The sequence below is a fragment of the Janthinobacterium sp. HH106 genome, assembly GCF_001758725.1.
GTDB lineage: Bacteria > Pseudomonadota > Gammaproteobacteria > Burkholderiales > Burkholderiaceae_D > Janthinobacterium.
This window is the reverse complement of record NZ_LRIC01000011.1, coordinates 1-57671: the sequence shown is the minus strand read 5'-3', so window position 1 is coordinate 57671 and position 57671 is coordinate 1. Positions and strand designations below refer to the sequence as shown.

Genomic DNA, 57671 nt, shown 5'->3' with positions numbered 1-57671 from the left:
CACAGCGAATCGAGGCGGCGCGCGAACGAACGCGTAAAGCCTTCCGGCATGTGCTGCGTGATCAGGATGCCGGGACAATCGGACGGCATCTGCATGAGAAATTCGCGGATCGCTTCCGTGCCGCCCGTCGAGGCGCCCACGATGATCAGCTTTTCGCTCGACGTCAATGGGCTGCGCAGCGCAGGCAGCGGCGCGGCCACCTTGTCGCCGGCCGACGGCAGGGTGCGCGCGCGGATGCGCGCCTTCGAGGCGGCGCGGATCTTGTCGGCGATCATGTCCGTGTACTCGCGCATGCCGCTCTGGATGGAAATCTTCGGCTTGGTGACGAAATCGACGGCGCCCAGTTCCAGCGCGCGCATGGTGATTTCCGAACCGCGCTCGGTCAGCGACGACACCATCAGCACCGGCATCGGGCGCAAGCGCATCAGCTTTTCCAGGAAGTCCAGGCCGTCCATCTTCGGCATCTCGACATCGAGGGTCAGCACGTCGGGGTTGGTCTGCTTGATCATCTCGCGCGCCACCAGCGGATCGGGCGCCGCGCCCACCACTTCCATGTCGGGCTGGCTGTTTACGATTTCCGTCATGACGCTGCGAATCAGCGCCGAATCATCCACGATCAATACTTTGATCTTCATAGTTATCCTTCCAGGCCTTGCGGCCCTTGTTTCTTATTAAATTAGTACCCGGACCACACTGCCGCAAGCCGCACAACGCGGTGCGCAGCAGGTTTGGTCCGATATGTATCAGAACAGCTCGACCTCGCCGCCCACCGGCGCGACCTTGAGGCGGCTGGCGTAATCGAGTTCGCGGCGTACCAGCGTATCGTTATGCGTCTGCATCAGCTTTTTCACCAGCACCTTGCCGCTGCGGGGGAAAAAATACACCTTGCGCGGGTGGATGTCGTTGAGGTCTTCCGCCACCACGCGCATCTTTTCCGCCTTCAGATAATTGATGACGAAAGCCGCGTTGCGCTCACCGACGTTGATCGCCGTGAAGCCGCGCAGCACGGCGCCGCCGCCGAACACTTTCGCTTCCATGTTCTCGCGCCGCGCGCCCGCCTTCAGCAAATCGTTGATCAGGATTTCCATGGCGTAGGTGCCATAGCGCATCGACGCGGAAATCGGGCTGTTCGGATCGCTGCCGCCATCGGGCAGCATGAAGTGGTTCATGCCTCCCAGGCCCGTGACACGGTCGCGGATGCAGGCCGAGACGCAGGAGCCGAGCACGGTGACGATCAGCATGTCCTTGTTGGTAAAGTAATACTCACCAGGCAAGATCTTGGCGGCGTCACAGTTGAACGTCCTGTCGTAATAGACGTTAGTGGCGAATTGCTCTTTGGATTCCAGGCTCATATTTCACTCTCATGTACGATGCGACGGTGCCTTGGGCGCGGCGCCCCGAGGCTGGTCGAGCTCATAGACTGTTTTACCGCGCAGCTTCAGTGAATCCGACACGTACAGAAAATTCTCCGAATGGCCCGCGAACAGCAGGGCATCGGGTTTCATCAACGGCACAAAGCGCGACAGGATCTTGCGCTGCGTCGCCTTGTCAAAATAAATCATCACGTTACGGCAAAAGATGACGTCGAACTGGCCCGTCAATGGCCAGCCGTCGGCCAGCAGGTTGAGCGGCTTGAAGGTGATCATCTGGCGCAGTTCAGGACGCACCCGCACCTGCCCTTCGCGGTCGCCCTTGCCGCGCAAGAAAAAGCGCCGCGCACGGTCGGCCGGCATCTTGTCGAGCCGGTCCAGGTTGTAGACGCCATTGGCAGCCGTGGCCAGCACATTCGTGTCGATGTCCGTGGCGATGATGGTGACGGGCGGCGTGAGCGTATTGAACGCCTCGCACACCGTCATGGCGATCGAATACGGCTCCTCGCCGGTGGAACTGGCCGAACACCAGATGGTGATCGGCCCGCTCAGTTTTTTCACATGCTCGGCCAGCAGCGGGAAGTGATGCGCCTCGCGGAAGAACGACGTCAGGTTGGTCGTCAGCGCATTCGTGAACGCTTCCCACTCGTCGCCCATGCGGCCCGCTTCCAGGTCGTCCAGGTAGCGGACGAACGAGGAGATGCCGGTCGCGCGCAGCCGCCTGGCCAGGCGGCTGTAGACCATCTCCTGCTTGCTGTCGGCCAGCGCGATGCCGGCCCGCTTGTAAATCATGGCGCGGACCCGTTCGAAGTCCTTGCCAGTGAAATCAAATTCCTTGACCGAATCCGTTTTAGTTTGCGGCATTTTGTTTTTACCTCTCTATGACTACTCTGACCAATGCCTTTGCAAGTATAACTAGCGGGACCGGGTTGGCGTCAGAACTCTTCCCAATCGTCGCCGCCGGCCGCCGCCAACTTTTTCGCGGGCGGTGGCGTGCCGGCCTGCGCCGCCGTTGCCACCCGCCGTGCAGTTGCCGCCACACCCGGTACCGGCCGTGCCGCCGCCTTGACCACGGGCGCGGACGCGGGCATGGCTGCCTGCGCCGCGCTCTCGCCGTCCAGCTTGAAGATGCTGACGGCGTCGGCCAGTTTCTGCGCCTGGTCCTGCATGCTTTCGGCGGCCGCCGCCGCTTCCTCGACCAGCGCCGCATTTTGCTGCGTCATCTGGTCCATCTGCGCGATGGCCTGGTTCACTTCCTCGATGCCGTGGCTCTGCTCCTGCGTCGCCGCCGTGATCTCGCCCATGATGTCGGCCACCTGCCGGATCGACGTGACGATCAGACCCATGGTCTGCCCCGCCTCGTCCACCAGACGGCTGCCGGCATCGACCTTGTCGACCGAGTCGCCGATCAAGCCCTTGATTTCCTTCGCCGCGCCGGCCGATCGTTGCGCCAGATTGCGCACTTCCGACGCCACCACCGCAAAACCGCGTCCCTGCTCGCCTGCGCGCGCCGCTTCGACGGCCGCATTCAGCGCCAGGATATTCGTCTGGAACGCAATGCCGTCGATGACGCCGATGATGTCGACGATCTTGCGCGAACTGTCCTTGATGGAACCCATGGTGTCGACCACTTGCGACACCACCTTGCCGCCCTGCTCCGCCACCGACGACGCCGACACTGCCAGCTGGTTGGCCTGGCGCGCGTTGTCCGCGTTCTGCTTCACGGTCGACGTCAGCTCTTCCATCGACGACGCCGTCTCTTCGAGCGAACTGGCCTGCGTTTCCGTGCGCGCCGACAGGTCCGCATTGCCGCTGGCGATCTCGCGCGACGCCACGGTGATGGTGTCCGTCCCGGTGCGCACGTCGCTGACCGTCTGCACCAGGCTCTCGTTCATGTCCTTGAGCGCCTGCTGCAGCGCGCTCGTTTCATCCTTGCCTTCGACCACCACGCGCGAGGTCAGCTCGCCGGCCGCCACCTTCTGCGCCACGGCCACTGCGCCGGACAATGGCACCGTGATCGAGCGCGTGATGAAGATGGCGCACCAGGCGCCGATCGCCACGGCCGCGCCGCCCAGGATGAACAGTACCATCATCAGGCGCGCATCGGCCGCCAGCGAGTCGTCCATGAAGCTTTGCTGCGCCACGTGCTGCAAATCGAGCAGCTTGTTGATATCGGCCAGGGTCGTCTTGTTCAAGGGATCGATGCGGGTGGCGATCACCTTCGCCGCGCCCTCGCTGTTAAACGCCAGCACCTGTCCCATCGCTTCCTTGAAGGCGGCATCGACTTCGCCGTCGACCTTGGCGATATTGGCCAGCAGCGCCTTCTCGCCATCGGACAGGCCCAAGGTGGCCAGCTTGCCGCGGGCGCCGTCGTACAGCTTGCGCTGCTCGCGCACCTTGCCCTCTTCCGCCTGCATCAGGCTCACATCGCCCTGCAGGCCGATATTGCGCATGGCGATACCGGTTTCCAGCATCGCGCTTTTCATCTGCGACGCCTGCGTATTCTTTTCGCTTGCCAGTTCCAGCCCCGTGAGCAGCTGGGCCTTGTTACGGTAATTCAGTGCATTCGCCGAAACGATCACCACCACCAGGATGGCGAGGATGCTGCCAAAACCTATCCCCAGCCGGGTGCCTATCTTGAAATCGCGCAAACTCATTACAGTCTCCAATATTTATGTGAACGGCGCCCGTTCAACCGGACGGCGCCGTGTTGTGGCCGGGTCTCTGTCGGACCTTGCAGCCTGCCGGCGCGCCTCTGGCAAGTAACCCCCAATAAATTATTATGATTTCTGACTTCCATAACCGGCGCTGTGCGGTGTTGCCCGCAGCTGGCAGTGCTCGCACTGCGTCGCAGCGGGCGCCTTGCACAGCATCCGGTTCTGTTCGTCATAAATTCACAATAATTTCCCGAGGATTACTTTCCCGCGCCGGTACATGCATATCTGTAGTGATTCTTTGCGTGGTAAAACTGCCGCTTAAGCCGCCAGCTTGTCGATCAGGCCCATCTCGCTGCTCGACATCAGCTTGTCGATGTCGACCAGGATCAGCATGCGCTCGTCGATGGTGCCCAGGCCGATCATGTAGTCGGTCGAGAAGGCTGTGCCCATTTCCGGCGCCGGCTTGACCTGCTCCGGCGTCAGGGTGGTGACGTCGGAAACGCTATCGACCACCATGCCGACGATACGGCCGCCGATGTTCAGGATGATCACCACCGTGAACTGGTCGTACACGGGCGTGCCCAGGTTGAACTTGATGCGCATGTCGACCACCGGGATGATGATGCCGCGCAGGTTGATCACGCCCTTGATGAATTCAGGCGCGTTGGCGATGCGGGTGACCGCTTCGTAACCACGAATCTCCTGGACCTTCAGGATATCGATGCCGTACTCTTCGGAGCCCAGGGTGAAGGCCAGGAATTCACGGCCGGCGATGTCCTTGCCGTCGCCCGCATTGCTTCCGGATGTTTGTTGAGTATCTGACATGGTGCGTTTTCCTATCTTTATCTATCGGTATTACGAAAAAATGGACTCGTCGGCCAGCTGGCGAGAGGAACGGATGAGGGCGGCGACATCGAGAATCAGCGACACGCCGCCATCACCCAGGATGGTGGCGCCGGAAATGCCCACCACCTTGCGGTAATTCGATTCGAGGTTTTTCACCACGACCTGCTGCTGCCCCACCAGGTCGTCGACAAACAGGGCCGCCTTGCGCCCTTCCGTCTCGAGGATCACGCAGATGCCTTCCGAGGGACTGGTAAAGCGCGGCGCGATGTCGAACATCTGGTACAGCGGAATCAAGGGCAGATATTCGCCGCGCACTTTCACCACCTGCCCCTTGCCGCTGATGTCCTTGATGTCCTCAACGGCTGGCTGCAGCGATTCGATGACAAAGCCCAGCGGTAAAATATACACCTCGTCGCCAACGCGGATCGACATGCCGTCCAGGATGGCCAGGGTCAGCGGCAGCGAAATGGAAATCGTCGTGCCGAAACCCTTGGCCGAACGGATGTCGACGACGCCGCCCATGGCGCTGATATTGCGCTTGACGACATCCATGCCCACGCCGCGGCCCGACACGTCGGTGACCGCTTCGGCGGTGGAAAAGCCGGGTGCGAAAATCAGCTGCCACACGTCGGCGTCGCTCATCGACTCGGACACGTCCAGGCCCTGCTGCGCAGCCTTGGCCAGGATGCGCTCGCGGTTCAATCCCGCGCCGTCATCGGATACCTCGATGATGATGTTGCCGCCCTGGTGGCTGGCCGAGAGGAACAGACGTCCCGCCTCGGTCTTGCCGGCGGCCACGCGGGCGGCCGGCATTTCCACGCCATGGTCGATACTGTTGCGCACCAGGTGCGTGAGCGGATCGACGATGCGCTCGATGAGGCCCTTGTCCAGTTCCGTGGCGGCGCCATTGGTGATGAAGTCGACCTTCTTGCCCAGTTTCGTCGCCAGGTCGCGCACCATGCGCGGGAAGCGCGAGAAGACGAAATCCATCGGCATCATGCGGATCGACATCACCGCTTCCTGCAAGTCGCGCGTGTTGCGCGTCAGGTGGCTGACGCTGTCGAGCAGTTTTTCATGCAGCATCGGATCGAGCGCGCTGGCGCGCTGCTCGATCATCGCCTGCGTGATCACCAGTTCGCCCACCAGGTTGATCAGCTGGTCGACTTTTTCGATCGAGACGCGGATCGACGACGATTCGGCGCCGGCCTTGTCGCCCTCTTTCTTGGCCGGTTTCTTTTCCTGCTCCGCTTCGGCCACGGCGCTCGCCACGGCCGGCGCGGCGGCAGCGCTGGCGTTGCCCGCCTTGGCCGCGTCTGCGCGAATCTGTTCGAGGGGCTGGAAGAATCCGTAACCCTGTTCGGCGTCGCTCTGCACGCCGGCGGCGGCGCGGATATCCTCGATCGGCTGGAAGAAGCCGTAACCGGGATCGGCCGCGCCCGGCGCGCCAGGAGTGCCTGGCAGCGGGTCGAAGAAACCGTAGCCTTGCGCCTTTTCCTGCGCCGCGCGGGCCGCTTCGGCCTCGCCTGGCGCCAGTGGCGGCGCCTGCGTGATCACCATGTCGTCGGGATTGAGCACGAACGAGCAGATGGCCAGGATATCGTCCAGGCTTTCATGCGTCGTCACTTCCAGCACCTTGCGCGCGTCGGGCAGGCTCGATACGGCGACGTCGCCCAGCAAGCCCAGTTCGGCCGCCAGCGCATCGACTTCGCGCGGCTCCATGGCCGGCAGTTCCAGGCGGATGCGGTGGCCGCCGGCATGGCTGACGGCGGCCTTTTCCGCCGTGTGGAAGGCCGGCGCGACGGGCGTGAGCGCGGCCACGGGCACGTCCTGCGAGAACGACTGCAGCATCATGCGCACGTTGGCCACGGCATCCTGGTCGACGGCGCTGCCCAGGCGATGGCCGTCGAGCTGCATCTTGAGGATGTCCTTGGCCGCCAAAAAGGCGTCGACGTGTTCCGCCGTCAGGGCCATCTGGCCCTGGCGGATGCGGTCGAGCAGCGACTCGAGGATGTGCGTCACCTCGCTCATGTCGGAGAGGCCGAACGTCGATGCGCCGCCCTTGATCGAGTGGGCGGTGCGGAAAATGGCATTCAGATCTTCGGCGTCGGGCGCCGCAATATCAACGGCCAGCAGCAGCCGTTCTTTTTCAGCCAGCAGTTCTTCGGCCTCATCGAAAAAGACCTGAAAAAACTGGCTAATATCGATGGTCATAGGGTGACTCCGTCAATTGCATCATTGCGCTGCGCGGCTGGCATCAGCCGATCACCTTCTTGACCACTTCGATCAGGCGTTGCGGATCGAACGGCTTGACCAGCCAGCCATTGGCGCCGGCGGCACGGCCTTTCGATTTCATCTCGTCCGACGACTCCGTCGTCAGCATCAGGATGGGCACCTTCTGGTAGGTCGGCAATTCACGCAGCAGCTTGATCAGTTCCAGGCCATCCATGCGCGGCATGTTCTGGTCCGTCAATACCAGGTCTACGGTTTGCAGCTTGGCTTTTTCCAGTCCGTCCTGGCCGTCCACGGCCTCCACCACCTGGTAACCGGCGGCTTTCAGGCTGAACGCCACCATCTGGCGCAATGAGCTGGAATCGTCCACTGCAAGTATCGTTTTGGCCATCTTTGCTCCCACTTATTCCGGGCATCCTGCCCGAGTATTTGATTAATCAATCCATGCGACCACAAGCGCTCCGCACTGGCATGCTAGAACAGCTCGATGTCGCCGCTTTCCAAATGCTGTTGACTGACAGCCTTGCGCAGCACGCTGCGCAACTCCAGGCTTTGAATCGCCAGCGCCATGCTGACCCGACCCAGCAAGGCGACAATTTCTTCATTGTCGCTCTCCGGCAACATCTCCGCGCCATGCTCGCCCAGGGTCCCGAGGAACTCGCGCAAGCCCGTCACGCGCTTCAGGGTGCGCTCGATCAGCTGGCTGGTCATGTCCTGAAACTGCATGCTGGTGATGGCGGCATTCACATAGCCCCCCACCTCATCCTGCAACGCCAGCAGTTTTTCGCGCTGCTGCTCGGCCGGAATACCGCCGTCGAGCAGCAGCGCGATAGTGTCTTGCTGCGCAGCGACGGCTGCGTGTATCGCCATGAAATTGAAGGACAGCTTCTCGATCGCCTCTTCCAGCAAGATGCCGGTCTGCACCAGGTCGGTTTCCACCTCCGTCAAGTGCTTGCGGCCATGGTCCGACACGCCAGACAGCAGGCGTTTTACATGCGAGCCAAGTATTTTCTTTCTTGTCATAAAGGTCTCATTGTTTCAATACACCACGCGTCGACAGCCTTGCGTGTTATTTTTTCGCCGCTGCCGGGGCCGGGACTGGCGCCGCCGCGGGCGGCGCACCGGCAGCCAGCCCTGAAGCGACAGCGGCGGAAGCGGCATCGGTCACCGGCAGCTCGATCGCCGAACCATCGCGCAAGACATTTTCTTCCGTGCGCTTGTTCATGACGATGATGCTGATGCGCCGGTTGATCGGATTGAAGGGATCGAGCTTGTCCAGGTGGGCGGCCGAGCCCAGTCCCACCACGCGCAAGACTTTTTCTTCCTTCATGCCGCCGATCACCAGTTCGCGCCGCGACGCATTCGCGCGGTCGGCCGACAATTCCCAGTTGCTGTAGCCTGCATCGCTCATATAGGGCGTCGAATCCGTATGGCCGGACAGGCCGATGCGGTTCGGCACTTCATTGAGCACGGAGCCGATGGCGTGCAGGATTTCCTTGGTGTACGGTTGCAGGTTCGCATTGGCGAGCGCAAACATCGGACGGTTCTGCTCGTCGACGATCTGGATGCGCAAGCCTTCGCTGGTAATATCGAGCAGCAGCTGGTTCTTGTATTTTTTCAGCAGGGGATTGGCGTCGATGGTCGCTTCGATGCGCGCCTTGAGCGCCTGCAGGCGCTTGCCTTCCTCGCGTTCGAGCGCCGCCTTGGCGGAATTGAGGTCGAACGATTTGCGCTGCTGCTCTTCCTGCGCCTTGCGCACCTGCCCATCCTGGCGCGACAGGTCCTGGCCGCCGCCCTGGATCACGGAATTGCTTTCGCCGCTGCCGGAGCCGCCCGCCATGGCCACTTTCAACGGCGTCTTGAAGAATTCGGAAATGCCGTTCAAGTCGCCCTTCGAGGTGGAGCCGAGCAGCCACATCAGCAGGAAGAAGGCCATCATGGCCGTGACAAAGTCGGCGTAGGCGATTTTCCACGCCCCGCCATGGTGTCCGCCAGCCGTCTTCTTGATACGTTTGACGATAATCGGGCGCATGCCTTCATCGGCCATGGCGTCCCCCTTCCGTGTGCTGCAAATGACTCATGGTGTCCAGGCGTATATTCACTGCTTACTTCGTTTTCGATTTCTTGATGTGGTCTTCCAGCTCATTGAACGTCGGGCGCTCGGTCGAGAACAGCACCTTGCGGCCGAACTCCACGGCCAGCGCCGGCGCATAGCCGTTCAGGCTGGCCAGCAGCGTCACTTTCACGCACTGGAACATCTTGCTCGACTCTTCCAGCTTCTGCTCCAGCAGGCTGGCCAGCGGGCCGACGAAACCATAGGCCAGCAAGATGCCGAGGAAGGTGCCGACCAGCGCGTGCGCGATCAGCATGCCCAGCTCGGCCGGCGGTATGCCCACCGACTCCATCGTGTGCACCACGCCCATCACGGCGGCGACGATACCGAACGCGGGCAAGCCGTCGCCCACCTTGGCGATCACGTGGGCCGGCACGGCGCCTTCGTGATGGTGCGTCTCGATTTCGTTGTCCATCAGGTTTTCAATCTGGAAGGCATCCATATTGCCCGATACCATCAGGCGCAGGTAATCGGTCATGAATTCGACGATGTGGTGGTCGGCCAGCACCGCCGGATACTTGGAAAACAGCGGGCTCTCTTCCGGCTTGTCGATATCGCCTTCGATCGACATCAAGCCTTCCTTGCGCACCTTGCTGAGCACTTCAAACAACAGCGACATCAGTTCCATGTACAGGTCTTTGGTATAGCGCGATCCCTTGAACAGGCTGGGCAAGGCGGCGATCGTTGCCTTGATGGCCTTGTTATTGTTACCAACAAGGAAGGCGCCCAGGGCGGCGCCGCCGATCATCAGCAACTCCAGCGGCTGGAACAGCGCCGCCAGATGGCCGCCGGCCATTGCGAAGCCGCCAAAGACCGAGGCGCAGACGATGATGTATCCGATTATGACTAACAAGTGCCCTGACTCCCAATAATGGCCGCGGCTGTATGCACGGCATGTTCAAACCTGTTCCTGTCTTTTGGCGGCTGCGCCGACGGTAAAGACTGCGGCAAAAAAGCAACCGGAAGTTAATTGAAATGTGCTGCTTTTCAATGCAAATCCGAGAAAATGCCGTGTGGAACTACAATAACGTGAGATTGCCCCACGGGCAAGCAAATAACGCAGACAATTGCTTAAAAGCACCATATGTAAAGCAAAGGACCACCCTCTGTGGCGGCGATGGTCTTATCGGGCTCGCGTGCCGCAATCCGGAATTCGTAACTAAGAAGCATGCTACCGGGCAACATTTCCTTTTCCGCCTTATTCCACAGGGCCGCCATCGCCGCCGGCGACAGGTAGGCAAACACGGCATCGTAGCGGCCGAAGTCGAGCGCTTCGTAATCGCCGCGCAGGAAGCGCGCGCGGCTGCCCGCCATCCGCGCGCGCAAGCGGCTGGCCAGCCAGGGCAGCGGCGCCAGCTCGATGCCGGAAAACTGCCCGTCGGGCCGGCGCCGCGCCAGGTCCAGCACCAGGCCGCCCAGGCCGCTGCCGATATCGACCAGGCGCACGCCGGGACGGTCCGCGATCAGCTCGGCCACGGCCTGCCACACCTTCGGCCCCGACGGATAAAACGGCACTTGCGTGCGGAACGTGGACCAGTACAGGCTCAACAGGAAAACAAAGGCCGCCAGGAACACGGCCGGAGGCCAGTCAAGCAGGCTGGCGCCCAGCAAGGCGGGCGCAAACAGCAGGCCGATGGCGCACCACCAGCGGGCCAGCCCCGCGCGCCAGGTAATAAGCGCCGCCAGCACGCCCTGCACAAGCGCCACGGCCGGCAGCGACATGGCCACGCCCGCGCGCGCCAGGCCATATACCAATAGCAACATCAAGGGAAAGGCCAGCACCTGGATCAGGATGGCCTTGAGCGCGGGCGCGCGCAGGATTTGTTGCAGCATGGGGTAGTCAGAGAAGGAAAACGCCAGTGTAAGCGATGACGACATGAAAAAGCCGGAGTGCGGTCAGGCGACCGGCTCCGGCTTATTTACTGTCTTATGCAGGGCTCAGGCAGCCGCGCCCGGCGCAACAGCGGCCGCTTCATCGCGCGCCTTCTTGGTCTTGCCGGCGCGCGAAGGCATGTGGCACAGGCCGCACACATAATCGGCGTTCAGGTCGAGGCAATTGACGACAAACTTGCCGCCGCACTTGCCGCAGGGCGCCATGTCCAGCATCTTGCTGCTGAAAAAGCGCACCAGGGTCCAGGCCCGCGTCAGCGACAGCAGGGGCTCTTCGCCCGCTTCGGGCGGCATCTGTTCCAGATACAGCTTATACGCCTTCATCACGGCTTCGATGCCCGTGGCACCCGCGTGGTCGACGAGGAATTTATGGATGTTGATGAACAGCGAGGAATGGATATTCGGTTGCCAGGTGAGGAACCAGTCGGTGGAAAACGGCAGCATGCCCTTGGGCGGCGAGACGCCCTTCAATTCCTTGTACAGATTCAGCAGGCGCTCGCGCGACAGCGAGACTTCCGTCTCCAGCAGTTGCAGGCGTGCGCCCAGCTGTATCAATTCGATGGCCAGCTGGATTTCCTGCGCTTCCGATACGACACTTTTCTTGGCCATGCTGTGTACTCCGCGACTGACTGATACTGACTAACTGATACTGACTGATAAGGTTGCCGGCAAAATGTTCAGGGCAATGCAACGCCGCCATGGACGTTTGATGGCAACCTTAAGCGATTTCTTCGACGCCTTGGCCGGCCATGAGGATGGCAGCGTGCGACTGGGCCAGCGAGCGGTCTTTATTGTAGTTCGTCAGCATGCCCAGGATGGCGCTGTCGTCGAAGCGGAAGCGGGCCAGCATCATGTTGCCGCCAGCGAGCTTGAGGATCTGCGCATTGCTCATGCCTTCGATCAGTTCGGCGATGTCGGCGGCGATGCCCAAACGGAAGATGGCCGTTACCTTGTCCGCACGAATCATTTGCTGGGCCAGCATCAGGTAGCTCAGGTTAGCGTCGCGAATCTCAGCCATCATGTCGTTAGCAGTCATTTCCATCTCCTCAATCCGTTGAATTCAGCTGGCGTTGTGTGTTGCCAGTGAGATACATTCTGCAGGAGCAACATTAAATGCAACAGAGGCGCAGCGCTGTATTTTTGGTCGGGCAATAGCGGATGGGATCGTAGGTGTTTGTCTGACAAACACTGCTCGATCATGGTCGCACGCCAGCAACGGCGCGGATGTGGGAGGTTGGCTCTGCGGCGGGTTTACCCGACTTTGGGCCTGTAAAAAATATCACTTTTTTACAACAACTTGATCGGAATCAAGCCTGTCTACCTAGATAACGGCCGCCTTGGCAGGAACTTTAGGGCTTTTTCGAAAAATATTTCAAAGACCCGCATTCTTTTTTGGCCGGTTTGACGCCGTTCATGTAATCGTTGACGGCGGCGTCTGGCGAAACTTTAGGGTGATTTGAAAATATTTTTAAAAATCGTGATTTTTTTCGTTGACGCCCCGCAGGCAGGCTCTTTTCACGCTGCAGCCAGGGTGGAAATTCCGCTTTCCGGCGCGGATTTGCTACACTGCCTGCTCCCGCACAATACTTTAAGCTTCAAACAATATTGCGCCATTGAGACAAGTATCAACATGAAAGCCACCATGATTTCTCGACATGACTGCAGCGCGCGCGACCTCGACGATCCCCTGGCGCCCCTGCGCCAGCAATTCGACTTGCCGCAAGGCGTGATTTACCTCGACGGCAATTCCCTGGGCGCGCGGCCGAAAGCGGCGCTGGCCCGCGCCCAGCACGTCATCACGGCCGAATGGGGCACGGACCTGATCCGCAGCTGGAATACGGCCGGCTGGTTCGACCTGCCCAAGCGCCTGGGCGACCGCCTGGCCCCGCTGCTCGGCGCGCAGACTGGCGAAGTGGTGATCACCGATACCACCTCCGTCAACTTGTTCAAGGCCCTGGCCGCCGCCCTGCAGATGCAGGCCAGCGACCCCGCGCAGGCCGCGCGGCGTATCATCGTCAGCGAACGCAGCAACTTCCCCACCGACCTGTACATGGCGCAAGGCCTGGCCGCCTGGCTCGACCGCGGCTACCAGCTGCGCCTGGTCGACAGTCCGGATGAACTGGGGCAAGCCATCGATGCCGATTGCGCCGTCGCCATGCTCACGCACGTCAATTACCGCACCGGCTACCAGCACGACATGGCCGCCATCAGCAGCCATTGCCACGCGCAAGGCGCGCTGGCGCTGTGGGACCTGGCCCATTCGGCCGGCGCTGTGCCGCTGGACCTGAACGGCGCCGGCGCCGACCTGGCCGTCGGCTGCACCTATAAATACCTGAACGGCGGCCCCGGCTCGCCCGCCTTCATCTGGGTGCCGGCAAAACACCAGGCGCGCTTCCGCCAGCCCTTGTCCGGCTGGTGGGGCCACGCCACGCCGTTTGCCATGGACCCGGGCTACACGCCGGCCGACGGCATCGCGCGCGCCCTGTGCGGCACGCAGCCGATTGTCTCGCTGGCACTCGTCGAATGCGGCCTCGATATCTTTGCGCAAACGAGCATGGAAGCCATCCGCCGCAAGTCGCTGGCCCTGACGGATGTGTTCATCGCGCTGGTGGAACAGCGCTGCGCCAGCCATCCGCTGGGCCTCGTCACGCCGCGCGAGCATGCACGGCGCGGCAGCCAGGTCAGCTTCACGCACCCGCACGGCTATGCCGTGATGCAGGCGCTGATCGCGCGCGGCGTAATCGGCGACTACCGCGAGCCGGCCATCATGCGCTTCGGCTTCACGCCCCTGTACACGAGCTTTGCCGACGTGTGGGACGCAGTGGAAATCCTGCGCGACATCCTCGACACCCAATCCTACGACATCGCCGCCAAGCGCGATGCCGTCACCTGAACCATCCCATGAGCGACGACAAGAATATGAACAAGGAAAACACCAGCGGCTGCCCCATGCATGCCGGCGGTCAGGAGGCGCAGTGGCATGGCGCGCAGATGGATTTCAGCGAATCGATGAGCTACGGTAACTATCTGGCGCTGGACCGCATCCTGACGGCCCAGCATCCGCTGTCGCCGAACCACAACGAAATGCTGTTCATCGTGCAGCACCAGACCAGCGAATTGTGGATGAAACTGATGCTGCACGAAATGCACGCCGTGCGCGCCAACCTGCAAAGCGGCGACCTGGCGCCCGCGTTTAAAATGCTGGCCCGCGTGGCGCGCATCATGGACCAGCTGGTCCATGCCTGGGACGTGCTGGCCACCATGACGCCGCCCGAATACACGGCGATCCGGCCCTACCTGGGCGCCTCGTCCGGCTTCCAGTCCTTCCAGTACCGCGAAATCGAATTCATTTTGGGGAACAAGAACGCCGCCCTGCTCAACGTGCACACGACGGCGCCCGATACCTACACGGTGCTCGACGCCGCCCTGCGCACGCCGTCCGTCTACGACGAAGCCATCAAGCTGCTGGCGCGCAGCGGCTTGCATATCGCTCCCGAGCGCCTGGACGCCGACTGGACCCTTCCCACCGCCTCCGACGCCTCGGTCAAGGCGGCGTGGCTGGAAGTCTACCGCGACCCGTCGAAACACTGGGCCCTGTACGAACTGGCCGAAAAGCTGGTCGACCTGGAAACGGCCTTCCGCTTCTGGCGCTTCCGCCACGTGACGACGGTCGAGCGCATCATCGGCTTCAAGACGGGCACGGGCGGCACGGCGGGCGTGAGCTATTTGCGCAAGATGCTCGACGTGGTATTGTTCCCGGAACTATTCGCCCTGCGCACTGAGTTATAACTTAAGGAGCCTCGATGTCGCCTCTCGTCCTGACCCTGGCCGGCCTGTGGAATTCCGGGCCGCAGCACTGGCAAACCCATTGGGAAGCGCGCCACCCGCAATGGTCGCGCGTGCCGCACCGGGAATGGCAGACGCCGGACAAGGACGAATGGGTGGCGGAGCTCGACCGCGCCATCGCCGCCTGCGAGCGGGCGCCCGTGCTGGCCGCGCACAGCCTGGCCTGCACGCTGGTGGCCCATTGGGCGGCCAGCGGCTCGCCGCACAGGATCGCCGGCGCCTTCCTGGTCGCCCCCAGCGATGTGGAAGCGCCGTCCTACCCGTCCGGCACCACGGGTTTCTCTCCCATGCCGCTGCAAGCCTTGCCGTTTCCCAGCCTGGTAGTGGCCAGCGGCGATGATCCCTACGTCAGCTTCGCGCGGGCACGCGCGTTTGCCGCCGCCTGGGGCAGCGACTTCACCATGATCGGCGACGCCGGCCATATCAATGGCGACGCCGGCTACGGCCCCTGGCCGGACGGCGAACAGCTGCTGCTGGACTTCTGCGCCGCGCACCAGCCCTGAACCGGGGCACGCACGCGCGCACGATAGACGCGCCCGCATTTGCCCACAAGTAAGAACGCAGGCAGAATCGTGGCCTTTCCATTGCGGCGCCCCGGCGCCAGCCTCACGATGAAACGTCTGCTCTTGCCAGTTCTCCTGCCCTTGCTGCTTTGCTCCGCCCTCGCCCACGGCGCGCCCTTCTACGAAGGCAAGACCCTCGCCCATCCCGCCATCACGGCATCGCAGGACAGCGGCCTCGACATCGCTTTTCTCAAGGAAAAAGAGGGCGTCAACGGCTATTACTGCGAGTGCACGAACAGCGCTTCGAAAACCTTCCTGCTCGACCAGTTCGGCAACGCCGTCATCCGCTCCGTCTTCTATGCATCGCTGGACAAGGAATCGGACACCAGCGTGCAAACCATGCTGGTGCTGTTCCGCCAGGACGGCAAGAACGGCCTGCGCGCCTACCGCTACCACCGCAGCTCCGGCAAGTACCGGCGCCTCGACGGCTTGCAGCCGGCCCTGAACCGCATCGTGGCGCAAAGCGCCGCTCCCAACGCGGGCCAGGTCAAGGCAGCGCTGGCCAAGCTGGCGCCGATGGACTACAGCGTCGCGCGCGGCAAGAGCGGCAATGCGGACTTCGACGCCATCGACCATACGCAAGGCACCATCGTCGGCTACTACAGCGATGACGGCAAGCCCGTGGCGCCCGGCGGCAAGGATGCCATCACCTACAAGAAAACCTTCCTGAAAAAAGGCGAGCGTTTTCTCACGGCCAGCTACACGCTGTACAGCGACGCGGGCGCCGGCATCCTGCCCAATTACCGCCTCTGGCAAGTGACGTGGGAGACGGCGCCGCAGCAGTTCACGGGCAGCGAAGACGGTCCGTCCGTCATCTACAGCCTGGCCTGGGACGACGGCTCGGTGGTGGAGCGGGGCCAGTACGCGAAGGGCAAGCGCCAGGGACTGTGGGTGCGCGAAGGCATGCACGAAGGCAGCGAAAAAGGCCATTTCGTCAACGGGCTGCAGGAAGGCATGTGGTACTTCACTTATCCCAAACAGAGCGAGAGCGGCATGTACCGGGCCGGCAAGCGCGAAGGCCGCTGGACGGTCGTCAACTATGCCGATGAAGAGGAAGTGACGGGCTTCGATACCTACGCGGACGGCCAGCTGAACGGCCCGCACGAACGCCGCATGGGCGGCAAAGTGCGCACGCGCGGCAACTACGTCAACGGCGCGCGCCACGGCGCGTGGATCACGGAAGACGGCGACGGCAGCTTTATCGACGGCTTGCGCGACGGGCCGTGGAAGCTCAAGCTCAAGGACGGTGTCACGCAAAGCGTCACTTTCGTGAAAGGCAAAAAACAGGGCGAAGCCATCGACACGGATGCGCAAGGCGCGCTGCGCGTGCGCGACCATTACCAGGCCGGCGTGCTCGATGGCAGCCGCACGCGCTACCTGGGTCCGGCCGGCAAGGAATACGTGGTCTACACGGCCACCTACCGCAACGGCCAGCTGGACGGGCGCGAACAGGCGTTCGACGACAGCGGCAAGATCCTGCGCCTCGATACGCTGTGGGACAACGGCAAGAAGCAGGGCCTCGATGCGCGCTACTACCCGAACGGCAAGCCGGAACGCCTGGCCGTCATCGACCAGGGACGCCTGCTCACGCACCTGCGCGAATACTATGAAGACGGCCAGCTGCTCAACGACATCCACCGCTGCACCTTCAAGGAGTACGGCAGCACGCGCGACGACGTGTGCGAGTACCACCACATGTACTACCCGGACGGCAAGCCGCAGTACTACTATGCCTTCCAGTACGGCCAGCGCCAGGAAGGCTATTCGAACTACCCGAACGGCAAGCGCAAGGATGAACTGCTGGTCGACCGCGCCGCCGACACCTCCGTCGTCAACGCATACTATGAAAGCGGCCAGCTCAAATGCACGGAGCCGCGCAGCGGCCACAGCACGCGCACGGTCAACGGCCAGACCATGATCAGCTACGCTTCTGCCGACCGCGATGGCGACAATATCTGCTACCACCCGAACGGCAAGGTGGCCAGCATCTACACCTTCCGCAAGCGCGTGCTCGTCGAGTGCGGCAAGCGCTACGACGACACGGGCAAGCAGACGTTCCCGGGACCGGAAGGCTGCCCTCCTCCCAGGAAAGTCGACTACCCGATAGGACTGTGACGATGACGCAAGCAAGACAGCCGCAGCGCATCCAGAATCCCGAGCGCATCGATGCCGGGGCGATCCGCGCCGCTATCGCGGGCGGCCAAGAGGTGCTGGTGCAGTTCAATACCCTGGCCGAGCCAGCGCCGCTGCTGGCCGACCTCGACGCCCTGGCCGCCACTTGCGGCACGGCGCTGACCATCCGCATCTACGGCTACGACCCGAGGGTGTTCGATGCCCGCATCCTGCGCGCGCTGCCGCATGTGGCCAGCCTGTCCATCGATTGCCACCGGCAAGCCATCCATCTGGAAGCGCTGGGCGAACTGCGGCACCTGAAGCGTCTGAGCCTGGGCGTGTACGAGCTGGCGCAAGGCGACATCCTGCAACTGGACAATTTGCGCGCCCTCGAATACCTGAACCTGGGCGAATCGGCCAGGAACAATATCGACCTGGCGCCCCTGCGCCAGTATGCGCACCTGGCCAGCCTCGTCATCGAAGGCCACAGCCAGCATATCGAGACCCTGGCCAGCCTGCCGGCGCTGCATGACCTGTCGCTGTACCGCATCAAGAACACCGTGCCGCTGGATTTCATCTCGGAGATGAGCCGCCTGGACAGGCTGCTGCTGCAACTGGGCGGCCGCGAATCGCTCGCACACATCGAGGCGCCGCTGTTGAGGAAACTGGAAGTGATACGCGTGCGCGGTCTGGAAACGCTGGGCGATATCGGCCGTTTCCCGCTGCTGCAGGCGCTATGGGTGGAAGACCAGATCAAGCTGCGGCAGATCGCGCTGGGGCCCAATCCCTTGCTCGAACGCCTGAACCTGCACACCTGCAAGACGCTCGACAGCCTGCCCGGCCTCGCCGCCTTGCCCGCCCTGCGCCAGTTGTCGGCATCCGGGACCATGCTCGACATCGACGCATTGCTGGCGCATGGCTTGCCCGCGTCCCTGACGCATGCGCGCCTGCGCACCGGCAGGAAAACACGCGACGACGCCATCGCCGCGCGGTTGGCGGAGCTAGGCTACACCTCAGCACCCTAAAAGCGGCGCTGAAATCAGCGGCTGGCCGCCAGCCTGCGCTGCCACAGCGCCACGTCGATCATCACGCCGTCCGCGCCCGTATTGCGGATGTAGACGCGGTAGCTGCCCTGCCCCATGTCGCCATCGAGGTAGGCCGTGCGCTCGTTGCGCTGCAGCCTGGCGCCCTTGGCCAGCTGGCGGTAGCGCTCGACCACCGTGTCGAAACTGGCATAGCTGCGCAGCGCCACTTCCAGGTCGCGCGGCGGGCGGCCTTCCGCATGGTCCAGCACATTGTTCTGTTTCTTGCCCTTGAGCGTGAGCGGATAGGCAAACACGCCGGCGCCGGCCGACGTCAGCACCGTGGATTTATCGAGCAGCAGCGGCAGCAGCGCCGGCGGATACGCGGGCGGCAGCTGGGCGCGGTTCCAGCCCGGCAGGGCCGGCTGCGCCAGCACGTATTCGACGCTGGCGATCTTCTGCCCATCGGCGCCCGCTTCCTTGTCGCCCGCGATCAGCGCCAGCATGGGCGGCAATTGCCGGGCCCAGGCCAGCAGGGGTGCAGCATCCCCGACCAGCATGCCCTTGCGGTGGAATACCGTCAGCACGGCATTCGGATCGGGATTGCAGACTTTCGCCAGCGGCTGCCCCTCCAGGCGGCAATGTCCGTTCACCAGGCCAAAGGCGATGATGACGCCGCGCTTGTCAAGCAGCATGGCGCCCCGTTCGCGGCCCTGCTTGCGGTCGTTCATCGACGCCAGCAACTGGCGGCCATCGGCCAGCACGGCGCGCGTGGCGTCGCGCTTTTCGCTGATCGCTTCGAGCGCCTGCGCCAGCAGCAATTCATCGTTTTCCGTGTAGCTGCCGCGCGCGTAACCGAAGAAATCGAACAGGGCCGCGCGCACTTGCGAGTCTTCGCTCAGGCGCGGCAAGGGACCGCCGGCCAGCAGGGACGACAGGCTTTTCCCGGCCGGTGCCAAGGGCGCCGCCGTGGCGCGGGCAGGCTGGGAAAGGAGGCAGGCCGCCGCCAGCAAGGCGCCGCCCAGGGTGCGGTAATTCGAAAAGATGATATGCATGATTCTGTCTGTCGGGGGATTTTGCCGCTACCAGTGGCCACTGGCCACACATGGCGCGCCGGCGATTCTAGCATGGCGCCAGTCCCCATGCCGTGCGGCAGGCGGACGGCAGGTGCGCCGGTGCGGCTGTTATGATGGCAGCAATGACGACAACTATCCACGCCTCGACACTGCTTGTCCTCCTGCCCGGCATGGATGGCACGGCCCGGCTCTTCCACCGTTTTGACGCCGCCTTGCGCGCGCAGAGCTCCATCGACACCCAGGCCATTGCCTACCCGGCCGCGCCGCTCGATTACGCGGCGCTGGAAGCGTTCGTGCGCGCGCGCTTGCCGCGGGACCGCCCTTTCATCGTGCTGGCAGAATCGTTTTCGGGACCGCTGGGGTCAGCTTTGCGCGCCGATCCGCCGCCCGGCATGCGCGCCCTGATCCTGTGCTGTTCGTTCGTGCGCAATCCGCGCCCGATGCTCGCGCCGCTGCGCCACCTGCTCGGCCTGGTGCCCTTTGGCACCCTGCCCGGCTTCGCCCTGCGCCAGGCGCTACTGGCGCCGTATGCGACGCCGGCCCTGCAGGTGGAACTGGCCACGGCGCTGGCGCAAGTGCCGCCCAGCGTGCTGCGCCAGCGCCTGCGCGCCGTGCTGGAAACCGACGCCTCGCGCAGCTTCGCGCGCGGCAGCCTGCCCGTGCTGTATCTGCGCGCCCGCCATGACCGCCTGGTGCCGCCGGCGAACGCCGTGCAGATACTGCGGCAGGCAGCGGGCGCGCAGCTGGTCGACATCGCCGCGCCGCACATGCTGCTGCAGGCGGCGCCGGAAGCGGCCGCCGACGCCGTCGCCGCATTTATTACAAGCCTGTCAGCCGCGCAGGCGCTCAACTAAACGCGCGCTGGCCAGCACGGCCAGCCAGCTCAAGCCGCCCGCCAGCACGCTGAAGTAGATGGCCCGCAGCGGATGCTGCGGCAGCAGATACGCGAGCACGGCCGCGCCCAGCAAGCCGCACAGCGCAGGCTTCCACCTGCCGGGCGGCAGCAGCGCCAGCAGCAGATTCGTGCCCGCATACACATAAAACACGAGCAGCAGGGCCAGGCCGCCGGCCACGCCGCGCGAGCCGAGGCTGCCGAACAGCTGCGTGTACAGGTAAAACCCCAGCCAGCTCAACACAATAAACAGCAGGCAGCCCAGCGCGTGCGCGCCCAGGCCGGCCATCAGGCGGATTTTCACGGTTGCTTGAGTACAGGAATGAAGCGGTGGCCGCAAGCATGGCACATGAAGGTACGCGCATATTTATCCTGCAAGGCGGCGGCCTCCTTGTCCCAATTGGCGACGAAGGACGTTTGCGACAAGGCGACGGAGACGACACCCCCTGCCACGAAGATCCAGAACAGGCCATTTGCGCCAGCCTGATAAAAGATGACGGCGGCGATGACAAAAATGATCACGCCCAACACGATCAGCCCCACTTTCTGGTGGGTCTGCATCGTCGGCCCGGCGGCCTGGCGCGACAACAAGGTCTGGCTGCGCGTATGCGCATGACCGTGGATGAAATCACCATCGACCCTGCCCGAGATATGGGTAGAGGTGCCGGAAATGCCGGAGGCATGCACCATGGAGAGACGTTGAATATTGGAACTGTCACATGCCGGGCAATGCGCCATTGCTATTTCCATAAAATAAAATAATCGCGCACTGTAGCATAAAAAAAGCCGGCCCTTTCATGACGAAAGGACCGGCTTCGTTGCATCAGTCGCCGCTGCGGCTGTCGGATTACGCTTGGCCTCGGCGGCCCAGCTACTCCGACCTACGCAGCGGTGGCGATTACTTCGCCGAATTGAGCAGCAATTCGTTGAGGCGCTTGACGAAACTGGCCGGGTCGGCCAGCGAACCGCCTTCGGCCAGCATGGCCTGGTCGAACAGGATGTTGGCCCAGTCGCCGAACTTGCCGCCTTCCGCGTCCTCGTATTTCAGACGCGTCACCAGCGGGTGGTTCGGGTTGATTTCCAAAATCGGCTTCGATTCCGGCGCGCTCTGGCCAGCCGCCTTCAGCATGCGCAGCAGGTTGCCCGACAATTCATTTTCATCGGCCACCAGGCAGGCTGGCGAATCGGTCAGACGGAACGTCACGCGCACGTCCTTGGCCTTGTCGGCCAGCACGGTCTTCATCTTGCCCACCAGGTCGGCGTATGAAGTTTCCGTTTCTTCGTGCTCTTTCTTTTCCGCCTCGTCTTCCAGCGCGCCCAGGTCCAGGCCGCCCTTGGCGACGGAGACCAGTTCCTTGCCTTCGAAATCCTGCAGGAAGGACAGCATCCATTCATCGACGCGGTCCGTCAGCAGCAGCACTTCGACGCCCTTCTTGCGGAAGATTTCCAGGTGCGGGCTGTTCTTGGCGGCGGCGTAGTTGTCGGCCGTGACGTAATAGATCTTGTCCTGGCCTTCCTTCATGCGCGCCACGTAGTCGGCGAACGAAGTGATTTGCTCGTCGCTGTCGTTGGCCGTCGAGGCAAAGCGCAGCAGCTTGGCCAGGCGCTCCTTGTTGGCCGCGTCCTCGCCGATGCCCTCTTTCAGCACCTGGCCGAATTCCTTCCAGAAGACGGCGTACTTGTCCTTCTTCTCTTGCTCGTCCGCGTTCGCCAGTTCTTCCAGCATGCCCAGCACGCGTTTGGTCGAGCCTTCGCGGATCACCTTGACGTCGCGCGATTCCTGCAGGATTTCGCGCGACACGTTCAGCGGCAGGTCGGCCGAGTCGATCACCCCGCGCACGAAGCGCAGGTAGGTCGGCATCAGCTGCTCGGCATCGTCCATGATGAAGACGCGCTTGACGTACAGCTTGATGCCGCCGCGCTTGTTGCGGTCCCACATGTCGAACGGCGCCTTGGCCGGGATGTACAGCAGCTGCGTGTATTCGCTGCGGCCTTCCACGCGGTTATGCGTGTGCGTCAGCGGCGACTGGAAGTCGTGCGACACGTGCTTGTAGAATTCGTCGTACTGTTCCGGCGTGATGTCGGCCTTGTTGCGGGCCCACAGGGCGCTGGCCTGGTTGACGGTTTCGAATTCGTCTTTCAGGACGGTTTCTTTTTTCTCGTCGTCCCACTCTTCCTTCTGCATCACGATCGGCAGCGAGATATGGTCCGAGTATTTGCGGATGATGGACTTGATCTTCCAGCTCGACAGCAATTCATCTTCGCCTTCGCGCAGGTGCAGGATGATGTCGGTGCCGCGCGACGGCTTGTCGATCGATTCGATGCTGTAATCGCCTTCGCCCGCCGACTCCCAGCGCACGCCTTCGGAAGCGTCCACGCCGGCGCGGCGCGTTTCGACGGTGATCTTGTCGGCGACGATGAAGCCGGAATAGAAGCCCACGCCGAACTGGCCGATCAGGGCCGCGTCCTGCTGCTGGTCGCCCGACAGCTTGCCAAAGAATTCCTTGGTGCCCGACTTGGCGATGGTGCCCAGGTGCGAGATCGCCTCGTCGCGGGTCATGCCGATGCCGTTGTCGGAAATGGTGATGGTGCGCGCATCCTTGTCGAAGCTGACCTTGATCTTCAATTCGTGATCGTTGCCGTACAGGGCGTCGTTATCGATCGCTTCGAAGCGCAATTTGTCGGCCGCGTCGGACGCGTTCGAGATCAATTCGCGCAGGAAGATTTCCTTGTTCGAGTACAGGGAATGGATCATCAGGTGCAGCATTTGCTTCACTTCGGTCTGAAAACCCAGGGTTTGCTTTTCGGAGACAGCCATTTTTACCTCATAGTCTTGTGGATGGGACGGATTCTACGGAGTTGGGGATGGTACAAGCGATTTCAAGAGCCCCCGGCAAATGTGCAGTTTTAGCCCAGTGCGCGCGCGAAAAAATCCCAGACGCGCTCGTCCTGCACCGTGGCCAGGTTCAGGCGCATGCGGGTCGACGGCAGCTGGCGCGGCGAAAACAGGCTGCCCGGCCCCAGCACCAGGCCTTCGGCCAGCGCCTTTTCGGCCAGCACATTCGTGTCGCAGCCCGCATCGGCCCAGATGAACATGCCGGCCGGCGCGGGATCGAAACGCAGGCCGGCCCGCTCGGCGCGGCGGTACGTGCCCTCGCGCACCTTGTCGAGCCGCGCGCGCAGGCGCTCGGCATGCTTGCGGTACAGACCTTGCGAGAGGATTTTATACACCACGCGCTCGCCGATGTCGCTGGTGGTCAGGGTGGCGAGCATCTTGCGGTCGGCCAGGCGCTGCGCCCATTCCGGCGAGGTGGCGATGAAGCCCACGCGCAGGTTGGCCGACAGGCTCTTGGAAAAGCCGCCCAGGTAAATCACGCGGCGCAGCTGGTCCAGCGCGGCCAGGCGGGTGGCCGGCTGCACCTCGCCGCCGGGATGCATGTCGCAATAGATATCGTCTTCGACGACGAGGAAATCGTGCTGTTCGGCCAGGCGCAGCACCTGAAACGCCTTGGCCGCCGACAGCGACGTCGAGCTGGGGTTGTGCAGCACCGAATTGATCACGTACAGCTTGGGACGGTGCAGGGCTGCCAGCTCGGCCAGCACGGCGATATCGGGGCCGTCACCCAGGCGCGGGATGCCGATGACCTGCATGCCCATGGCGGCAAAGGCGCCAAACATCAGCCAATACGCGGGATCGTCGACGAAAATGGTGTCGCCGGGACGGGCAAACTCGCGCGCCACCAGGTCCAGCGCCTGCATCACGCCCACCGTGGTGACGATCTGCTCGGGCGGACAGGCGATTTCCAGGCCCGCCAGTTTCAGCTGCAACTGCTGGCGCAGCGGCAAAAAACCCTGCGGCGATCCGTAACCGAGCAGCAGGCTGCCCGGCTGGCGGCTGACGTCGCGCAGGGCGCGCGCCACCAGGTCGCCATCGAGCCACTCGGCGGGCAGCATGCCGGTGCCGGGCGCGGGGATGACCGGCGTCTGGCGGAACATGTTACGGATCAGCCAAACGACATCCATCGGCTGCGCCGCCGCGTCCTGCGCGCCGGGGGGCGGCGCCGGCGTGTTCAGCGGCGAGCGCTCGCGCACGAAAAAGCCGGCGCCGCGCCGCGATTCCAGGTAGCCGCGCGCCACCAGCTTGTCGTAGCTGGCCACCACCGTGGCGCACGACACATCCAGGCTGGCGGCGCACTGGCGGATCGAAGGCATGCGCGCGCCGCCGCGCAGCAGCTTGTCGTCGATGCGCGCCGCCAGCGAGCGCGCGATCTGGTCGATCAGGGTTTCGCCCGAGGCGCGCGACAGCAAAGGAAGTGTATTGCTCATATGGCCATGACAGTATGTGAAATTATGCGTGAAAGTGTATTTGTACTGTATTGCTATTGCGCCCTAGGATAGCAGTACGGCAGAAATTAATCCACGCCTGCCGCGCACCCCGCACACCTATCAGCCAGTATCAGGAAAAACATGCCATCGACTACCAGTACCGCCCCCGTCAGCCATCCTCCCCGCCTCGGCGCCGACCGCAAAGGCCTGCTGCTGGGCCTCATCGCCGTCGCCCTCTTCAGCCTGACCCTGCCTTTTACGCGCATGGCCGTCGCCGAACTCGATCCCACCTTTGTCGCCCTGGGGCGCGCCCTGGTGGCCGCCGGCCTGGCCGGCCTGTGGCTGTGGCACCAGCGCGCGCCGTTGCCGCGCCGCGAACAATGGCTGCCGCTGGCGCTCGTGTCGCTGGGCTGTGTGCTGGGCTTTCCCTGGCTGACGTCGATCGCCATGCGCAGCCTGCCCGCCTCGCACGGCGCCGTGCTGGTGGGCATCCTGCCGCTGGCCACTGCCGTATTTGCCGTGCTGCGCGGCAAGGAGCGCCCTTCCGCAGGGTTCTGGCTGATGGCCCTGCTCGGCACGCTATTGGTGGTGGCGTTCGCGTTGCGCCAGGGCGGCGGCAGCTTCCACCTGGCTGACTGGCTGATCTTTGCCGCCGTGCTGCTGGCCGCACTCGGCTATGCCGAAGGCGGGCGCCTGGCGCAAACGATGCCGGGCCAGCATGTGATTTCCTGGGCGCTGCTGCTGGCCGTGCCTTTTGTCTTGCCCGTGACGCTGTGGAACGCCTGGCCGCAACGCGCGCTGATGGCGCAGGCCAGCAGCGTGGCCTGGCTGGGTTTTGCCTATATTTCCGTGTTTTCCATGTTTATCGGCTTCTTTTTCTGGTACCGTGGCATGGCGCTGGGCGGCGTGGCACGCGTGGGACAGACGCAGCTGCTGCAGCCTTTCCTTTCCCTGGTGGGCGCGGCCGTGCTGCTGAATGAGCCATTGACGGGCGAAAGCCTGCTGTTTGCCGGCGCCGTGATCGCCGTCGTGGGCATCGGACGCAAGCTGAAGTAAGCTTCCCTGACGCCCATTTGCAACGCCGTTGCGCGTGCGCATGGGCACGGCGGCGTGCAAGCCGTACAATACCGCAGCACCATGGCGACGCCTATCCGGCGCCGCTTGCGCACGCACCGCCACAAGCGGGCCAACAAATCCAGCCGGCGCAGCTCGGCATCTTCTGTGAGACTCGTATGAAAATTGAAAATCCGAATCCGATCCAATGGCGCTTTGCCGAACGCGCGGAACAGCTGCAAAGCTCGTTCATCCGCGAAATCCTGAAGATCACGCAGCGTCCCGAGATCATCTCGTTTGCCGGCGGCCTGCCCTCGCCCGCCACCTTCCCCGTGGAAGAAATGAAGACCGCCTTCGACAAGGTCCTGTCGAACAATGGCAAGGTGGCCCTGCAATACGGTCCCACCGACGGCTACCTGCCGCTGCGCCAGTGGATCGCCGACTCGCTCTCCGGCAATGGCAGCACCATCCTGCCCGAACAGGTGCTGATGACGTCCGGCTCGCAGCAGGCGCTGGACTTGCTGGGCAAGGTGCTGATCGACGAAGGCAGCCGCGTGCTGGTGGAAACCCCCAGCTACCTGGGCGCCCTGCAGGCGTTTTCCGTCTACCGTCCCGAATTCGTGTCCGTCGATACCGATGACGAAGGCCTGGTGCCGTCGTCGATCGATCCCGTCGCCGATGGCGCGCGCCTGTTGTACGCGCTGCCGAACTTCCAGAACCCGACGGGCCGCAGCCTGTCCGTGGCGCGCCGCGTGGAACTGGTGGAAACCTGCGCCCGCCACGGCCTGCCGCTGATCGAGGATGATCCGTACGGCGCCCTGAGCTACAGCGGCGAGCCGTATCCGAAGATGATCAACATGAATCCGGACGGCGTCATCTACATGGGCTCGTTCTCGAAAGTGCTCACGCCCGGCATCCGCCTCGGCTACGTGGTGGCGCCGATGCCGCTGGTACGCCGCCTGGAACTGGCCAAGCAGGCGGCCGACCTGCACACCTCGCAGCTGACGCAGATGGTCGTGCATGAAGTGATCAAGGATGGCTTCCTGGAGCGGCATATCCCCAGCATCCGCAGCCTGTACGGCAACCAGTGCCAGGCCATGCTGTCGGCGCTGGAAGAGCACTTCCCGGCCGGCGTCACCTGGACGAAGCCGGAAGGCGGCATGTTCATCTGGGTCACCCTGCCGAAACACATCGATGCGATGAAACTGCTCGATGAAGCCATCGCCAACAAGGTCGCCTTCGTGCCGGGCGCGCCGTTCTACGCCAACACGCCGGACACGCACACCTTGCGCCTGTCGTTCGTGACGGTGCCGCCGGAACGCATCCGCGAAGGCATCGCCATCCTGGGCAAACTGATCGCCGCAAAAATGTAATCGCACTCTCCACGCCCCGCAACTGCGGGGCGTGCCCCCCGCTGCCCCGGCGCCACCGGGCACGCATCTTTGCCGTTTAAAAACAGCTTTCACGATAGCAACTGCGTTTATTTATTTTTAAAGATATCATAAAAATAATATTTTCACGCCTCGCGCAGCATCGATTTTTTCACCCAAAAAATTGGCGAGGCGGTATGATTTGACCGCTGCATCAGATTTGAGCCCGGTCAGCATCACCGAAAATGCAGCAAACGCTGGCAGCGCAGAGTACATCGAGAAGGCCGGAAGCAATGAGTCCAGGCAGTGTGGAGTATTCCCAGCGGCATGAAGCCGCCATTTTGATTGTCGACGATGCGCCGGCCAACCTTGAGCTGCTGCGCAAGCTGATGAGCGAACAGGGTTATCAAACCTATGTTGCCACGTCCGGCGAGCGGGCGCTGGCGATCGCCCAACGCGCCCAGCCCGACCTGATCCTGCTCGACGTGATGATGCCGGACATGGACGGCATCGAGACGTGCCGCCGCCTCAAGCAGCATCCGCTGACGCAGCGCATCCCCGTCATCTTCATGAGCGCCAGGACGGAAACGGAAGACGTGGTGGCCGGCTTCGACTGCGGCGCCGTCGATTACATCAGCAAGCCGCTGCGCATGGCCGAAGTGCGCGCGCGCGTGCGCGCCCAGCTGCAAATCCGCAGCAACAATGAAACCCAGCAGGAACAGGCCGAGCGCCTGCGCACCATCGTCAACAACATGGCCGAGGGCTTGCTGATCATCGAGGCGAACGGGCGCATCCAGTACACCAACCCGGCCTGCGACCAATACCTGGGCTACCGCGAAAACGAACTGGCCGGGCGCTTCATCGGCGAGCTGCTCAGCCCCCTCGTGACGCAGGAATACCTCGACTACTTCGCCATGCACGCGGCCAATCCGGAAAAGGCGCACAACCACGGTACGCGCGAAGTGGCGATCCGCCACCGCAACGGCGCGGCGCTGAGCATGGACCTGACCCTGACGCCCATGTATCTGCGCCAGCCCCTGTATATCGGCCTGCTGCACGACATCACACACCACAAGCAGTCGGAAGACGCGCTGCAGCGCGCCGCCTATCTCGATCCGCTGACCCAAATAGCCAACCGCCGGCATTTCGACAGCTTCCTGGAAAAAGAGTGGCAGCGCGCCGTGCGCGGCGGCGGCGCCCTGTCGCTGGTGGTGCTCGACGTCGACCACTTCAAGCTGTACAACGACAGCCTGGGCCACCCGGCCGGTGACAGCTGCCTGCAGCAGGTGGCGCAAGCCATCGATGCGCATGCCAGCCGCTCCGGCGACCTGGCGGCGCGCTACGGCGGCGAGGAATTCGTCCTGCTGTTTGCCGATACGGACGCGGCCAGCGCCCTGCACCTGGCCGAGGCCATCCGCGCCAGCATCGAAGCACTGCGACTGCCGCACCCGCGCTCCACCACCTCGCCGTGGATCACCGTCAGCATCGGCGTGGCGACCATCCGCCCGCACCAGCTGGACGACCGCGAAGCGCTGTTCGTCGCCGCCGACCGCGCCCTGTACGTGGCCAAGGAAGCGGGCCGCAACCAGGTCCGCGCCACGCACTCGGGCAGCACGGCCTGGGAAACGGTCAAGGCGATCGTTTTACGTTGACGTTTGAAGTTGGAAGTTCAACGGAACATGCAACGGACCGGGAGTAGGCCCAAGTCACAAAAAAAGGCACTCCGGGCCAAGCGTCTCCGGCCCGCCGTTCTTAAAGTTAATCAGAACTTCCGCGACACGCTCAATTTCGCATTGCGTCCCACACCGGTGACCGCTTCGCTCAGGTAGGGCATGTAATTGCGGTTGAAGACATTATCGACCGTCAGCCGCACCTCCGTGCCGCGCCACACGCCCTGCCTGCCATTCCATGACGCGAACAGGGTATGCAGCGCATAGCCTTTCGACGGCGGCAGGCGGTACACGTTCCCCACCGGCAGGACGCGCTCCTGCTTCGCCACGAAGCGGCCCTGCCAGCCCATGCTGGCGCCAAGGTCGGGCATGCGCCAGCCCAGCCCCGCCATCAATTTATCGGGCGCGATGGTCGACACGGGTTCGTCCCGGCCCCACGGGTCGCGCTGGGAACCGGTGCGCGTGCCGCGCTGCTTCGACAGCGAGGCGCTGGCAAACAGGCGCGGCGAATTGTAGTAGGACTCCACTTCCACGCCCTGCGTATGGAAACCGGCCAGGTTGCGGTAGTCGGACAGCGCCGGCGGCACCTTGCCCGAACCCGGCTCGTAGCCTTCGACCAGCACGCCCAGGCGCGGGCCGATATTGTCGCTGACCTTGTTGCGGTAGACCGTCAGGCGCAACTGCGCGTCGTCGCGCTCCATGAACACGTTCTGGCGGTGCAGCATGGCGCCCGCGCGCACGGCCGTCACGCGCTCGACAGCCAGGTCGCGGCTGGTGCCCGGCGTCGATGAACCGAGCCTGGACGACACATAGTATTCGTTCGAATACATCTCGTCGATCGTGGGCGCGCGCCAGGTCCGGCTCAAGTCGCCGAACAAGGCCAGCGTGCCGGACGCCTTCCAGAACAGGCCCAGACGGGGCGACCAGTCTTCGTGCGCCTTTTCGCTGAAGTCGTGGCCGGCCGCCGCCAGCGGACTGTTGTAGCGCGGCGCCTTGTTCGGCACGCCCTCGGAGACGACCCGGTCGTGGCGAAGCGCCGCCGTCAGCGTCAGGTCGCCATACGTCATCGCATCCTGCAGATACAGGCCCGTGGTTTCCTGGCGCCCGGCCGGCATGTAGTAGGGCTGGAAGTAGCCGTAGTTGTAGCTGGGGTCCTTCAACGCCGTCGACGACGGGTAGTACATCAGGGTGTCGCGCACATTCTTGTGCCATTGCAGGCCCGTTTGCAGCACGTGCGACACGGCGCCCGTCGCAAACACGCTTTCGTTGCGCACTTCCGCGATGCGGTCCACGTACGAGGCCCAGCTCTCGTTGCCCAGGGAGCCCAGGTAGGAACCCGGAGAAGCCGATGGCAGGCGCTTGTCATGCTGGTCCGTGTGCGAATAGCCGGCGCTGGCCGTCAGCTTGATCCATGGATTATCTTGCGGCGCGTACTGCCACTTCACGGAATACGTATCGTCGTCCTGGTCGCGGTTGACGGCCTTGCGCTGCCACGCCTCTTCCAGTCCATATTTTTTGATTTCCGCCTCGGTCGGCGTGGGCACGTCCTCGCCCATGGCGGCGAACGGGCCCCAGCCCGAACTGCCGCTCTTCATCGCCGTCAGGGTCAGCAGCTGCTCCGGCGTCAGCCGGATATTCAGCTTGGCCAGGCTCGATGGCGCATCGATGGCGGAAAAGCGGAATGGCTTGCCGTCCGGCTTGCGCAAATCGTCGGACTTGCGCCGCGTGGTGAAGGCCATCGCGTCGAAGCGGCCGTCTTCGGTGCGGCCGTAGACGGCCACGGTGGCGTCGTTTTCTGCATTGTTCGAGTGGCGCGAGTACTTGAGCATGGCGCCCACGCTCTCGCCGCCTTCGAGCAAGTCCTGCGCATCCTTGGTCTCGACCGTGATGACGCCGCCGAAGCCGCCATTGCCATACAAGCTCGTATGCGCGCCCTTGTTCACTTCGATCTGCTTGATCAGTTCCGGCTCGATGAAGATGGAACCTTGGCGGTATTTTTCAAAACCCTTGGGCACGCCGTCGAGGATGACCTTCACGTCCTGCACTTTGTTGAAGCCCCAGATATTGAGGCTCTGGCCGCTGGGACGGGCCGTGCCGGCCAGGTCCACGCCGGGCAAGGTGTCGAGCAAGGACGCGACATTGTCGGCCTGCTGGCGTTCGATGTCGGCGCTGGTGATATACGAGCGTCCGGCCGTGCCGGCGCTGATGGCGTCGCCAAACACGCTGATGGCGGGCATCTGCACGGCGCCAGCCTTCTCGGCCTTGTCGGCCATCGCCGCCGCCCACGCATGGCCGTGCGCGCCGCCCAATGCCAGCGCCAGCGCGGCGGCCAGCGGGGTCAATCGTTGTTTGCTGCTCTTCATCGCTATCCTTGCCTGAGTTTGCTGCTTCATGCTTGTGGAATGAAAAACGCTGGGCAGAGGACAGGCGGTGCACGATCAAGCGGCGGCGTTGACGGAAGCGTTGCGGCGGAACCCTGCCCGCGCGGACACGCCGCCGGCGCATGGCCGGCGGCGCACTGCAGTCACCGGGATACGTTGCCTTGGTGAAATGCGGAACACATCATATACTGGATGAGAATGATTCGCAATAGCATTGAAGGCGTAGTTATTCCGGATAGCCGGTGATGTCGGCGATCTCGCGGTACAGCGGTTGCAGCCGCGCATACATCTTGCTGTACACGCGCCGGTACAGCTGCTCATAGATTTTGCGGTGCTCGGGATGGGGCTGGAAGACCTTGCCCTTGCGCGTCATCGCTTGCACGGCGGCGGGAAAGTTTGCATGCCAGCCCAGGCCCACGGCGGCGGCGACGGCCGCACCCAGGCCCGAGCTTTCATACACGTGGGCGCGCGCGGCCGGCAAGCCGAAGATGTCGGCCGTCAGCTGCATGGCCGCGTCGCTTTGCGAGCCGCCGCCCGCGATGCGCAGCTCCGTGATGGCGACGCCGCTGCGCCGCTCGATGCGCTCCTTGCCTTCGCGCAGCGCATACGCGAGGCCTTCGAGGATGGCGCGGTAGATGTGCGCGCGCGTGTGCACGTCGCCAAAGCCGATCATGGCGCCCTTCGCTTCCGGCCCCGGCACCTTGATGCCGGGACTCCAGTACGGCTGCAGCATGAGGCCCATGGAACCGGGCGGCACGGCCTCGACCAGGCGGTCGAACAGCGCTTCGGCGGACAAGCCCGTGCCATCCTCAGCGGCCGCCGCCCGTTCGCGGTCGCCGAACTGCTCCTTGAACCAGTTGACCATCCAGTAGCCGCGGAAAATCTGCACTTCCGTGCTGTAGGCGCCGGGGATGGCGGCCGGGTACGGCGGAATAAAACGCGTCACTTCCACGTATTTGCGGCTGGTCGTGTTGATGGTGGCCGTGGTGCCATAGCTCAGGCACGCCACGTGCGGTTCGACGCAGCCGGCGCCCAGCACTTCGCACGCCTTGTCGGCGGCCGCCGCCAGCAAGGGCGTGCCCTCCGGGATGCCCGTCGCCGCGGCGGCCGACGCCGTGATGGCGCCCATGCGCGTGCCCGGCGTCACCAGTTCCGGCAGCATCGAGCGTTGTATCGCCAGCGCCTGCCACTTCCAGTCGAAGCGCCCGGCCCAGGCATGGCGCTTGTAGTCGAACGGGATGTACGCCACCTGCGAGCCCGTCGAATCGATATATTTTCCGCACAGGCGGTGATTCAAAAAGCCCGACAGCAGCAGGAATTTGTGCGTGCGGCGCCAGATGTCGGGCTGGTGCGCCGCGATCCAGTTGATCTCGGCCTCGCGGCGGAAGTACGTGATCGTGCCGTCGAGGCGCGTGGCGCGGAAGGCGGCGCGCCACCACGGCGCCAGCGGGGGAATGTCGCGCGTGCTGCGCTGGTCCAGCCAGGTGATGGCGGGCCGCAGCGGTGCGCCGTGTTCGTCCACGTTGACCACCGTGCCGCGCTGCGTGGTGACGGCCACGCCGACGATCGACGATTTTTCAATGACGGTGCCGCGCCACAGCTGCTGGCACGCTTCGCACACGGCTTGCCAGTAGCCGTCGGCGTCGTGCTCGGCCCAGCCGGGATGGTCCGAGTAATACGCTTCGAGGAACACTTGCGCCTTGGCCGCCAGCGTCCCGTCCCGGTCGAACAGCAGCGCGCGCACGCTTTGCGTGCCATTGTCGATGGAGAGGATATACGGGCCATCGCCCGCTACGGTCGCCATGGCTTATGCCACGCTGGCCAGCGCGGCGCGCAGCGCCTGCAGCAGCGCCTGCGGATCTTTTTCAGGCTGCGCGCTGAAGACGGGCGCTTCCCAGTCCTGCCCGCGCACGGCCACCACGCGCAAGCGCCCCTGTTCGCTCCAGGCCGGATACCAGCCCACGTCGACGATGTCGCCATTCGCGCACGTGATTTGCAGCAGGTCTTCGCCCAGGTCGTCGACGAGGGTATCGATGGGCTGGCGCAAGTCCAGCGGCGACAGGCTGTCGTAGGTAATGCGCGCGTCGCCCAGCGCCAGGGGCTGGCCAAACAGGGTCGTGTCGATGATGTTCTCCTCTTGTTTATTTTTTATGGTTTTTTCAATCGCCCTGCGGCACGCTGTAATGGCGGCGCCACAGGGCCAGGTAGCGCCGCTGTTCTTCCTCCCAGCGCGCATCGTCCCAGCCCAGTTCATGCTGACAGATGGCGCGCAGGCGCGGCATGATAGCAAGCGCGCCGCCGGCCAGCTGCAAACCGAGGCGCGTGCGCCGCAGCAGCAAGTCGTCCAGGTGCTGCACGTCTTCCATGCGCGCGCCCCAGCGCAGCTGCGCCCACAGCGTCTGCGTGCCGGGAATCGGTTCGAGTTCGCCGTCCCGCGCCGCATTGCACAGGGCCTGCGCCCCCGCGCCATGACGGCCCAGCAGCCGTTCGCGCTGCTCACCGTCGAGCAGCAAGGCCTTGCCCGACAAGGGCGGCGTGGCGTCGAAAATCGGCAGCGGACGCAAATCCGCCTGCCAGCCCGGCAGCAGCGGCGCGGCGCGCCGCAAGGCGTCGAGGGCGATCACGCGGAACGTCGTCAGCTTGCCGCCCGCCACCGTCAGCAAGCCGTTTTCCAGCCACAGCGCATGTTCGCGCGCTTCCTTCGACGGGTCAAGCCGGCCGCTGTCGATCACGGGGCGCACGCCGGCAAACGTGGCCAGCACGTCGTCTTCGCCCAGCGCCAGCTGCGGGAATTGCCAGCGCAGCGCCGCCAGCAGGTAATCGAGTTCGCCGCGCGTGATGGCCGGCTCCAGCTCCAGGCTGGCGCCGTGGTCGACATCGGTGGTGCCCACCAGGGTCACGCCCTCCCACGGATACGCAAACACGGGACGGCCGTCGTGCGGGTGCATCAGGCTGACGGCTTGCGCCAGCGGCAAGCGCCAGGCCGGCAGCAGCAGATGGCTGCCGCGCAGGGGCCGCAGTTTCGGCTGCTCTCCCACCTGGCCGCGCAAGGCGTCGGCCCAGGCGCCCGTGGCGCTGATCACCAGGCGCGCGCGCGTGGTGAATGTCGCGCCATCGAGCGCATCGTTCAAGGTGGCGCCGGTGACCTTGCCATCTTCGCGCAGCAGCGACGCCACGCCCAGGTAATTGACGGCCACGCCGCCATGACGCCGTGCCTCCTGCAGCACGCGCAGCACCAGGCGCGCGTCGTCCGTCTTGGCGTCCTGGTACAGCATGCCGCCCTGCAGGCCGTCGCGCCGGACGTGCGGCGCCAGCATGGCAAAGTCAGACGCATCGACATAGCGGCGCGCGCGCTTGCCCGCCATCACGTCGTAGATGGCCAGGCCCAGCATGAACTGGCGCCGCCCCGGCTTCCTGCCCGCGTAGTCGCCGAAGGCGAAGCCTTGCGGCTCGACCAGCCCGGCCGCATCCGCCAGCAAGGCTACCCGCTCGTGCACCGACTCGCGCGTCATGGCGAACTGTCCCTGCTTCAGGTAGCGCAAGCCGCCGTGCACCAGCTTTGATGACCGGCTCGACGTGCCCCAGGCGAAATCGCGCTGTTCCACCAGCAGCGTCTTCAAGCCGCGCCGCGCCGCTTCCAGCAGGATGCCGGCGCCCGTGATGCCGCCGCCGACGATCAGCACATCCCACTCGCGCGCCAGGACGCCAGGCAGATCCGCCCTGTTCACGATGGGCCTCCGGCCTCGGGCAGCAGTTTGCCGGGATTCATCATGGCCTGCGGGTCGAACTGGCGCAGCAGCGCGCGCATGGCGGCGATGCCCAGTTCTCCCTTTTCGGCCATCAGCCACGACGCGTGGTCCGTGCCCACGCCATGCTGGTGGCTGATGGTGCCGCCGTTGGCGACGATGGCGGCGCCGGCCGCGTCTTTCAAACTGCGCCAGCGCGCCATGTTGTCTTCATACGTGGACGCCAGCCGGTACACATACGTGGTGTAGACGCTGGCGCCCTGCGCATACACGTGCGACAAATGCGTGTACGCGTGCACCTGCTCGCCGTGCTGTGCCAGCGCGCGGGCGCCCGCCTGCTCCAGCGCCGCCATCATGGGCGCCACGCGTGGCCAGTCGACAGCCGTTTCCACCGTGTCGATGACATAGCCGTGTTCCCACGCGCCGTTGCGCAGGTAGACATTGCGAAAGCGTCCCTGCTTCCACTTGTCGCCCATGTGGCGTCCCACATGCACGCCCCCGTTCCGCCGCGCCAGCGCCAGCGCCCCGCGCAGGGCCGCGCGCGCCGGTTTTTCGTCGCCGCTGACGCCCAGCATCAGCATGCACTTGCCTTCGCCGCAGCCGCGCAGCGACAGGTAGCGCTCCAGCAGTCCCACGAGTTTTTTATGGCCGGCCAGGGTCAGCATGGTTTGCGTTTCGAGCGCGTTCGACAGGCGCAGCATGCACAAGGACAGGCGCGATTGGGCCAGCGTCCGCACGGCCGCCTGCGCCTGGCCCCATTCGGCGAAAAACACGGCGTGGAACGCCTCATACGGCGGCAGCGGCGAAACGCGCACGGTGGCCTGCGTCACGATGCCCAGCCGCCCTTCGGAGCCGAGCACCATTTCGCGCAGGTCGATGCCGGCCGCCGAGGCGGGAAACGTGGGGATGCTCAAGGTGCCGGACGGCGTTTCCACCTCGCCGCCCGCGAACAGCTGCTCGATGCGGCCATAGCGCAGCGATTGCTGGCCCGACGAGCGCGTGGCGATCCAGCCGCCCAATGTGGAATACTCGAACGACTGCGGATAATGGCCCAGGGTGTAGCCCTGCGCGCGCAGCTGCGCCTCCAGGTCGGGGCCATACACGCCCGCGCCGAACGTGGCCAGCTGCGCCTCGCGGTCCAGGTGGCCCAGCGCGCACAGGCGCACGAGACTGATCGACAGCACGGGGCGCGGCCCCGCCGCCACCGTCAAATGCCCGGCCACGCTGGTGCCGCCGCCATGAGGAATGACGGTCACGCACGCCTGACGCGCATACGCGAGCAGCTGGCGCACCTGCAGCGCGCTGTCGGGAAAGGCCACGCCGTCGGGCACCGCGCCGATGCGGCCGTGGCGTAATTTAAACCAGTCGGGCAGACTTTGACCGAGCGCATGGCGCACGCGCGTGGCAGGCTGGGTGTCGATCAGCGGATGCGGCGCCAGGCGCGAGGCGGGCACCTGCGCGCAGGCGTCGTCGAAGCTGGCGTCGGCTATGACGCTGCCCGGCCCCAGGCGCTCGCGCAGGAATGCCAGCGCATCCTCGTTCAGCGCATACACGATGCTTTCATCTCCCCAGCCATTCCAGCGTTGCATGGACATCCCCTGTATTCGGCCAGTTGCGCGCCACGGCGGCTTGCTATACTGTTCTTGCCTGATTTTCTTGCTAGATCAATAGCATATGCCGCCACAGACGAAGGGTATTGGTTTTTCATGACAATCGCATTGTTCCATCATGACAAGCACTGACGGCCGGGTCGCCGGCGCCTATCTGCTGCCGCTGCTGGAAGCGGCCGGCGCCCACGGCATCGATAGCGTCACCCTGGCGCAGGCGGCCGGCGTGGCGCCGCACGGCCTGGAAGCGGCCGCGCCTGGCATGGGCTTGGCCGCGCGCGACTACGTGCGTCTGCTCGATGCGGGCGCGCTGCTGGCGGGCGACGCGCATTTCGGCCTGCACGTGGGCCAGCGCGTGCGCATGGGCACGTACAGCGCCTATGGCTTGATCTTGCTCAGTTGCAGCAACGTGGGCCAGGCGCTGGAACAGACGGCCCGCTATGAACGGCTGGCGCACGACCTGGGCCGCTCGACCCTGCAGCGCGACGGCGCCATCGCACATTACCGCTGGGCCAGCAACTATCCGGGCGCCAGCCGGCACCTGGTCGACAGCGTTTTTGCCGGCATACGCGTGTGCGGCGACTGGCTGGCGGGCATGCCGCTGCCGCCGGCCCGGCTGGCCTTTACCCACGATGGCGGCGGCGACTTGCTGCGCCATGCGGCGCACCGCGACGAATACGTGCGCGTGCTGGGCAGTCTGCCCGCCTTCAACGCCCCCGCCAACACGGCCACCTTCGACGCGCAATTGCTGGACTGGCCCGTGCCGAACGCGGACGTCAGCCTGTATCCCGTGCTGTGCCGGCATGCGGAACAATTGCTGGCGCAGCGCGAGGCTGAAACGGACACTGGCGGCACCATCGACGCGCAGGTGCACGCGGCCATCGTGAGAGGCTTGCGTCAGGGTTCGGCGCGGCTGGCCACCGTTGCCGCCGCCCTGGCCGTCACGCCGCGCACCTTGCAGCGCAAGCTGGCCGACGCGGGCACCAGCTTCCAGGCCCTGCTGGATCAGGCCCGCTATGGCCTGGCGCGCGACTATCTGCGCGAGCCGGACCTGTCGCTGGTCGACATCGCCTTCCTGCTCGGCTACCAGGAACAAAGCGCGTTCAACCACGCGTTCCGCACCTGGTCGGGCACCAATCCCGGCGCCTGGCGCCTGCAGCAATTACAGGAAAAGCAAGCCGGCTTACAGGCGTGCGCGGGCCATGCCTGACGCGTTTTCTGGCTATACTGGCAAAGTCTGACTTCCCACGATCACTCCAACCCGCAATGCAAAGGATTAATATGCAACTCAAAGACAAAGTCGCACTGATTACCGGCGCCGCCAGCGGCATCGGCAAGGAAATGGCCATCGAATACGCAAAACAGGGCGCCAAGGTCGTCATCGCCGACCTGGCCCTGGAAGCGGCCAGCAAGACGGCCGAGGAAATCAAGCAAGCGGGCGGCCAGGCGTTTGCCGTCGCCATGGATGTCTCCAGCGAAGAGCAGGTCGACAAGGGCGTGGCGGACGCCGTGGCCCACTTCGGCGGCATCGATGTGCTGATCAGCAATGCGGGCATCCAGATCATCAGCCCCGTCGTCGACTACCCGTTCGACCAATGGAAAAAGATGCTGGCCATTCACATGGACGGCGCCTTCCTCACCACGCGCGCCTGCATGCGCGAAATGATCAAGGCGGGCCGCGGCGGCGCCATCATCTACATGGGTTCCGTGCACTCGCACGAAGGCTCGCCGTTCAAGAGCGCCTACGTGGCGGCCAAGCACGGCTTGCTGGGCCTGGCCAAGGTGGTGGCCAAGGAAGGCGCGAAGGACGGCATCCGCGCCAACGTCATCTGCCCCGGCTTCGTGCGCACGCCGCTGGTCGACAAGCAAATCCCCGAACAGGCGGCCCAGCTGCACATCAGCGAGGAAGATGTGATCAAGAAAGTGATGTTGAAAGACACGATTGACGGCGAATTCACCACCACGCAGGACGTGGCGCAAACGGCCATCTTCCTGGCCGCCTTCCCGTCGAACGCCCTGAGCGGCCAGTCGATCGTGGTCAGCCACGGCTGGCATATGCAGTAATAGTGACGCCCGCCCACATCGGCTGCGCGGCGCCCTGTGCGGCCTGCGATGCTCGCTGTGCTCCAGCACAGCTGCGCGTCTCGGCCACACATCGCTGCCGCTCGCGATGATGTGGACGGGCGCTGTTGCGTGAGTGTTACCCCTCAGTTTTTTCCCCGAAAGTTCCCAATTGCAAGACAACACTTACCGCCACCCGCGCGCGGGCTGGCCGGGGCGCGTGTTTGCCGCGCTCGCCAATTGCGCGCATTTCGCCGAACTGCGCCAGGCCGTCATGTCGCGCCTGCCCTTCCTGAACCTGCACAGCGACGTGCGCGACGTCGTCTACGTGAGCTGGCTGGTCGACGCCGCTGCGGCGCAGAACTTATTGCCGCCAGGCGTGGCCCTGTGGCAGCGCGACGGCAAGACGCCATTCACGGTGCTGACGTACCGCCACGGGCATTTCGGCCCTGCACTGCTCGGCCCGCTGCGCCGTCTGCTGCCGTCTCCCCTGCAAAGCAACTGGCGCCTGTACCTGGACCATACGCCGCCGGGCGCGCCGGCCGTTCCTTGCGTATATTTCTTGAAAAACATCATGGCCAGCCTGCCGCATGCGCTGGGCACGCGCCTGTTCAGCGATATACTGCCCACGCACCTGGCCGCCGGCATGGCGCTGGAGGTCACGGCCACGCAGGCCCGCTGCAGCATTGCCAGCGGCGCCGGCAGCGCTCCGGCGCTCGATGTGCAGGCGGCCATCACGGCGGCGCATGGCCTCGATACGGATTGGCAGCAACTGTTCGGCAACTGGCGCGACGCCGTCGCTTTCCTCGCTTGCCAGGATGGGGCCATCGCGCACGTGCCGCGCAACGGCAAGCTGGTCTTCGGCGAAATCGACTTGCCCGTTGATGTGGATCAAGTGCAAGCACTGACGCCCTTGCGCGCCGACTGCGGCTTGCTGGGGCAGTTGCCGCCCGCATCGAAGCCGTTTGCCTTCCTCGTGCCCAAGGTTGCCTTCAAGGCGTTGTCGGAACGCCTGCTGTAGCACCCCGGCGTTCCAGCTTGAACAGGGCCATCGCCTGTTCCAGCTGCAAGGTCTGGCCCTGCAGCGATGCGGAGGCGGCCGCCGATTCCTCGACCAGCGCCGCGTTCTGTTGCGTCACTTCATCCATTTGCGTGACGGCCATGTTGACCTGGCCGATGCCATGGCTTTGCTCGCGCGACGCCGAGGCGATCTCTTCCATGATGCCGTGCACGCCCTGCACGGCGCCCAGCATTTCGGCGCTGCTGACGCCCGCCTGCTGCGCCAGCTTCGCGCCCGCCTGCACTTGCTCCAGCGACGCCGTGATCAATTGCTTGATTTCCGTGGCGGCCGCCGCGCTGCGATGGGCCAGGCTGCGCACTTCGCCCGCCACGACGGCAAAACCGCGCCCCTGGTCGCCCGCGCGCGCCGCTTCGACGGCCGCGTTCAAGGCCAGAATATTCGTCTGGAAAGCGATGCCTTCGATAATGCCCGTGATGTCACCAATCTTCTTCGACGAGACGTTAATGCCTTCCATCATGCGGACCATCTGCCCGACGATTTCGCCGCCGCGCCCTGCCAGGCCGTGCACCTTGCCCGCCATGTCGCTGGCCTGCACGGCGTTGCCGCTATTTTGCTGCACCGTGGCCGCCAGCTGCTCCATGCTCGACGCCGTCTGCTGCAGGGCCGAGGCCTGCGCTTCCGTGCGGCCGGACAAATCCATATTGCCGGCGGCGATTTCCTGGCTGGCCATGCTGATGCGCAGGAAATTGCCGCGCACGTCGCCAACGATGGAATGCAGGTTCACGCGCAGTTGGCGCAAGGAACGCAGCAACTGTCCCATCTCGTCGCGCCGCGTGGTGTCGAGCTCGCCCGTCAGGTCGCCGCCCGCCATCACGTCGCAGGCCTGGCGCGCCCGCTGCAGCGGTTGCAGCACGGCGCGGTGCAAGCTGTGCCAGAAATACAGGGTCGCGCACAAAGCCAGCGCGGACAGGCCCGTCAGCCAGCCGTGGGCCGCAGCCGGCAACGCGCCCGCATTCCACGCCAGTTGCAGCAGTAATACCAGGCTCAGCAAGCCCAGGTTCCAGCCGATGCGCTGGGCCAGCGGCAGGTCGCGCAAGCGCGCCAGTCTGGCCAGCCAGCCCGTGCGCACGGCCGCGCCCTGGCTGATGACGATGCCGTCGGCCTGCCCCGCCTTGATGCGCGCATACAGGGCGGACGCCTGCGCCACTTGCTGGCGCGTCGGCTTGGTGCGCACGGACATGTAGCCGACGGCCACGCCGTCTTCGACCACCGGCGTCACGTTCGCCAGCACCCAGTAATAATCGCCGCTCTTGCAGCGGTTTTTCACCATGCCGCTCCACGAGCGTCCCGAGCGGATGGTCGCCCAGAAATCGGCGAACGCTTCGGCCGGCATGTCCGGATGCCGGAGGATGTTTTGCGGCGCGCCGATCAATTCTTCCGCGCTGTAACCGCTGACGGCGATGAAATACGGGTTGGCATAGGTGATATTGCCTTGCAAGTCAGTAGTCGAGACGATGGTCTCGCTATCGCTCAGTGTGATTTCGGTATCGCTGACGGGAAGATTGAGTCGCATGGTCACATCCTCAAAAGTAGCCCGTACGGTGACGGGTTTGCGGACAAGGAACGGTCGCCAGCCAGCAAAGCGGGCACGGCACTGGCACCATTATTTTAATATTTTATTATTAACAAAATGCACTTTATTACGGCCCTGCCGGCCGTCATGCCACGGCAGGTTCGCCGGCCCAGTAACGGTCGATGTCCTGCAGGCGCCACTGGGCTGCGCTTTCCGTGGAAACGATGCGCTCCTGGCAACCCGGCGCGGCCAGGTCGAGCAGAGTCGGGGCGATGCAGGTGCCGGCGCGGATGGAAAAAAACACGCGCACGGTGGGCTGGGTCAGCGGCTTGCCCGGCGACTGTCCCACCACCACGGCCAGGCGCTCCGACTGCAGCCGCACCAGGGTGCCCAGCGGATAGATGCCCAGGCATTTGACGAAGGCGGCAAACAGTTGCGCATCCAGGTGTCCGCCGCGCCAGCCTGCCATGCGGCGCAGCGAATCGGCCGGGCACCAGCCCTGCTTGTACGGCCGGTTCGAGGTGATCGCGTCGTACACGTCGCAGATGGCGCCCATGCGCGCAAACAGGCTGATTTCCTCGCCGCGCAGCCCCTTGGGGTAGCCGCTGCCATCAAGTTTTTCATGGTGGTGCAGGCACACGTCGAGCGCTACCGGGTCGATCTCGCCCACTTCCTGCAGCATGCGGTGGCCGGCGGCCGGATGGGCGCGCACGGAGGAAAATTCCGCTTCGCTCAGGCTGCCCGGCTTGTTGAGGATGGCGGACGGCACGGCCATCTTGCCGATATCGTGCAGCAAACCCGCCAGGCCGGCCGAGCGCACCTGCTCGGGCGCCAGGCCCAGCTCCCTGGCCAGCGCCGTCATCAGCGCGCACACGGCCACCGAGTGCATATACGTGTAATTGTCGGCGGATTTCAGGCGCGCCAGGCCCAGCAGGACGTCGCCGCCGCGCTGCATCGAGGCGGCAATATCGTCGACCAGTTCGTAAGCTTGCGCCGCGGACAAGGCCTTGCCCATGCGCACCTCGTCGAACATCGTCTGCACGGCCTGGCGCGAGCGTTCGATCTGGCGCCGGGCGCGCGCCAGTTCCTCCTCGCGCGAGCGGGGCGGGCCCGGATCGGCGACGGTTTTGCTTGCGGGCACCGTCGCTGCCGCGGCCGCGGGAGCGCCTGCCGCGGCCGGCGGCGCGGCAGAAGGCACGGCGGGCGGCGCGACTTGCGGCGCCTGCCCGCGCGTCGTGTCGATCCACACTTCGCACAGGCGTGCCGAGCGGATACGCTCGAGGTCAGCCGGCGACTCCAGCAAGAAAGAACGCGTCCAGAAAGGGGTATCGAGCCAGGAACGGCCCAGACGTTCGACATACATTCCCAGCATCAGTTCGCTACTCGTTATTTTTTTCAGCACGGCGGTTCTCCAGACATTCAAATCGCAGCATTTACTTGCGCATTATCAATATCATACGCCAAAAATAACGATTACACCAAATATATTGCTTTATATGGCAGAATCACAACATAAATAAAAATAATCATCAATTCTATCATTTTCATTTCATAAAATATTGAATCAACAAATATATCAATTCAGCCATATTGCCTACGCTAAACTGTATGTCTGGTGCTGATGAGGGATGCGATATGCCTGCCGGCGGCCGCGTGGGCCGCCACGCAGGCTGGACGTGCAGGAGGGAAGTGCGTGAGCGCCAGACGCCCCGAAGTGGGGCTGGTGCTATGGAGAAAGGAATGTCAGGCCGCTGGGCGAGCGGGCTGGCGGCCGGCAGCTTAGCGCGGCACGTAGCGCCAGCCGGCGTTTTCCAGCATGAAGGTCAGTTCCGTCTTGATGCCTTCCGGGCGGCTCGGCACGCTCAATTGCGTATCGCACACAAGGTAGCCCGTCTTGCGCTTGACGTCGCACTCGTTGACGGCCTTGACCTGCATGGTGCTTTGCGCTTCCTGCATCTGCACGTCCTTGGCCGCCTCCGGATTGCGCGCCACTTCTTCCTTGGCCCAGGCGCGTATCATCGCTTGCGCCTCGGCCGGCGACGGTCCCGCAAACTTGGCATCCTTGCGCTCGACGCCGACCCAGGTGCCGTTATCGTTACGTAGCGGCAAGACCATAAAACCGTCGCGCATGCCGGCGCTCATGCCGACCAGACACACCACCTCGCCCGGCACTTCCTGCGAATCCTGGCAACCCTGCAGGCTGGTGGCCTTGACGGGAATGGGAACCGGTATCGACGATTGCATCCTGGCTTGCGTTTTGGCCACGCCCGCCTGCACGGCGGCCTGGATGTGTTCGAGCGTGGGCATGGTAGCGGCCTGGGCCGGCAAGACGGCGAACAGGGCGGCGGCGGTCAGGGCGAGGGTAGTCAGGCGCATGGTGTCAAAAGTAGTGATCAAAGGCCGGCAGTCTAGCACTTTGCATAAAAACAGCTGTTTCTATAGAGAACTATCCACGGCATCGAGCGCGAGAAAGGCGCCGCCCCCGTCCGCCTGTCCGCGCAGGCGCAGGCCGATGGCGCGCAGCATCTCGACCAGCTCACGCAGGCGCAGGCCCTCGTCCGTCAGTTGGTATTCCACCTTGACGGGCACTTCCGCATAGATCGTGCGCGTCAGCAAGCCCGCCTCCTCCAGCGCGCGCAAGTCCAGGGTCAGCATGCGCTGCGAGATATTCGGCACGGCGCGGCGGATTTCGCTGAAGCGCTTCGGCCCCGCCATCAGATAGCTGAGCAGCACTGCCCTCCAGCGCCCGCCCAGCAAACGCATGGCTTCTTCCACGGCGCAGCCGGAGACATTGTCCTTCATGGCGATCCCTATCTGGTATAAAAAATGTACCTATACCACATTATTCTGCCTTCTTCCAAATAGTAACCGCAGCGGCTAGACTGCCCTTCCCTCACCTGAATGGAACTCCAGCATGGAAACCACCCTGATCTACAGCGTGCCGTTCGGCTGCTCGTTTGCCGCCATCGCCGCCCTCGAATGGAGCGGCTTGCCGTATCGCCTGGCCCGCGTGGAAGCGCGCGACCCGGCCAGCAAGCAGCATCCGGCCTTTCTCGCCATCAATCCCCTGGGCCAGACGCCGGCCCTGCTCACGCACGCGGGCACGCCGCTGCTGGAAAGCATGGCCATCCTGCTGCATATCGCCGCCCGCGCGCCGAACAGCGGCCTGGGCTTTGCGCAGGGCACGCCCGCCTGCGACCGCCTGAACAGCGCGCTGTCGTTTCTGCACACGACCTTCCACGCCGCCTTCATGCCCGCCTTCCAGGCCAGCCGCGCGGCAGAAAACGATGCGCGCGCGGCCGTCTGGCGCGAAATGGCCGTCGAGAAGGTCAACAAAAGCCTGGCACACCTGGAACGCCTGCTTGAAGGCCGCGCCTGGCTCGCTTCCGATGCCGCGCCGACGATTGCCGACGCCTACCTGGCCGCCACGGCGCGCTGGGGCGAACCGCTGCAGCTGGCGCGGCTAAGCGACTATCCGCACGTGGCGCGCGTGCTGGCGGCGCTGGAACAGGACCCCGGCATCCGCTTTGCCCACGCCATCGAGGCGGGCTTGCCGGCCGCCAGCCGGGGCGGTTTCCTGGGCCACGTGGCACTCGACCAACTGGCAGTTCCGGCCGGCTAACCGGCGGTCAACTCCCGCAGCGGGCGCGTCTTTATTGCTATGATGTCGGGCTGCCGGCGGTACAGCCGGCCACGTCAATACCATATCGATAACGTCGTCATCAGAATCGGGAGTTTGAATGAGTTTACGTCTGCTGCTCTTGGGAGCATTCAGTGCCGCCATGGCCACCACCGCCGTTGCTGCGGAATCGGCGCTGGCCGCGCCGCGCGGCTTCACCGTGGAAGACATGGTCGCCATGGAACGGGTGGGCAGCCCCGTGCTGTCGCCGGACGCCACGCGCGTCGTCTACACGGTGCGCACGACCAACCTGGAGAAAAACCGCGGCAACACGCAGCTGTGGATGATCGACCTGCGCGCGCCGAACGCGGCGCCGCGCCAGCTCACGCGCGGCGACGCCAGCGCCAGCGATCCGCAATGGTCGCCGAACGGCGACGCCATCTACTTCCTCTCGGGCCGCTCCGGCTCCTCGCAAGTGTGGCAGCTGCCCCTGAACGGCGGCGAAGCGGCCAAGGTCACCGACCTGGCGCTGGACGTCGATACCTACCGCCTGTCGCCGCAGGGCGACCGCCTGGCCTTCAGCATGGGCGTCTTCCTCGATTGCGCGGACATCGCCTGCACGAAAAAGCGCCTCGATGAAAAAGCGAAAAACAAGGCCAGCGGCATGGTCTACGACCAGATGTTCGTGCGCCACTGGGATACCTGGGCCGATGGCCGCCGCAATGCGCTGTATTCGGCGCCGATCGACGCGGCCGGCAAGGTCAGCGCCACGCCGGTGAGCCTGAGCGGCACCCTCGATGGCGACGCGCCATCGAAGCCATTCGGCGACAACAGCGAATACCACTTCAGCCCGGACGGCAAGACGGTGGCCTTCTCCGTGCGCGTGGCCGGCCGCACGGAATCGTGGTCGACCAACTTCGACGTCTATACGATACCGGCCGCGGGCGGCCAGGCGCCGCGCAACCTCACGGCCGACAATCCGGCCTGGGATGCGAAAGCCAGCTATTCGCCGGACGGCCGCACCCTCGCGTATGTCGCCATGACCAAGCCTGGCTTCGAAGCGGACCGTTTTCATTTGGTGCTGATGGATGTCGCCACGGGCAAGAAACGCACCGTGGCCGACGACTGGGACCGTTCCGTGGCCGATTTCCGCTGGACGCCGGACGGCAAGGCCTTCCTCGTCGCCGCCGATGACGTGGGCCAGCACCGTCTGTTCCACATCGACGCGGCCAGCGGCAAGGTCAACGCGCTGACGGGCAAAGGCGCCGTGGGCGACTTCGACGTGCGCGGCAATACCATCGTGCTGACGCAAGCGAACCTGGCCTCGGGCGCGCAGCTGTACACGCGCAAGCTCGACGCCAAGTCCGAATCGGCACCGATGGTCCAGCTGACGAAACAGAATGCGGCAGCGCTGGCCAACGTGCGCTTCGGCGAATATGAGCAGTTCTCGTTCGCGGGCGCGGATGGCGAAACCGTCTACGGCCACGTCATGAAGCCATGGAACGCCAAGGCCGGCGAAAAATATCCGGTGGCCTTCCTCGTGCACGGCGGCCCGCAAGGCAGCTTCGGCAACAGCTGGAGCTACCGCTGGAATCCGCAAGTGTATGCGGGCGCCGGCTACGCCACCGTCTTCATCGACTTCCACGGTTCCACCGGCTATGGCCAGAAATTCACGGATGCCATCAGCGGCGACTGGGGCGGCAAGCCGCTGATCGACCTGCAGAAAGGCCTGGAAGCGGCCACCAAGAAGTTCCCGTGGCTGGACCGCGAGCGCAGCTGCGCGCTGGGCGCGTCCTATGGCGGCTACATGATGAACTGGATCGCCGGTAACTGGCCGGACGGCTTCAAGTGCCTGGTCAACCACGACGGCGTGTTCGACAACCGCGGCATGGCTTACGCGACGGAAGAACTGTGGTTCACGGAATGGGAAAACGGCGGCACCTACTACGACGCGCCAGCCAAGCACGAGCAGTTCAACCCCGTCAACTTCGTGAAGAACTGGAAGACGCCGATGCTGGTGGTGCAGGGCGACCTGGACTTCCGCATCCCTACGGCGCAAGGCCTGGGTACCTTCACCGCGCTGCAGCGCCGTGGCATCCCGAGCAAGCTGCTGATCTTCCCGGACGAAAACCACTGGGTGCTGAAGCCGGCGAATTCGCTGCTGTGGCATCACACGGTGCTCGATTGGTTGAATACGTATACAAAGAAATAACCCGCAGCAAAGAAATAACCCGCAGCAAAGAAATAACCCGCAGCGCAAAGGCTGGGGTCGGACCCTCAGGGTCCGACCCCGGTACTTCGCCTTCAGGGGTTAAAAAAACCGCGCGGTGCATCTCTGCACCGCGCGGTTTTTTGTTTTGTAGGTCGGATTAGCGCCGCGCAGCGGCGCGTAATCCGACATCACCACCGCTCCCGCTCAATAGCTATTGAGCGCCTTGGCGAACTTCACGATCCACAAACGGCTAGGACGCTCGCGGTCGTCGCCGCGCGCCACGCGGATGGTGTTGGCGGCATTGCAGCCGGCCGCGCTGCTCGTGACGATGGTGCCATTGGCATCGACCGTGCACTTGGTCACGTCGGCGTCCGCCACTTCCACGCCATTCGCGTCGAAGACCTTGGTTTTCAGGCCGAAGTCATTGTCGTTGGCCAGCGCGATGGTGGAGTCGTCGATCAAGGTCAGGCCTTCGGCCTTTTCCGCCGCCCAGCCGATGGCGTTCAAGTCCAGCAGCAGGGTTTTCTTCAGCGGCATGACAGCGGCCCAGTCGGCGCCATTGACGGCGGCGCCGCCCATGCTGCTCTTCTCCAGGTCGGACGTCGTCGCGTTGAAGGCGGCGGCCGCGATGTCAGTGGCGCCCTTCAGTTCGACCAGCATCAGCTTGTTGAAGACCTTGCCCGACGGTGCGGCGCCCTGCTCGATGACGAGGAACTTGCCGCCGCCCAGCGCCACCATGTCGCCCAGCTTGGCGTTGCCCGTGCGGCCATCCTGGTAGTCGGCCGCGTTGAGCGGATACGCGTACATCTTGCCGCTGGTGCCCGTCACCGGGTCGAATTCGATCCAGCGCGTGAAGCGGGCAAAGCGCTCGACCTGTTCATTCTTCTTCGTCACAGAATATGGTGCCGTGCCGTCGGACAGAGGGCTTTGCAGGAAGGCGTACAGCTTGTCGTTGCTCGTATCTAAGGTCATGCCTTCCATGCCGCGGTTCGCGCGGCGCTTGGCGAACAGCGCCGGCAAGCCCTTGCCCGGCTCGTACTTGGCCTGGATGATACCGGTGGCCGCATCGATCCTGACGATGAAGGGACCGTATTCGTCGGACACCCACAGCGCATTGCGCTTGGCATCGACGACGATGGCTTCCGAATCGAGGCCGCCCGCATTGAAGACGGCCTTGCCAGCCGCATCGAACTTCATCGCATCCATGACGGGAATCTCGGCAGAATTGCCGACCGCGCCCACGGGCACGGGCAAGCCCGAGCTGTTGACGGTGGCCGACACCTTGATCGGCGTCGACGAACCCAGCACGGCGCCGTTCTTGCCGACCGTGATCACGCCGAACGAAGGCGTAAAACTGGGAGACGGGAAGATCTTGCTGCCGATGGTGCCCTTGCCCGATGGATCGGGCACCAGCGGGCCGTCGCCGTTCGGGCCGCGGTCCGTCAAGCCATAGAATTCCAGGTCGCCGGCCGCGTTCTTGCCCTTGTAGGCCAGGCCGGAACCGTACGACGGCAGGAAGCCGTTCGGGAATTCTCCCTTGATTTTCGCATTCGCGCCTTCGTACGGCACGTAGAATTTGTCGGCCGCCTGGATCTGGTAGCGCGTCACGGTGACTTTCACTTCGCCGACAGGATTGGCCTGTGTCAGCGCCTCGTTGACGGGCGCGCCCGCTTTCGAGGCCAGCGTGTCTTCAAAATGCTCGCGCACGAGGGCGCGGCGTTCGGCATCGACCGTGCGGCCGGCGAATTTCCCGCCCACGCTGGCCAGGTGCGCGGCCAGGGCCGTGTTGAAGACGGCCGGAGCGGTGGCAAAGTCCAGTGTCTTGCCGGCCAGCGCGGCCTTCACTTCGGCCGTCAGCTTGATGCCGTTCGACGGATCGCTGTCGTCGTCGAGCAGTTGCAGCGCCAGCAGGCGGTTGACGACCTTGTCATCCGCCACATTCGTGCTGGCGGCCAGCGCCAGCGGCGTGACGACGGCGCCGCATGGGGCCGAACCGAGGGCCAGGCCGCCCACGCTGAAGGCCACCGTCTCGCCCGGGTTGCAAATGAATTCGCCCTTGGCATTGGTGCTGGCCTTGGGGGCGCTGCCGGCCACATAATCGAGTCCTTCCACCGCGCCGTCGAGGAACACACCCGTCTGCGCCACGGGCTTGGAAGGCTCCGCCGGCGGATTATCGCTGCCGCCGCAAGCGGCCAGGGCCAGGCCGGCGGCGATGGCCAGCAGGGTCAGTTTCGGGGTCGACGTTACAGCAGTATTCATGCATTCCTCGGCTAAGGTGGGGTTGAAGCCGTGGAGAGTAACTGCTCAAAGTGACAAGCCCATGACAGCCGTCACGCCAGTGGCGTATCCGCAACAGGTCCGCCGATGCCGCCGAAGCGGCCATCGGCCTGGCGCCGGAATTCCTTGGGCGTGACGCCCTTCACCTGCAGGAAGCGGCGGTTGAAGTTGGCCACGTTCTGGAAGCCCACGTCGTAGCAGACGTTCGACACGTATTGGTCGGTGTCCATCAGCAGCTGGCACGCCTTGTTGATGCGCAGCCGGCTGACGAAATCGGTAAAGCTGTTGCCCGTCGCCTTGCGGAAGAAGCGCGAGAATTTACTCAGCGACATGCCCACCTGCTCGGCCAGCATTTCCGCCGAAATCGGCTCGCGGTAATTGTCCGTGATGTAGTTGAGGACGGAATTGACCTTGGCCAGGGTGGCGTCATCGTCATAGGAACGCAGCGAGGCGCTCGACAGCAGACGGTAGTTGGCCGTGCGCGCCAGCTTGCTCATTAATTGCACGAATTCGGCGAAGCGCTCGGCGCCATGCGTGGCGCGGATGCGCGCCAGGTGCTGTTCGGCCTCGTGGCCCATGTCGAAAAATTCCACGCCATAGCTGGAGCGCTCGAGCAGCGGCAGCAGTTCGCGCAGTTCGGGAATCACGCGCGCGGCGCCGGCCAGCGGCGCATGGGCGAACTGCACGATCATGTCGCGCAGGGCCACGCCGCCGTCCGGCATCACGTTGGAAATCCAGTTGTGCGGCAGGCGCGGGCCCGTCAGCACCAGGTGGCCGGGCGAGAATTCGCCGATATAGTCGCCCACGAACAGGCGCCCGCTGGTGGCGACGATCAGGTGCAGCTCATACTCTTCATGGCAGTGCCAGCGCACGCGCGAGCTGGGATAGCCATGTTCCAGGTAATTGATGATGCCGTCGTAGCTTTCGCGTTCCAGCTCGGGCGCCTTGCGCTCGCTGTCCTTGTGCCATAGGTGTTCCATGCTTGTCTCTCTCAGGCTGTCCCCGCCCGTGCCATCGAATGTACCTCAAAAAGCTTCACTCGCCAAAACGGCCCAGCGCCTGCTGGCGAAACTCCTTCGGCGTCATGCCCTTCAATTCCAGGAAGCGCCGGTTGAAATTGGCCACATTGTTAAAACCCGCCTCGTAGCAGATGTTGCTCACATAGCGCTCCGTCTCCATCAGCAGCTGGCACGCCTTGTTGATGCGCAGGCGGTTGACGAAATCCGTGAAGCTGTTGCCCGTGGCGCTGCGAAAGAAGCGCGAAAAGGTCCGCTCTGGCATGTCCACCTGCTCGGCCAGCTGTTTCAGCGAGAACTGGCTGCTGTAATTGTGCACGATGAAGTTGATGGCGGAGCTGATGCGCGCCAGCGCCACGTCGTCGTCGCTCGACTGCATGGGCACCGTCGACAGCAGCTGGTAGTCGCTGGTCTGCGCCAGTTCTCCCAGCAGGGTGAGAAATTCGATGAAGCGCGGCAGGCCGCTCGTGTCGCGGATTCGCCGGAAGCGCCGCAGCGACTGTTCGCTGACGCCAAAGAATTCCACGCCGTGCAGGGCGCGCTGCAGCAGCGGGAAGATGCCCTTCAATTCGGGAATGGCGGCCGCCATCGACGCCAGCGGCGCATGGCCGAACTGGATCACCATGTCGCGCAGGGCCACGCCCTCGGCCGGCGTGTCGAGCGAGACCCAGTTGTGCGGCACGCGCGGCCCCGTCAGCACCAGGTGGCCAGGCGTGAACTGACCGATGTAGTCGCCGACAAAGACCTTGCCGCTGCTCTCGACGATCAGGTGCAGTTCGTACTCGTCGTGGTAATGCCAGCGCACCAGCGCATTCGGAAAGCCGTGCTCGAGGTAGCGGATGAAGCCGAAACTGCCTTTCGGCTCGAAGCCGGGCGTGGCGTCGCGCTGCTGTTCCAGCTCCATCTGCGGCAAGGTGGCATCGGCTTTGCGTGGCATGGCGTGCCCTCCCCGTCAGGCGACGATCTGTTCCAGCGCCGCGCGCGCGCCCAGCCCATACAGGCTGGCCAGCGACTGCCCCACCGCCTGCGTGAACGCGGGTGCGTCGGACAGGTCGCCGAACAGTTCGCGCAGTGACAGCAGCGCCGCGGCGTCCACCCCGCCCTGCAGCGCCAGCGCGCGCAGGCGCACCGCGTACGGGTCGTTCAAGGGCATCTCGCGCCCCGCTTCGTCGTGGCCTTCCAGGTAGCGGAACCAGCACGCCACGGTAAACGCCAGCAGCTTGATGGCGCCGCCCCGGGCCAGCGCTTCGTGCACGGACGGCAGCACGAATTTCGGGATGCGCGCCGAGCCTTCCGTGCCGATGCGCGCCAGCTGGTCGCGCACGGCCGGATTCGAAAAGCGCTCGATCAGGGTGGCCTTGTAGCGTTCCAGATCGATGCCTTCCACGCTATCGAGCAAAGGCGTGACCTCGTCGTCCATCATGCGCCGCACCAGCAGCCGGATGCCCGCATCCTCCATCGCTTCATGCGCAAACGTGTAACCGAGCTGCATGCCGATGTAGCACAGGGCCTGGTGGCTGGCATTCAACAAGCGCAGCTTCATCTTTTCATACGGCAGCACGTCGTGCGTCATCTGCGCACCCACCAATTCCCAGGCCGGCCGGCCCTGCGGGAATTCGTCTTCGATCACCCACTGGCGGAACGGTTCGCACACGACGGGCCAGGCGTCGACGATGCCGAAGCTGTCGCGCACCAGCGCCCGGTGTTCATCCGTGGTGGCCGGCGTGATGCGGTCGACCATGCTGTTGGGGAAGCTGCCATGCGTGGCCAGCCAGCGCGCCAGTTCTGCGTCGCGCAAGGCGACAAAGGCCAGCAGCATCTTGCGCGCCACGTCGCCATTGTTTTGCAGGTTATCGCAGGACATGATGGTAAATGGCGCCAGTCCCCGCTGGCGGCGCAGGGCCAGGGCGGCGGCCAGGTAGCCGAACGAGCAGCGCGGCGCCTCCGGGTGCGCCAGTTCCTGCACGATGTCGGGGTGCTGCGCATCGAATTCGCCCGTGCCCTGGTTGACGTAATAGCCGCCCTCGGTGATGGTCAGCGCGACGATGCGCGTGCCGGGGTCGGCCAGCTTTTCCAGCACGGCTTGCGGCTCGTCGGGCGCATACAGGTAGTCGCCGATGCAGCCGATGATGCGCGCGCTATCGCCGGCCGCGCTGCGCTCGACCACCGTATATAAACCGTCCTGCGCCCGCATGGCATCGCGCATGGCCGCATCAATCGCGAGCAAGCCCACGCCGCAGTATCCCCATTCTGCATTGCCTGGCAAGGCCAGCAAATCGTCGAGATACACGGCCTGGTGGGCGCGAAAAAAACCGCCCACGCCGATGTGCACGATGCCGGGCACGAGCGTCTCGCGCGCATACGCAGGCACGGCCACGTTCCCTGGCAGCTTGGCCAGGTTCGATTGCTTCAATGCGATCGCTTCCATTACAGCGCTCCTTTCGCCGCCGCGTAGGTCTTGCCGGCGCGGTCGAAATAATGGACGAAGCCCGGCTCGAACGTCAGGTGGGTCTGCTGGCCCGGCTGCAGGCTGCTGCGCTCCGCGCCGCGCGACACCACCTGCACATTGTTCGGCAAGCGCACATAGGTCAGCGTTTCCACGCCCAAGGACTCCACCAGGTCGACGGTGACGGGCACGCTGCCCGGCTGCGCCGCGCCCAGGTGCACGTGTTCGGGGCGGATGCCGACAAAGCCGTCCGCCTGCGCCGCGCTGCCCGCCTGCGCCAGCAGCTGCGGCGCGGCGTCGGCCGGCACCACGTTCATGCTGGGCGTGCCGATGAATTGCGCGACGAAGCGGTTCGCCGGGCGGTCATACAATTCCAGGGGCGAGCCATGCTGCTCGATCTGGCCGTCGCGCAGCACCACCACGCGGTCGGCAAGGGTCATCGCCTCGACCTGGTCGTGCGTGACATAGATGGTGGTGGCGCCCAGTTCGCGGTGCAGCTTGGCGATCTCGATGCGCGTCTGCACGCGCAGGGCCGCATCGAGGTTCGACAGCGGCTCGTCGAACAAAAACACTTTCGGGTCGCGCACGATGGCGCGGCCGATGGCCACCCGCTGGCGCTGGCCGCCCGACAATTCCTTCGGCGTGCGCTCCAGGTAACGGCCAAGGTCGAGGATGGCCGCCGCCTTGTCGACTTTCTCGCGGATGATGGCCGGATCGACGCCGGCCAGTTTCAGCGCGAACGACATGTTCTGGAACACCGTCATGTGCGGATACAGCGCGTACGACTGGAACACCATCGCCAGGTCGCGCTTGGACGATGGCAGCGCCGTGATGTCGCGCCCGTCGAGCGACAGCTTGCCGCCGTCGATCGGTTCCAGGCCCGCGATCAGGCGCAGCAGGGTGGATTTGCCGCAGCCCGACGGCCCCACGAAGACGACGAACTCGCCCTGTTGGATCTCCAGGTCGATGCCCTTGATGGCGCGGTGCTCGCCAAAGAATTTCTCGATATTGCTCAGTTGAAGGTAAGCCATGATGTCATCCAATAGTGTTTACTTAACAGCGCCGAAAGTCATACCTTGGACCAGTTGTTTCTGGCAGAACCAGCCCAGTGCCATGATGGGCGCGATGGCCATCAGGGAAGCGGCCGACAATTTGGCCCAGAACAGACCTTCCGGGCTCGAATACGAGGCGATGAGCCAGGCCAGGGTGCCCGCGTTGGAGGCGCCCAGGTTCAGCGACCAGAACGATTCATTCCACGACCACACCATGCAGACCAGCGCCGTGGAAGCGATGCCGCCCACGGACAGGGGCAGCACGACGTGGCGGAATTCATCCCACACGGTGGCGCCGTCCATGCGCGAGGCCTCGAGGATTTCGCGCGGCAGCTCCTTCATGCTCGTGTACAGCAGCCAGATCATGATGGGCAGGTTCATCAGCATGAACATGATGGTCAGGCCGATGCGCGTATCGAGCAGGCCGAAGTACTGGTAGCAGATATAGATGGGCATCAGCGCGCCCACGCCGGGCATGTAGCGCGAACTGAGCATGAATTTCAGCAAGCCGATGGTGCCGCCCGTGGGAAAGAAGGCCATCGAATACGCGGCCGGGATGGCGATCAAGAGGCCGATGGCCGTCGATACCACGCTGGTAAACAGCGAGTTCCACGCGTAGCCGAAGTAATTGTCGCGCGCCAGCACTTCACGGAAGCTGTCCAGGGTCGGCGTGAAAAACAGCAGGGGCGGCGTGGAAATGGCTTGCCCTTCCGTCTTGAAGGCCATCAGACCCAACCAGAAGATGGGAAAGAACAGCAGCAGCGCGCACAGCCAGGCGGCGGCCGTGCGGCCATACAGATTGAGTTTGCTATGCATCAAGGTCTCCTTATTTCGACAGATTCTTGCCGATGACGCGCATCAGGAAGAAGGCGGCGATGTTGGCGATGAGCACGGCGAACAGGGCGCCGGCGGAAGCCGCTCCCACGTCATAGGACAGCAGTGCCTGCTGATAGATCATGAAGGTGATGGTCGTCGTGTCGAAGCCGGGACCGCCGCCCGTCGTGGTAAAGATTTCCGCAAAAATCGACAGCAGGAAGATCATCTCGATCATCAGCACCACCGAGACGGCGCGGCCCAGGTGGGGAATGTAGAGGTAGCGTAATTGCTGCAGGTAGGTGGCGCCATCCATGCGCGCCGCCTCCAGCTGTTCGCGGTCCATCGATTGCAGGGCCGTCATGAAGATCAGGCAGGCAAACGGCAGCCATTGCCAGGAGACCATCATGATGATGGAAAACAGGGGGTGGGCCGACAGCCAGTCGACGGGCGTGGCGCCAAAGAAGAGGCTGATCTGCGCAAACAGGCCGTAGATCGGATTGAGCAGCATGTTCTTCCACATCAGGGCATTGACGGCCGGCATGACGAGGAAGGGCGAAATCAGCAGCACGCGCACGATGGCGCGCCCCGGGAACGCTTCATTGATCAGCAAGCCCAGCGCCGTGCCCAGCACCACCGTGATCAGCATCACGGAAAACAGCAAGGTAAACGTGTTCTGCAAGGCCGGCAGGAACGAGGCATCGGTAAAGAAAAAGTGGAAATTGGCCAGACCATGGAAAGGATGGCCGCTCGGATCGAGCATGGAATAGCGCACGAATGCGTAATACAGGGTGATCAACAACGGGATCACGGAAATGACGGAGACGGCAAGCACGGCCGGCGTCAGCAAAGTCCGGGGGATAATGCGTTTCATAGGATACTCTTGGGACGTGAGGGAATGATCATCAACAGAAATCCGGGGTCAGACCCGTCGGGTCTGACCCCAGTTTTAAGCCACCAATCTCTTCGCCTGTTGATAAACCAGACGGCAAGAAAGGTCTTACTTGTAGTACCCACCCTTGCGCATCTCACGTTCCGCCGTCTGCTGCGACAACTCCAGCGCCTGCTCCACCGTCACCTTGCCCAGCAGCGCTGCCGCCATCTGCTGGCCGGCGGCTACGCCGATCACCTGGAATTCGGGAATCGACGCGAATTGCACGCCCACGTACGGCGACGGCGGCAAGGTGCTTTGCACGGCGCGTGTGGTGGCCAGGGCCTTGCCTTCGGCGGCGGCAAATTTCGCCACTTTCTGGAACTCGGGGCTCGCATACGTCGACTTGCGCGTGCCCGTCGGCACGTTCGCCCAGCTCGTTTCCTTGGCCACCAGTTTCACGTAATCGGGCGAGGTGGCCCAGTTGATGAAGCGCTGCGCCTCGTTCGGATGCTTCGAGCTCGACGGGATGGCCAGCGACCAGATCCACAGCCAGTTGGCACCCCGCTCCGTCACGCCGACGGGCGACTGGGCGAACGCCACCTTGTCGGCCACCTTGCTTTGCTTCGGATCGGTGATGAAGGAGGCGGCGATCGTCGCGTCGATCCAGATGCCGCACTTGCCCTGGTTGAACAGCGCGAGGTTTTCATTGAAGCTGTTGGCCGCCGCGCCCGGCGGGCCGTATTTCTTCATCAGGTCGACATACATGGTGACCGCGTCCTTCCACGGCTTGCTGGTAAATTGCGGCTTCCATTGCATGTCGAACAGCTGGCCGCCGTAGGAATTGGCCATGGTGGTGATCAGCGCCATGTTGTCGCCCCAGCCCGGCTTGCCGCGCAGGCAGATGCCGTACACGCCGTTGGCCGGATCGTGCAGCTTGGCCGCCACGTCGCGCAGCTGGTTCCAGCTGGGGCGGTCCTCGATCGTCACGCCCGCCTTTTTGACCAGGTCGCTGCGGTACATGATCATCGAGCTTTCGCCATAGAACGGCGACGCGTACAGCTTGCCGTCGCCGGACAGTCCCTCGCGGATGGCGGGCAGCAGATCGTCGATATCGTATTTGGCGTCGGGCTTGATCGGGATCAGCCAGTTTTTCTTGCCCCAGATGGGCGTCTCATACAGGCCGATGGTCATCACGTCGAACTGGCCGCCCTTGGTGGCGATATCGGTGGTCATGCGCTGGCGCAAGACGCCCTCTTCCAGGGTCACCCACTTGAGCTTGATGTCGGGATTGGCTTGCTCGAAGAACTTGCTGAGCTTTTGCATTTCGATCATATGGCCGTTGTTGACGGTGGCGATGACGAGGTCGGTTGCGGCAAAAGCGGACGAGCTGAGGCAGAGCGCGCCGGCGCACAGCGCGGCAATGGCGGAACGTTTCATTGTGTGTCTCCAGTGTTTTTTGTCGTTGGCAATGCTCAGGTACTTAGCACCACGACCACAATGTAGCACCGGACTTTGATACTTTCTGATACTCCAAAACCGCAATTCGATACTCTTTTGCACCCCCTCCATGCACCAGAGTATCGATATTGAGTAAAAACAACACTTTGAAAGAAAGTATCGGTACTTGTTCGATTTGTATCAGGGTGGTTAAAAAAGCGCTGCTAGACTTGGTTTTCGGCATTAGACCGTGTGCGGTGACCGGCCTTCCGGGGCGCCACCGCTACCACCAACATTCTTCTGGAGACCGCATGAATCGCACTGCATTGAAAACTTTACCTGCCCTGCTCCTGGCCATCGCCAGCGCTTCCGCCATGGCCGACCCCATGTACCCAAGCGACGCCGAAGGCTTCCATGGCTACCTGCGCGCCGGCGCTGGCAGCAACACCTCGGGCGGCGGCGGTTCGCAAGGCTGCTTCGGTCTGGGCGGCAATACCATGA

The 57671-nt window shown here is 64.0% G+C and carries 49 protein-coding genes and 1 pseudogene (1 of these 50 running past the window's edge); 15 read left to right on the top strand and 35 right to left on the bottom strand.

Annotated elements, in window-relative coordinates; genetic code table 11:
* From JAB8_RS06000 to flhD, 13 genes are all read right to left on the bottom strand, one after another.
* Positions 1 to 635 carry the 5' portion of a chemotaxis response regulator protein-glutamate methylesterase gene (locus tag JAB8_RS06000; RefSeq protein WP_035826603.1) on the bottom strand. 436 nt of this gene lie to the left of the window's left edge, so 635 of the gene's 1071 nt are visible here — the first part of the coding sequence; the start codon lies at positions 633 to 635; its stop codon lies beyond the left edge, outside the window.
* A gap of 108 nt (positions 636 to 743) precedes the next feature.
* On the bottom strand, positions 744 to 1352 hold the full coding sequence (gene cheD, locus JAB8_RS05995; protein ID WP_034758343.1) for a chemoreceptor glutamine deamidase CheD: 609 nt from the start codon (positions 1350 to 1352) through the stop codon (positions 744 to 746).
* A 9-nt stretch (positions 1353 to 1361) separates the two neighbouring features.
* Positions 1362 to 2234, bottom strand: coding sequence for a CheR family methyltransferase (locus JAB8_RS05990; protein ID WP_070219720.1), 873 nt, complete (start codon positions 2232 to 2234; stop codon positions 1362 to 1364).
* A gap of 71 nt (positions 2235 to 2305) precedes the next feature.
* The gene (locus tag JAB8_RS05985; protein ID WP_070288865.1) at positions 2306 to 4027 is read right to left on the bottom strand and encodes a methyl-accepting chemotaxis protein; all 1722 of its coding nucleotides are present in this window, start codon (positions 4025 to 4027) and stop codon (positions 2306 to 2308) included.
* Between the two features lie 318 nt (positions 4028 to 4345).
* Positions 4346 to 4852 carry a chemotaxis protein CheW gene (locus JAB8_RS05980; protein WP_034758356.1) on the bottom strand — a complete coding sequence of 169 codons (507 nt, stop codon included), beginning with the start codon at positions 4850 to 4852 and terminating at the stop codon, positions 4346 to 4348.
* A 30-nt stretch (positions 4853 to 4882) separates the two neighbouring features.
* On the bottom strand, positions 4883 to 7084 hold the full coding sequence (gene cheA / locus JAB8_RS05975) for a chemotaxis protein CheA (protein WP_070288864.1): 2202 nt from the start codon (positions 7082 to 7084) through the stop codon (positions 4883 to 4885).
* Positions 7085 to 7127: 43 nt separating this feature from the next.
* On the bottom strand, positions 7128 to 7493 hold the full coding sequence (locus JAB8_RS05970) for a response regulator (protein WP_034758362.1): 366 nt from the start codon (positions 7491 to 7493) through the stop codon (positions 7128 to 7130).
* 83 nt (positions 7494 to 7576) lie between these two features.
* Positions 7577 to 8125 carry a chemotaxis protein gene (locus JAB8_RS05965; RefSeq protein ID WP_070219714.1) on the bottom strand — a complete coding sequence of 183 codons (549 nt, stop codon included), beginning with the start codon at positions 8123 to 8125 and terminating at the stop codon, positions 7577 to 7579.
* Positions 8126 to 8171: 46 nt separating this feature from the next.
* Positions 8172 to 9149 carry a flagellar motor protein MotB gene (gene motB, locus JAB8_RS05960; RefSeq protein WP_046684787.1) on the bottom strand — a complete coding sequence of 326 codons (978 nt, stop codon included), beginning with the start codon at positions 9147 to 9149 and terminating at the stop codon, positions 8172 to 8174.
* A gap of 58 nt (positions 9150 to 9207) precedes the next feature.
* A complete protein-coding gene (motA, locus tag JAB8_RS05955; protein WP_070219712.1) occupies positions 9208 to 10068 on the bottom strand; it encodes a flagellar motor stator protein MotA in 861 nt (286 codons plus the stop codon).
* Between the two features lie 218 nt (positions 10069 to 10286).
* A complete protein-coding gene (locus JAB8_RS05950) occupies positions 10287 to 11048 on the bottom strand; it encodes a class I SAM-dependent methyltransferase (protein WP_070288863.1) in 762 nt (253 codons plus the stop codon).
* 105 nt (positions 11049 to 11153) lie between these two features.
* The gene (flhC, locus tag JAB8_RS05945; protein ID WP_070288862.1) at positions 11154 to 11714 is read right to left on the bottom strand and encodes a flagellar transcriptional regulator FlhC; all 561 of its coding nucleotides are present in this window, start codon (positions 11712 to 11714) and stop codon (positions 11154 to 11156) included.
* 109 nt (positions 11715 to 11823) lie between these two features.
* Positions 11824 to 12141: a flagellar transcriptional regulator FlhD gene (flhD, locus tag JAB8_RS05940; RefSeq protein ID WP_010396649.1), complete on the bottom strand. Its 318-nt coding sequence runs from the start codon at positions 12139 to 12141 to the stop codon at positions 11824 to 11826.
* 606 nt (positions 12142 to 12747) lie between these two features.
* Between flhD and kynU the strand changes: the two genes are divergently transcribed.
* The 5 genes from kynU (at position 12748) to JAB8_RS05915 (ending at position 18651) form a co-directional block, all read left to right on the top strand.
* A complete protein-coding gene (gene kynU / locus JAB8_RS05935) occupies positions 12748 to 13998 on the top strand; it encodes a kynureninase (protein WP_070288879.1) in 1251 nt (416 codons plus the stop codon).
* 26 nt (positions 13999 to 14024) lie between these two features.
* Entirely contained in the window at positions 14025 to 14894 is an 870-nt protein-coding gene (gene kynA, locus JAB8_RS05930) for a tryptophan 2,3-dioxygenase (protein WP_070288878.1), read from the top strand.
* Between the two features lie 14 nt (positions 14895 to 14908).
* Positions 14909 to 15454, top strand: coding sequence for an alpha/beta hydrolase (locus JAB8_RS05925; protein WP_070219811.1), 546 nt, complete (start codon positions 14909 to 14911; stop codon positions 15452 to 15454).
* A 69-nt stretch (positions 15455 to 15523) separates the two neighbouring features.
* Complete coding sequence (locus JAB8_RS05920; protein ID WP_139142959.1) at positions 15524 to 17629, top strand: hypothetical protein; 2106 nt, start codon at positions 15524 to 15526, stop codon at positions 17627 to 17629.
* A 2-nt stretch (positions 17630 to 17631) separates the two neighbouring features.
* Positions 17632 to 18651 (top strand): hypothetical protein, encoded by a 1020-nt coding sequence (locus JAB8_RS05915; RefSeq protein WP_070288861.1) that lies wholly within the window; start codon positions 17632 to 17634, stop codon positions 18649 to 18651.
* 14 nt (positions 18652 to 18665) lie between these two features.
* Here JAB8_RS05915 and JAB8_RS05910 read toward each other — a convergent pair whose 3' ends face one another.
* Positions 18666 to 19703: a hypothetical protein gene (locus JAB8_RS05910; protein WP_070288860.1), complete on the bottom strand. Its 1038-nt coding sequence runs from the start codon at positions 19701 to 19703 to the stop codon at positions 18666 to 18668.
* Between the two features lie 143 nt (positions 19704 to 19846).
* Here JAB8_RS05910 and JAB8_RS05905 point away from each other — a divergent pair, with 143 nt between their 5' ends.
* Positions 19847 to 20578: a hypothetical protein gene (locus tag JAB8_RS05905; RefSeq protein ID WP_070288859.1), complete on the top strand. Its 732-nt coding sequence runs from the start codon at positions 19847 to 19849 to the stop codon at positions 20576 to 20578.
* Here the strand turns inward: JAB8_RS05905 and JAB8_RS05900 are convergent.
* From JAB8_RS05900 to JAB8_RS05885, 4 genes are all read right to left on the bottom strand, one after another.
* Entirely contained in the window at positions 20555 to 20920 is a 366-nt protein-coding gene (locus JAB8_RS05900) for a hypothetical protein (RefSeq protein WP_070288858.1), read from the bottom strand. The genes JAB8_RS05905 and JAB8_RS05900 overlap by 24 nt on opposite strands.
* Complete coding sequence (locus JAB8_RS05895; protein ID WP_070288857.1) at positions 20917 to 21306, bottom strand: hypothetical protein; 390 nt, start codon at positions 21304 to 21306, stop codon at positions 20917 to 20919. The genes JAB8_RS05900 and JAB8_RS05895 overlap by 4 nt, the downstream gene beginning before the upstream one ends.
* Before the next feature lie 208 nt (positions 21307 to 21514).
* Positions 21515 to 23434, bottom strand: a complete 1920-nt coding sequence (gene htpG / locus JAB8_RS05890; protein ID WP_070288856.1) for a molecular chaperone HtpG — start codon at positions 23432 to 23434, stop codon at positions 21515 to 21517.
* An 89-nt stretch (positions 23435 to 23523) separates the two neighbouring features.
* Positions 23524 to 24942 (bottom strand): PLP-dependent aminotransferase family protein, encoded by a 1419-nt coding sequence (locus tag JAB8_RS05885; RefSeq protein WP_070288855.1) that lies wholly within the window; start codon positions 24940 to 24942, stop codon positions 23524 to 23526.
* Between the two features lie 141 nt (positions 24943 to 25083).
* Here JAB8_RS05885 and JAB8_RS05880 point away from each other — a divergent pair, with 141 nt between their 5' ends.
* The 3 genes from JAB8_RS05880 (at position 25084) to JAB8_RS05870 (ending at position 29017) form a co-directional block, all read left to right on the top strand.
* Entirely contained in the window at positions 25084 to 25998 is a 915-nt protein-coding gene (locus tag JAB8_RS05880; protein ID WP_070288854.1) for a DMT family transporter, read from the top strand.
* A 176-nt stretch (positions 25999 to 26174) separates the two neighbouring features.
* Positions 26175 to 27368, top strand: a complete 1194-nt coding sequence (locus tag JAB8_RS05875) for a PLP-dependent aminotransferase family protein (protein ID WP_070288853.1) — start codon at positions 26175 to 26177, stop codon at positions 27366 to 27368.
* Between the two features lie 290 nt (positions 27369 to 27658).
* Positions 27659 to 29017 carry a diguanylate cyclase gene (locus JAB8_RS05870; RefSeq protein WP_070219827.1) on the top strand — a complete coding sequence of 453 codons (1359 nt, stop codon included), beginning with the start codon at positions 27659 to 27661 and terminating at the stop codon, positions 29015 to 29017.
* A 110-nt stretch (positions 29018 to 29127) separates the two neighbouring features.
* Here the strand turns inward: JAB8_RS05870 and JAB8_RS05865 are convergent, their stop codons facing one another.
* The 5 genes from JAB8_RS05865 to JAB8_RS05845 form a co-directional block, all read right to left on the bottom strand.
* Positions 29128 to 31398 carry a TonB-dependent hemoglobin/transferrin/lactoferrin family receptor gene (locus tag JAB8_RS05865; RefSeq protein ID WP_070288852.1) on the bottom strand — a complete coding sequence of 757 codons (2271 nt, stop codon included), beginning with the start codon at positions 31396 to 31398 and terminating at the stop codon, positions 29128 to 29130.
* A gap of 244 nt (positions 31399 to 31642) precedes the next feature.
* Positions 31643 to 33220, bottom strand: a complete 1578-nt coding sequence (locus tag JAB8_RS05860) for an FGGY-family carbohydrate kinase (RefSeq protein ID WP_070288851.1) — start codon at positions 33218 to 33220, stop codon at positions 31643 to 31645.
* Between the two features lie 3 nt (positions 33221 to 33223).
* Positions 33224 to 33652, bottom strand: a complete 429-nt coding sequence (locus JAB8_RS05855) for a hypothetical protein (protein ID WP_070288850.1) — start codon at positions 33650 to 33652, stop codon at positions 33224 to 33226.
* Complete coding sequence (locus JAB8_RS05850; RefSeq protein ID WP_070288849.1) at positions 33576 to 35144, bottom strand: glycerol-3-phosphate dehydrogenase/oxidase; 1569 nt, start codon at positions 35142 to 35144, stop codon at positions 33576 to 33578. The genes JAB8_RS05855 and JAB8_RS05850 overlap by 77 nt, the downstream gene beginning before the upstream one ends.
* Positions 35141 to 36751: an FAD-binding oxidoreductase gene (locus tag JAB8_RS05845; protein ID WP_070288876.1), complete on the bottom strand. Its 1611-nt coding sequence runs from the start codon at positions 36749 to 36751 to the stop codon at positions 35141 to 35143. Before JAB8_RS05845 ends, JAB8_RS05850 begins: the two co-directional genes overlap by 4 nt.
* A 139-nt stretch (positions 36752 to 36890) precedes the next feature.
* Here JAB8_RS05845 and JAB8_RS05840 point away from each other — a divergent pair, with 139 nt between their 5' ends.
* The 3 genes from JAB8_RS05840 to JAB8_RS05830 all read left to right on the top strand — a co-directional run bounded on the left by JAB8_RS05840 (position 36891) and on the right by JAB8_RS05830 (position 39851).
* The gene (locus JAB8_RS05840; RefSeq protein ID WP_070219837.1) at positions 36891 to 37979 is read left to right on the top strand and encodes an AraC family transcriptional regulator; all 1089 of its coding nucleotides are present in this window, start codon (positions 36891 to 36893) and stop codon (positions 37977 to 37979) included.
* A gap of 71 nt (positions 37980 to 38050) precedes the next feature.
* Complete coding sequence (locus tag JAB8_RS05835; RefSeq protein ID WP_070219838.1) at positions 38051 to 38833, top strand: 3-hydroxybutyrate dehydrogenase; 783 nt, start codon at positions 38051 to 38053, stop codon at positions 38831 to 38833.
* Between the two features lie 169 nt (positions 38834 to 39002).
* Entirely contained in the window at positions 39003 to 39851 is an 849-nt protein-coding gene (locus tag JAB8_RS05830) for a DUF2071 domain-containing protein (RefSeq protein ID WP_083287280.1), read from the top strand.
* On the opposite strand, the gene JAB8_RS05825 is transcribed toward JAB8_RS05830, so the two are convergent.
* From JAB8_RS05825 to JAB8_RS05810, 4 genes are all read right to left on the bottom strand, one after another.
* A complete protein-coding gene (locus JAB8_RS05825; protein WP_070288848.1) occupies positions 39823 to 41424 on the bottom strand; it encodes a PAS domain-containing methyl-accepting chemotaxis protein in 1602 nt (533 codons plus the stop codon). The genes JAB8_RS05830 and JAB8_RS05825 overlap by 29 nt on opposite strands.
* A gap of 145 nt (positions 41425 to 41569) precedes the next feature.
* Positions 41570 to 42826 (bottom strand): HD-GYP domain-containing protein, encoded by a 1257-nt coding sequence (locus JAB8_RS05820; RefSeq protein ID WP_071654386.1) that lies wholly within the window; start codon positions 42824 to 42826, stop codon positions 41570 to 41572.
* A gap of 377 nt (positions 42827 to 43203) precedes the next feature.
* Positions 43204 to 43800 carry a hypothetical protein gene (locus JAB8_RS05815; protein ID WP_139142957.1) on the bottom strand — a complete coding sequence of 199 codons (597 nt, stop codon included), beginning with the start codon at positions 43798 to 43800 and terminating at the stop codon, positions 43204 to 43206.
* 60 nt (positions 43801 to 43860) lie between these two features.
* A complete protein-coding gene (locus JAB8_RS05810) occupies positions 43861 to 44226 on the bottom strand; it encodes a helix-turn-helix domain-containing protein (protein WP_070288845.1) in 366 nt (121 codons plus the stop codon).
* Positions 44227 to 44338: 112 nt separating this feature from the next.
* Between JAB8_RS05810 and JAB8_RS05805 the strand changes: the two genes are divergently transcribed.
* Together JAB8_RS05805 and JAB8_RS05800 are read left to right on the top strand one after the other, a co-directional pair.
* The gene (locus JAB8_RS05805; RefSeq protein ID WP_070288844.1) at positions 44339 to 45046 is read left to right on the top strand and encodes a glutathione S-transferase family protein; all 708 of its coding nucleotides are present in this window, start codon (positions 44339 to 44341) and stop codon (positions 45044 to 45046) included.
* A 118-nt stretch (positions 45047 to 45164) separates the two neighbouring features.
* Entirely contained in the window at positions 45165 to 47255 is a 2091-nt protein-coding gene (locus JAB8_RS05800; RefSeq protein WP_070288843.1) for a S9 family peptidase, read from the top strand.
* A 204-nt stretch (positions 47256 to 47459) separates the two neighbouring features.
* Here JAB8_RS05800 and JAB8_RS05795 read toward each other — a convergent pair whose 3' ends face one another.
* The 8 genes from JAB8_RS05795 to JAB8_RS05760 all read right to left on the bottom strand — a co-directional run bounded on the left by JAB8_RS05795 (position 47460) and on the right by JAB8_RS05760 (position 57065).
* Positions 47460 to 49514 carry an esterase-like activity of phytase family protein gene (locus JAB8_RS05795; protein ID WP_070219860.1) on the bottom strand — a complete coding sequence of 685 codons (2055 nt, stop codon included), beginning with the start codon at positions 49512 to 49514 and terminating at the stop codon, positions 47460 to 47462.
* Between the two features lie 71 nt (positions 49515 to 49585).
* Complete coding sequence (locus JAB8_RS05790) at positions 49586 to 50512, bottom strand: AraC family transcriptional regulator (RefSeq protein WP_070288842.1); 927 nt, start codon at positions 50510 to 50512, stop codon at positions 49586 to 49588.
* 55 nt (positions 50513 to 50567) lie between these two features.
* Positions 50568 to 51485 carry an AraC family transcriptional regulator gene (locus JAB8_RS05785; RefSeq protein ID WP_070219864.1) on the bottom strand — a complete coding sequence of 306 codons (918 nt, stop codon included), beginning with the start codon at positions 51483 to 51485 and terminating at the stop codon, positions 50568 to 50570.
* Positions 51486 to 51500: 15 nt separating this feature from the next.
* Positions 51501 to 52976, bottom strand: a complete 1476-nt coding sequence (locus JAB8_RS05780; protein ID WP_070288841.1) for a mannitol dehydrogenase family protein — start codon at positions 52974 to 52976, stop codon at positions 51501 to 51503.
* Positions 52976 to 54025, bottom strand: a complete 1050-nt coding sequence (locus tag JAB8_RS05775; RefSeq protein ID WP_070288875.1) for an ABC transporter ATP-binding protein — start codon at positions 54023 to 54025, stop codon at positions 52976 to 52978. Before JAB8_RS05775 ends, JAB8_RS05780 begins: the two co-directional genes overlap by 1 nt.
* A gap of 18 nt (positions 54026 to 54043) precedes the next feature.
* Positions 54044 to 54862 carry a carbohydrate ABC transporter permease gene (locus tag JAB8_RS05770; RefSeq protein WP_070219870.1) on the bottom strand — a complete coding sequence of 273 codons (819 nt, stop codon included), beginning with the start codon at positions 54860 to 54862 and terminating at the stop codon, positions 54044 to 54046.
* Positions 54863 to 54872: 10 nt separating this feature from the next.
* A complete protein-coding gene (locus JAB8_RS05765; protein WP_070219872.1) occupies positions 54873 to 55733 on the bottom strand; it encodes a sugar ABC transporter permease in 861 nt (286 codons plus the stop codon).
* 126 nt (positions 55734 to 55859) lie between these two features.
* Positions 55860 to 57065 (bottom strand): sugar ABC transporter substrate-binding protein, encoded by a 1206-nt coding sequence (locus JAB8_RS05760; RefSeq protein ID WP_227742170.1) that lies wholly within the window; start codon positions 57063 to 57065, stop codon positions 55860 to 55862.
* Positions 57066 to 57481: 416 nt separating this feature from the next.
* Here JAB8_RS05760 and JAB8_RS05755 point away from each other — a divergent pair.
* A pseudogene (locus JAB8_RS05755) lies at positions 57482 to 57671 on the top strand (carbohydrate porin); the annotation flags it as partial.

Excerpts from the sequence above, each read along its gene's own strand:
- cheD (WP_034758343.1), bottom strand. The coding sequence starts at position 1,352 with ATGAGCCTGGAATCCAAAGAGCAATTCGCCACTAACGTCTATTACGAC.
- JAB8_RS05990 (WP_070219720.1), bottom strand. The coding sequence starts at position 2,234 with ATGCCGCAAACTAAAACGGATTCGGTCAAGGAATTTGATTTCACTGGC.
- JAB8_RS05985 (WP_070288865.1), bottom strand. The coding sequence starts at position 4,027 with ATGAGTTTGCGCGATTTCAAGATAGGCACCCGGCTGGGGATAGGTTTT.
- JAB8_RS05980 (WP_034758356.1), bottom strand. The coding sequence starts at position 4,852 with ATGTCAGATACTCAACAAACATCCGGAAGCAATGCGGGCGACGGCAAG.
- cheA (WP_070288864.1), bottom strand. The coding sequence starts at position 7,084 with ATGACCATCGATATTAGCCAGTTTTTTCAGGTCTTTTTCGATGAGGCC.
- JAB8_RS05970 (WP_034758362.1), bottom strand. The coding sequence starts at position 7,493 with ATGGCCAAAACGATACTTGCAGTGGACGATTCCAGCTCATTGCGCCAG.
- JAB8_RS05965 (WP_070219714.1), bottom strand. The coding sequence starts at position 8,125 with ATGACAAGAAAGAAAATACTTGGCTCGCATGTAAAACGCCTGCTGTCT.
- motB (WP_046684787.1), bottom strand. The coding sequence starts at position 9,149 with ATGGCCGATGAAGGCATGCGCCCGATTATCGTCAAACGTATCAAGAAG.
- JAB8_RS05950 (WP_070288863.1), bottom strand. The coding sequence starts at position 11,048 with ATGCTGCAACAAATCCTGCGCGCGCCCGCGCTCAAGGCCATCCTGATC.
- flhC (WP_070288862.1), bottom strand. The coding sequence starts at position 11,714 with ATGGCCAAGAAAAGTGTCGTATCGGAAGCGCAGGAAATCCAGCTGGCC.
- flhD (WP_010396649.1), bottom strand. The coding sequence starts at position 12,141 with ATGACTGCTAACGACATGATGGCTGAGATTCGCGACGCTAACCTGAGC.
- kynU (WP_070288879.1), top strand. The coding sequence starts at position 12,748 with ATGATTTCTCGACATGACTGCAGCGCGCGCGACCTCGACGATCCCCTG.
- kynA (WP_070288878.1), top strand. The coding sequence starts at position 14,025 with ATGAACAAGGAAAACACCAGCGGCTGCCCCATGCATGCCGGCGGTCAG.
- JAB8_RS05925 (WP_070219811.1), top strand. The coding sequence starts at position 14,909 with ATGTCGCCTCTCGTCCTGACCCTGGCCGGCCTGTGGAATTCCGGGCCG.
- JAB8_RS05915 (WP_070288861.1), top strand. The coding sequence starts at position 17,632 with ATGACGCAAGCAAGACAGCCGCAGCGCATCCAGAATCCCGAGCGCATC.
- JAB8_RS05910 (WP_070288860.1), bottom strand. The coding sequence starts at position 19,703 with ATGCATATCATCTTTTCGAATTACCGCACCCTGGGCGGCGCCTTGCTG.
- JAB8_RS05905 (WP_070288859.1), top strand. The coding sequence starts at position 19,847 with ATGACGACAACTATCCACGCCTCGACACTGCTTGTCCTCCTGCCCGGC.
- JAB8_RS05895 (WP_070288857.1), bottom strand. The coding sequence starts at position 21,306 with ATGGTGCATGCCTCCGGCATTTCCGGCACCTCTACCCATATCTCGGGC.
- htpG (WP_070288856.1), bottom strand. The coding sequence starts at position 23,434 with ATGGCTGTCTCCGAAAAGCAAACCCTGGGTTTTCAGACCGAAGTGAAG.
- JAB8_RS05885 (WP_070288855.1), bottom strand. The coding sequence starts at position 24,942 with ATGAGCAATACACTTCCTTTGCTGTCGCGCGCCTCGGGCGAAACCCTG.
- JAB8_RS05880 (WP_070288854.1), top strand. The coding sequence starts at position 25,084 with ATGCCATCGACTACCAGTACCGCCCCCGTCAGCCATCCTCCCCGCCTC.
- JAB8_RS05875 (WP_070288853.1), top strand. The coding sequence starts at position 26,175 with ATGAAAATTGAAAATCCGAATCCGATCCAATGGCGCTTTGCCGAACGC.
- JAB8_RS05870 (WP_070219827.1), top strand. The coding sequence starts at position 27,659 with ATGAGTCCAGGCAGTGTGGAGTATTCCCAGCGGCATGAAGCCGCCATT.
- JAB8_RS05865 (WP_070288852.1), bottom strand. The coding sequence starts at position 31,398 with ATGAAGAGCAGCAAACAACGATTGACCCCGCTGGCCGCCGCGCTGGCG.
- JAB8_RS05860 (WP_070288851.1), bottom strand. The coding sequence starts at position 33,220 with ATGGCGACCGTAGCGGGCGATGGCCCGTATATCCTCTCCATCGACAAT.
- JAB8_RS05855 (WP_070288850.1), bottom strand. The coding sequence starts at position 33,652 with ATGCGCGCTGGGAGGAAGAACAGCGGCGCTACCTGGCCCTGTGGCGCC.
- JAB8_RS05845 (WP_070288876.1), bottom strand. The coding sequence starts at position 36,751 with ATGCAACGCTGGAATGGCTGGGGAGATGAAAGCATCGTGTATGCGCTG.
- JAB8_RS05840 (WP_070219837.1), top strand. The coding sequence starts at position 36,891 with ATGACAAGCACTGACGGCCGGGTCGCCGGCGCCTATCTGCTGCCGCTG.
- JAB8_RS05835 (WP_070219838.1), top strand. The coding sequence starts at position 38,051 with ATGCAACTCAAAGACAAAGTCGCACTGATTACCGGCGCCGCCAGCGGC.
- JAB8_RS05825 (WP_070288848.1), bottom strand. The coding sequence starts at position 41,424 with ATGCGACTCAATCTTCCCGTCAGCGATACCGAAATCACACTGAGCGAT.
- JAB8_RS05815 (WP_139142957.1), bottom strand. The coding sequence starts at position 43,800 with ATGCGCCTGACTACCCTCGCCCTGACCGCCGCCGCCCTGTTCGCCGTC.
- JAB8_RS05810 (WP_070288845.1), bottom strand. The coding sequence starts at position 44,226 with ATGAAGGACAATGTCTCCGGCTGCGCCGTGGAAGAAGCCATGCGTTTG.
- JAB8_RS05805 (WP_070288844.1), top strand. The coding sequence starts at position 44,339 with ATGGAAACCACCCTGATCTACAGCGTGCCGTTCGGCTGCTCGTTTGCC.
- JAB8_RS05800 (WP_070288843.1), top strand. The coding sequence starts at position 45,165 with ATGAGTTTACGTCTGCTGCTCTTGGGAGCATTCAGTGCCGCCATGGCC.
- JAB8_RS05795 (WP_070219860.1), bottom strand. The coding sequence starts at position 49,514 with ATGAATACTGCTGTAACGTCGACCCCGAAACTGACCCTGCTGGCCATC.
- JAB8_RS05790 (WP_070288842.1), bottom strand. The coding sequence starts at position 50,512 with ATGGAACACCTATGGCACAAGGACAGCGAGCGCAAGGCGCCCGAGCTG.
- JAB8_RS05785 (WP_070219864.1), bottom strand. The coding sequence starts at position 51,485 with ATGCCACGCAAAGCCGATGCCACCTTGCCGCAGATGGAGCTGGAACAG.
- JAB8_RS05780 (WP_070288841.1), bottom strand. The coding sequence starts at position 52,976 with ATGGAAGCGATCGCATTGAAGCAATCGAACCTGGCCAAGCTGCCAGGG.
- JAB8_RS05775 (WP_070288875.1), bottom strand. The coding sequence starts at position 54,025 with ATGGCTTACCTTCAACTGAGCAATATCGAGAAATTCTTTGGCGAGCAC.
- JAB8_RS05770 (WP_070219870.1), bottom strand. The coding sequence starts at position 54,862 with ATGCATAGCAAACTCAATCTGTATGGCCGCACGGCCGCCGCCTGGCTG.
- JAB8_RS05765 (WP_070219872.1), bottom strand. The coding sequence starts at position 55,733 with ATGAAACGCATTATCCCCCGGACTTTGCTGACGCCGGCCGTGCTTGCC.
- JAB8_RS05760 (WP_227742170.1), bottom strand. The coding sequence starts at position 57,065 with ATGATCGAAATGCAAAAGCTCAGCAAGTTCTTCGAGCAAGCCAATCCC.